Here is a 56466-nt window from a genome sequence, read left to right as displayed (position 1 = left end):
CGGCCGCCCGGTGCGGGCCTTTCGGGTGATGCTGCGCGATGCGCCAAAACACCGCTCGCCCAATGCCGGCTGGGCCGAGGGGGCGATGGCCGCCGCGCTGGATATTCGTCTGTCCGGCCCGCGCGTCTATGGGGACCATGTCGCACAGGAGCCATGGTTGAACAAAGGGGCAGCCGATCCGTCCCCTCTAGATCTGGCAGACGCATTGTCTCTTTACTGGCGCGCCATGACAGTTTGCGGGGTTGCCCTGGCCGTCTTGGCGCTGCTCTAAGGCACGCATGGCAAAATCCCGAGATCACGGCGGAAATCTGGACGCGGCGATGGCCCGATGGGGCGGTGCACCCGAGGACTGGCTGGACCTGTCCACCGGGATCAACCCCAGCCCCTACCCGCTGCCGCCGATACCAGCGGCATCCTGGGCTGTATTGCCCCGCAAGGCTGACATGGTGCGCCTGAACCGGATCGCAGCCGAGGCCTATGCCACCCCGGCCCGCGTCATCGCGATGAACGGGGCCCAGGGGGCCATCCAGCTGGTGCCGGGCTTGCGCAGACCGGGCCGAGCCAAGGTGCTGGCGCCGACCTACAACGAACATGCCGCCGCGTTGCGGGCCTGTGGCTGGCAGGTGGATGAGGTGAACAAGGTCGCGGATTTGGCTGGCGCAGATCTGGCTGTCGTGGTCAATCCCAACAACCCTGACGGGCGTCGCACGGCGCCACACACCCTTCACCAGCTTGCGGCACATGTGGGGCTTCTGATCATCGACGAAAGCTTCGCTGACCCCGAATCAGAGCTGTCCACTGCCCCGCAGATTGATGATGAGACGATCATCGTTATTCGCTCTTTCGGGAAATTCTACGGCTTGGCTGGGCTGCGGCTCGGGTTTGCGCTAGCGAATGGCGCCGTGGCGGAGCGTCTGGCCGAGAGGGCAGGCCCCTGGCCCGTTTCCGGGCCAGCCATCGACGTGGCCTGTCACGCCCTCGCTGATCGCGACTGGCGGGCAACGACAACAGCCCGGCTGACCGCGGGGGCTGCGCGGCTCGACGGGCTGGCGCGACAGGCGGGCTGGGACATGATCGGCGGGACCTCTCTGTTTCGCACCTATGCGACCCTTGATGCCACGACCACGCAGGAGGCGCTGGCACGGCACCGGGTCTGGAGCCGGATTTTCCCGTATTCCGACACCTGGATTCGGCTTGGCCTGCCCGACGCGGCACGCTGGCCACAGTTCGAGACAGCGATAGCGGCCGCCGCATGCAGATGACCGAGACGCATCGCGACAGCCTGCAGACACTGCTGGCATGGCGGCGTGACGTCCGCCATTTTCGCCCCGACCCGCTGTCCGATGCGGCGATGGAAAGCCTGCGCGCTGCGATGGACAGCGCCCCGTCGGTCGGCAACGCCCGGCCCTGGCGCGTTCTGCGTGTTGTCGACCAGACGCTGCGCGCCAAGGTGCGCGCCGAGTTCGCGCGTCAGAACGCGGCGGCAGCCGACGGGTATGAGGGGGCCGACCGGGCGGCCTATCTGGCCTTAAAGCTTGCCGGGCTGGACCGGGCACCGGAGCATCTGGCGGTTTTCACCGAAACCGCCCCGGGCGAAGGCCGGGGGCTGGGGCGGCAAACCATGCCGACGACCCTGGAGCAATCTACCGCAATGGCGATCCACGCGATGTGGCTGATGGCGCGGGCCTGCAATATCGGCGTCGGCATGGTGTCCATCGTCGACCCCGACCGTATCGAGACACTGTTCGACGTGCCCCCGACATGGCGTTTCACGGCCTATCTTTGCGTAGGCTATGCCGAGTTCGACGCGGACATGCCACTGTTGCACCGGGCCGGATGGCAGCAAAATACTCGGACGGAATGGCAAACGCGCTGAGGCTCAGGCCCGCAGGGCCAGCAAGCCGTCGACATCAAGATGTGTTTCCAGGTGATCGGCCAGCGCGTCCAGCGTGGCCTCCAGCGTGCGGTCATAGGCGACGCCGGAGGCGGCCACGCCTATCCGGCGCAGCCACGCGGCCCGGAAGACGTCGTCGGAAAACATCCCGTGCAGGTAGCTTCCCGAGATACGCCCATCCGCCGAGACCGCCCCTTCCGGCGCACCCGCCACGGTAGCAAAACCGCGGGCCCGATCCGGGCCGTCAGAGCGCCCGATATGGATTTCGTACCCGTGAAACGGCAGGTCAGTTTCGATGTGGTGCGCATGGACAGCGCGCAGGCTCTTGTCGCCGCCCATCTCGGTGCGGATGTCGAGAAGCCCCAGCCCGGGGATACTGCCGGCCGGACCCTCGATGCCGTCGGGATCAGCGACCTCGCGGCCGAGCATCTGGTAGCCGCCGCATATGCCCAACACGTGCCCGCCACGGCGGTGATGGGCCATCAGGTCGATATCCCAGCCCTGGTCGCAAAGAAATGCCAGATCGCCGCGCGTGGATTTGGACCCCGGCAGGACAACCAGATCGGCATCCGCAGGGATGGGCTGGCCAGCAGACAGCATGGTAAGGCGCACCCCCGGCTCTTGCATCAGCGGGTCGAGATCGTCGAAATTCGCAATTCGGCTGAAGCGCAGACATACGATGTGGACACCTTCTGCCCGCTCCGGCTTGCCGAAATCCAATGCGTCCTCGGCGGGCAGTTTCCAGGCCGCGTCGAACCATGGTGCCACGCCAAAGCCGCGCCAGCCCGTCCGCGCCTCGATCATCGCATAGCCATCGTCGAAAAGCGTCAGGTCACCGCGGAACTTGTTGATGACAAAGCCCCTAACCCGGGCCGCATCGTCCTGCGCCATCACCGCCTGGGTGCCGACGATCTGGGCAATCACCCCGCCCCGGTCGACATCGCCGCACAGCACCACCGGCACATCGGCTGCCGCGGCAAAGCCCATGTTCGCGATGTCGCCCTGTCGAAGGTTGACCTCGGCCGGGCTGCCCGCGCCTTCGACGATCACCAGGTCATGCGCGGCCCGCACCCTGTTGAAGCTGTCCAGCACCGCCTCAAGAAGCTTTGGTTTGAGCTGCGCGTAATCGCGTGCCCGGGCCGAAGTCAGCCGTTTTCCCTGAACGATGACCTGGGCGCCGGTGTCCGTCTCAGGCTTGAGCAGCACAGGGTTCATGTCCGTATGCGGAGCCAGCCCGCTGGCCCGCGCCTGAAGCGCCTGTGCCCGCCCGATTTCGTGCCCTTCCTGCGCCACGGCCGCGTTGTTTGACATGTTCTGGGGCTTGAACGGGGCAACAGACAGGCCCCGCCTGCGCGCAGCCCGGCACAGCCCCGCCACAAGCATGGACTTGCCAACGTTCGAGCCGGTGCCCTGGATCATTAGTGCGCCCGGCACGGATCAGAACTCCACCCCCTGCTGCGCCTTCACCCCGTCACGAAAGGGGTGCTTGATCAACGTCATCTCGGTGACAAGGTCCGCGGCCTCGATCAGCTCGGACTTGGCGTTGCGCCCGGTCAGGCAAACATGTGTCATGTCGGGTTTCTCGTGCAGCAGAAAATCGACCACCTCGTCTATATCGAGGTAATCATAGCGCAGCGCGATGTTGATCTCGTCGAGCAGGACAAACTGCACCTCGGGGTCGAAGATCTGCTCGCGCGCCATTTTCCATCCCTGCTGCGCCGCCGCGATATCGCGTTCACGGTCCTGGGTTTCCCAGGTAAAGCCCTCGCCCGAGACGAAAAAGCGGCATTCATCGGGAAACCGCTCGCGCAAAAAGGATCGCTCACCCGTCGCCCAATTGCCCTTGATAAACTGGACGACCGCGCAGGGCATCCCGTGGGCGATACAGCGCATGATCATGCCGAAACCGGACGACGATTTGCCCTTGCCCGACCCGGTATGCACCATGATCAGGCCTTTTTCTTCGGTCTTGCTTTCCATCATCCTGTCACGCACGGCCTTGATCTTGCTCATTTTTTCCGCGTGGCGGTCATTTTCTTCGCTGCTCATTTCGGCATCCCCGTTCTTGACAAGCACTGTGGATTCGGACCAAGTGGCGTGGTGTTGGTGCCTGTCTACACAGGTGAAAAGGGAATGTGCAGCCACGAATTCCGTGGTCAAGCACAGCCGCCCCCGCGACCGTGACCGGAGAAGGTTGCTCGAGACCACTGGCAAATGCTGGGAAGGACGAGCCGCCGCAGGGCCTTGGCCCGTAATCCGCAAGCCGGGAGACCTGCCAACACCATGAAGCACGAAACCGGACGGGGTGTTCCGGTGACGGAATGCGGCCCTGTAACCGGGCTTTTTCCGCCATCTGACCCGCGTTCCATGCAGGTGGGACCGAGGACATGTCAATCAACGCCAGAAACCAGCCGCAAACGGAACTGCTCGTTTGCGTCAAATGCCGGCGGGGGCAGGAAATCCCGTCAGACGCGCGTCGGCCGGGGCAGGCGCTTTATGACGGGCTGACAGCCCTGAAATGTCCCGACGGCCTGCGCATCACGCCGGTCGAATGCCTTCAGAACTGTGATTACGGCTGTACCGTCGCGCTGCGCGGCGGTGACACGAAATGGACCTATGTTTTCGGTCACGTCGAAGAAACGTCGCATCCGGAAATGATCCTTTCGGGGGCCGCGCAGTATCAGGATAGCGCCGACGGGATCATCCCGTGGCGCCAGCGCCCCGACCACTTCAAGCGCAACTGCGTCGCGCGCATCCCTCCTGTCACCCAAGCTTAGGACGCCTGACATGACCAATCTCGCAAAACTGCCCGTTACAGTGATCACCGGCTTTCTCGGCTCGGGCAAGACGACGTTGATCTCGCACCTGATGCAGAACCCCGGCGGCAAACGGCTGGCCGTGGTGGTCAATGAATTCGGTGATGTGGGTGTGGACGGGGAAATCCTCAAAGGCTGCGCCATCCCGGATTGTCCGGCCGAAAACATCATGGAACTGGCCAATGGCTGCATCTGCTGCACCGTGGCCGATGATTTCATCCCGACGATCGAAGCGCTGATGAAGCTGGAGCCGCGCCCGGATCACATCCTGATCGAAACCTCCGGCCTGGCTCTGCCCAAGCCACTGCTCAAGGCGTTTGACTGGCCGGGTATCCGCTCTCGGATCACCGTCGACGGGGTGATCGCGCTCGCGGATGCCGAAGCCGTCTCCTCGGGCCGTTTTGCACCTGATGTTGCGGCAGTGGATGCACAGCGCGAAGCCGATGACAGTCTCGACCACGAAACACCGCTTTCCGAAGTGTTCGAGGATCAGATTTCCTGCGCGGATATCGTTCTGCTGACCAAGCCCGATCTGGCCGGTCCCGACGGCGTGGCCAAAGCCAGGGAAATCATCGCCGCCGAGGCACCGCGCCCGCTATCCGTGGTCGAAGTGGCCGAGGGCGCGGTGGATCCGCGCGTGATCCTCGGGCTCGAAGCCGCAGCCGAAGACGACATGGGAGCGCGCCCGTCGCATCACGATGATCACGACGATCATGAACATGACGATTTCGAATCCATCGTCGTGGACATCCCGGAGCTGACGGATCCGGCGAATCTGGTCCGTGCCATCGAGACACTGGCCAACGAGAACAACATCCTGCGCGTGAAGGGCTATGCCAGCGTGGCGGGCAAGCCGATGCGCCTGTTGGTGCAGGCCGTGGGCGCGCGAGTGCGCCACCAGTATGACCGCCCCTGGAAACCGGACGAGGCGCGCGCAGGCCGGCTTGTGGTCATCGCCGAACATGATGATATAAACCCCGAAGCGATCCGGGCGGTGCTCAGCCCCGCCACGCAGGCCGCCGAATAAACCGGGCCGCCTGCAATGCATGTCGTTTTCCGCGAAAGCCACGGTCTCGAAGAGACAGACACCCCGACCGACCTGGGCCAGGACCCGGCAGATCTGGTGGTGCTGTCCTTTTCCGACAGCGACCTGGGCGCTTTCGCGGAAGGGTGGCGGCAGGGCGGCGGGCCCGAGGGCAAGCTGCCCAGCTTGCGTTTGGCCAACCTGACAGCCCTGCGGCATCCGTTGTCTGTCGATACCTATGTGGAAAACACGCTGGAAAGCGCCAAGGGCATTCTTATCCGGCTGATCGGCGGCCTTCCCTACTGGGACTACGGCGTGCAGCAGGTTCTGGCCTTGGCGCAGCGCAAGGGGATCGCCGTGGCAGTCCTTCCCGCAGATGGCCGCGAGGATACACGGCTGGACACGGCGTCCACCCTGCCCGTCTCGACCCTGCGCCGGCTGGCGCATCTTTGTGATGCCGGCGGCGCGGTGGCAGCGCAGGCCGCGTTGGCGCAGATGGCGCTCGCGGCCGGTCTTTATGCGGCACCGGTGCGCGGAACCAAATCCATTCCGCCCGTCGGCACCTGGACGCCGGAACAGGGCGTGGTATGCCCTTTGGCGGACATGCCGCCGGACGAAAGCCCCCGCGTGATGATCGTGTTCTACCGGTCCTATCTCGTGGCGGCCGATCTGGCACCGATCACCGGCCTCGTCGCCGCCTTTCGCGCACAGGGCTTTCATGCGCGCGCGCTCTTTGCCCCGTCGCTCAAGGCCCCGGATGCAGCTGGCTGGATGGCCCGCCAGGTGCGTGCCTACGGCCCGGACGCGATCGTCAACGCGACCGCGTTCAGCGGAAAGGGTGCCGAGGGTCGGTCTCCTCTGGATGCGGGCGGGGTCCCGGTTTTTCAAGTGGCACTGGCCACCTCCACCCGCGCAGCCTGGGCCGAAGCCGAGCGCGGCCTGTCACCCGCCGATCTGGCAATGCACGTGGTGCTGCCCGAGGTGGACGGACGACTGACGGGCGGCGTGGTGTCCTTCAAGGAACCGGGCAAGCGTGATCCCGATCTTCAATTCGCGCGCTACGGCCATGCGGCTGATGCAGAACGGACAGACGCCGTGGTGGCACGCGTGCGCGGCTGGACCGATCTGGCGTCCAAACCGGTATCGAAGCGGCGCGTGGCATTGGTGCTCTCGACCTATCCCGGCAAGGACTGGAACATGGGCCATGCCGTGGGGCTGGACGCCCCGGCCTCGGCGCGCGCGATCCTGTCCGATCTTGCGCGCGCGGGCTACGACGTCGAGGATGCCGCACCCGATCTCGAAGACAGGCTTCTGGCGCAGGATTTTCGCCTACCACTGGCCGCATACGAGTCCCTTCTCGAACGCCTGCCCTGGCAGCTTCGGAACGATCTGCATGCGGCCTGGGGCGCTCCGGAGGCAGATGACAGTGTCAGGGACGGGGCCTTCCATTTTGCCGCGTGGCGCACCGGGCGCGGGCTGGTCGCCCTGCAACCCGAGCGCGGCACACCAAAGCTGCGCGACGACGAATACCACGACCTGTCGCGCATCCCGCGCCACGCCTACGTGGCGTTTTATCTGTGGTTACAAGACCAAGCGGACGCGCTGGTGCATGTCGGAGCGCATGGCACGTTGGAATGGCTGCCCGGCAAATCCGTGGCGCTGTCAGGCGAGTGCTGGCCCGAGGTGCTTACCGGCGCGCTGCCGGTGATCTACCCCTTCATCGTGAACGACCCCGGCGAGGCCGCGCAAGCCAAGCGCCGGATCGGCGCCGTGACCTTGGGCCATGTGCCCCCGCCGCTGCGTCAAAGCGAGACGCCTGACAGGCTGTCCCGTCTGGAAGCGCTGCTCGACGAGTTCTCGAACGCCGACGGGTTGGACCCGAAACGCCGGGACCGGCTGCAAACGGATATCCGCACAGAGGCGCAGGTGTTGGGGGTCGAAGATGATCTAGGGCTGGACGGCGCCGCCTGTAGCGCCGAGGCGATCACCCGGATCGACCGTTTCGTCTGCGACATCAAGGAAAGCCAGTTCGGCGAGGGTCTGCACATCTGGGGCCGCGTCCCGGACAAGGCGGGCGCATTCGATGTCACGGCCTCGGCGACGGCGGAACGCCAGTCGCTGCTTGATGCGCTCGACGGACGCCGCATCGCCGAAGGGCCCTCCGGTTCGCCCTATCGCGGACGGCAGGATGTTCTGCCCACCGGCAGAAACCTGTTCACCACGGATCCGCGGTCCGTCCCCACCCGCGCCGCCTATGCGCAGGGTGTGAAACTGGCCGAGGAACTGGTCCGGCGGCATTTGCAGGAAGAAGGCGACTGGCCGCACGGGCTGATCGTGGACCTCTGGGGTTCGGCCACCATGCGCACCGCCGGCGAGGAATTCGCCATGGCGCTGCACCTGTTGGGTGTGCGCCCGGTCTGGGACACGGGCTCCGAACGCGTGTCCGGGCTGGAGGTGCTTCCGATTGCCGAGCTGGACCGGCCGCGCATCGATGTGACCCTGCGCGTGTCCGGCCTGTTTCGCGATGTTTTCCCGACGCTCTCGGCGCTCTTTGCCCAAGCCACCCGCGCGCTGGCCGCGCGTGACGAGGCGCCGGACTGGAACCCCTATGCCGGACACACCCCGGCCGCGCGGGTTTATGGCCCGGCACCCGGCAGCTTTGGCCTTGGCATGGGCACGGCACTGGACAGCTTCACGCCGGAGGCCCGTGTTCAGGCCGGGCAAGCATGGCTCGATGCCTCCGCCTGGGCCCTCGACGGTGAGACGGCCACGCGAGACATGGACGGCCTCAAGGCCCGCGTGGCACAAGCTGACAGCTTCGTGCATCTGCAGGACCTGCCAGAGACCGATCTGCTGCTGGCCTCGGATTACGCCGCGCACGAGGCGGGCTTTGCCGCGGCGCAGGGCATCACCGGCGGCCAGGCCGCGCTTTATCATCTGGACGTGACCAACCCCGAGGCCCCCCGGGCGCGCTTGCTGCCCGAAGAGATCGCCCGCGTGGTGCAGGCGCGCGCTGCGAATCCGCACTGGATTTCCGGCATGCGCGCGCATGGGTTCCGCGGGGCGGCAGAGCTTGCCGCGACGCTCGATCACATGGCCAGCTTCGCGCAATTGGCGGGTGCGGTCGGCCCGCATCTGTTCGACGCGTATCACGAGGCGACGCTGGGCGATCCCGAAACAGCGGCCTTCTTGCAAGAGACCAATCCTCGCGCGCATGACGCGATGCAGGATACCTTCCGCGCCCTGCACGAGGCCGGGCTGTGGCAGACGCGGCGCAACTCGATCCTGGCCGAGCTTGGCGAGGGGCTGGCGACATGAGCGATACAGTCTCCGACACACCCATCGTGCAGGGCTGGTGCCCGGGCGCGCATCGCCCGATGATGTCCGGCGATGGACTGGTGGTGCGGGTTCGTCCGTTTCGTGCCACGCTTTCGGTCGCACAGGGGCGCACGCTCTGCGACCTGGCGCGGCGCTATGGCAATGGCGCATTGGACCTGACCAGCCGGGCCAATCTGCAGATCCGCGGCGTCGCTGCGGCCGATCACCCGGCCCTGCTGGCCGAACTGGCCGCAGCGGGGCTGCTGGATGAAGACCCGGCCGTCGAGGGTCACCGCAACATCCTGATGCCACACGACTGGCAGGCGGGCGACCAGACCGACCGTCTTCAGGACGCCCTTCTGAAAACGCTCCCCGGACTGCCGGCCTTGCCGCAAAAGATGGGTTATGCGCTGGACACCGGCGCAGGGGCATGGCTTGCGGGCGGGTCTGCAGATTTCCGGTTCGAACATGATGCAATGGGCCGGCTGCTGCTGCGGGCCGACGGGTCGACACTGGGCCGGGCCGTGACCGAATCCACCGCCATGGCGGCGTTGACAGAGATGATCACTTGGTTTGTCGAGACGGGTGGCCCGGACGCCGGGCGCATGCGGCGGCACTTGCTGAAGACGCCCCTGCCGGACGCGTGGCAAGACCGCGCGCCGCGGGCCCCGGCGGCACCGCTGACACCGGGCCGGGGCAGCGATTGCCTGATCCTCGGTGCGCCGTTCGGCAGCCTTCCGGTGGACGCGCTAGAGGCGGCGCTCGGGCTGCCCGGTATGCGAGACATACGGCTGATGCTCGACCGATTGTTCTGCCTGCGCGGCGCCCTTGCGGACAGCGCGCCCGGCTTTGTCTGCGAACCCGGATCGGCCCTATTTGACGCGCACGCCTGTCCTGGCGCGCCGCTTTGCCCACAGGCGACGGTAGAGACGCGCGCGCTCGCGCGGCGTTTGGCCGACAAGGTGCCGGGGAGGCTGCACGTATCCGGCTGCGCCAAGGGCTGTGCCCTGGCGCGCCCGGCCGCGTTCACCCTGACCGGGCGCAACGGGCGCTTTGACCTTGTGCGCGATGGTGCCCCATGGGACGCGCCCGAAGCCGTCGGTCTCGACCCTGATCACCTCGATGACCTGACCGGACTCGCCTGAATGCCCTATGAATACGAAAAAGACGGCGCTGCCATCTATGCCGAGAGCTTTGCCACGATCCGCGCCGAGGCCGATCTCGCGCGGTTCGACGCGGACGAAGAACAGATCGCCGTGCGCATGATCCATGCCGCAGGGATGGTGGGGCTGGAAAAGCACATGCGCTTTTCACCGGGATTTGCGAAGGCCGCACGCGGCGCGCTGGACGCAGGAGCGCCAGTGTTCTGTGATGCGCGGATGGTGTCCGAGGGGGTAACCCGTGCCCGGTTGCCGGCTGACAACGAGGTGATCTGCACCCTGCACGCCGACGGCGTCCACGACCTGGCGCGCGACATGGGCAACACCCGCTCTGCCACCGCGCTTGAACTGTGGCGGCCAAGGCTCCAAGGCGCGCTGGTGGCCATTGGCAATGCGCCGACGGCCCTGTTTCACCTGCTCAACATGCTCGAAGACCCGGCCTGCCCGCGCCCGGCCGCCATCATCGGCTGCCCGGTGGGCTTTGTCGGCGCGCGCGAGAGCAAGGACGCGCTCTGGGCGGATCAACCCGTGCCCTGCTGCATCGTCGAAGGTCGCCTGGGCGGCAGCGCCATCACCGTGGCGGCCATCAATGCCATCGCGAGCCGCAAGGAATGACCCCCCTGTGAAACCAAAAGGCACGATATGGGGCGTCGGGCTCGGTCCCGGTGACCCGGAGCTGATGTCGGTCAAGGCGGACCGCCTGCTGAGGCAAGCCTCGCATGTGGCGTTTTTCCGCAAGGCTGGCCGCATCGGGCAGGCCAAGCGCATCCTTGACGGCATGCTGCGCCCGGATGTGACCGAGATCGCCATGAAATATCCGGTCACGACGGAAATCCCCCTGAGCGATCCGCGCTACAATGAAATCCTCTCCACCTTTTACGAGGAAAGTGCCGCGCGCCTGCGGGGCTTGTCGGAGGCCGGGCAGGAAGTGGTCGTGGTAAGCGAAGGCGACCCGTTCTTCTACGGCTCTTTCATGCATCTCTATACCCGGCTCAAGGACGATTGCCCGGTCGACGTCGTGCCCGCCATCACCGGCATGAGCGCGGCATGGACAGCGACCGGTTTGCCCGTCACCTGGGGCGACGATGTGCTCAGCGTGTTGATGGGCACCTTGCCCGAGGATGCGCTTGTGGATCACATGGCCCGCGCCGATGCGCTTGTGGTCATGAAGATCGGCCGCAATTTTACAAAGGTCTGCGAAGCACTGCACCGTGCGGGACGGTTCGATGATGCGTGGTTAATCGAATACGCCGCCATGGCAGACCAAACGGTGCAAAGACTGTCCGAGGCCGGCGACAGGGTGACGCCGTATTTCTCGATCATCGTTGTGCATGGCAACGGGAGGCGACCATGAGAGGCTCGCTTGTCATCGCGGGGCTTGGCCCCGGCGCCGACGCGCTTGTGACCCCCGAGGTCAGCGCGGTGTTGGCGCAGGCCACCGATGTGGTGGGCTACATTCCTTACGTCGCCCGCGTGGCGGACCGACCGGGTCTGACCCTGCACCCGTCGGACAATCGGGTCGAGATCGACCGGTCCCGACACGCCCTGGAAATGGCCAGCGAGGGTCGGCAGGTCGTGGTTGTCTCCTCCGGCGATCCGGGGGTCTTTGCCATGGCCTCTGCTATCTTTGAAACGGTAGAGGCGGGACCGGCGGATTGGCGCGATCTGGACATCCGCGTGTTGCCGGGCATCACCGCCATGCTGGCCGCCGCCGCGCGCGCCGGTGCCCCGCTGGGCCATGATTTCTGCGCCATCAACCTCAGCGACAACCTCAAACCATGGGCGCTTATCGAAAAGCGGCTTTGGCTTGCCGCCGAGGCTGATTTCGCCATGGCCTTTTACAACCCGAGCTCCAGCTCCCGGCCCGAAGGCTTCGCCAAGAGCTTGCAGATCTTGCAAGAAGCCTGTGGCGACGCCCGCCCGGTCGTCTTTGCGCGCGCGGTCTCGACGCCCCAGGAAGAGATCCGCGTTGTGCCGCTGACCGACTGCACGCCCGACATGGCCGACATGCGCACGGTGGTTCTGGTCGGCTCATCGACCACCCGCATCATCGAACGTGCGGGCGCGCCCATCGTCTATACCCCCAGATCGGTGCGGGCATGACCCATCCAGCGCATCACCTCGGCGATGGAATGCGCCTCCTTGCGCGGCGGGATGGCGGGCCGATCGATCATCAGGACCGGCAAGCCCAGCGCGCGCGCCGCGATGATCTTGGCTTGCGCACCGGTGCCACCCGCATTTTTGGACACCACCAGATCGATGCGATGCTTGGCCAGAAGCGCGCGGTCTCCGTCCAACGTGAAGGGGCCACGATCCACGATCACAGTCGCGTCGGGAAAGCACAAAGGCTCTGCGGGAGGGTCGACCAGCCTGAAAAGGTAGCCATGCTGCGGATTTGCGGCGAAATCGGGCAAATGCATGCGCCCGACGGCCAGCATCACGCGTTTCGGCGGGCCGTCCAGCGCGGCCACCGCGCCCGCGATGTCAGGGACATGGCTCCAGCGGTCTCCCGGTTGTGCCTGCCACGGTGCGCGGGTCAGCGCGACAAGCGGGGTTCCGGTCTGCGCACAGGCCTCGATGGCATTGCAGCTCATTTGCGCGGCAAAGGGATGGGTCGCGTCGATCACATGGGTGATCGCATGGTCGCGCAAATACTGCGCCAGCTCCGCGACGCCACCAAATCCGCCGACGCGCATCGGCACGCCCTGCGGCGCGGGGCGGGTGACGCGCCCTGCCATGGAGACCGTACCGGAGAGGCCCGCGTCGGCCACCGCATGGCACAGGCTGCGCCCCTCGGTCGTGCCGCCCAGAATAAGGAGGTTCGGGCGCATGTCTGAGACTCCGTGGTTAACCGTGATCGGTTTGGGCGAGGATGGACCGGACGGTCTGTGCCGCGCAAGCAAAGAAGCCTTGGCACAAGCCGATTGCATCTTCGGTGCGAAACGCCACTTGTCGCTCTTGCCGGAAAGCGGGGCGCGGCGGATGGAATGGCCGGTGCCATTTTCCGACGGGCTTGACCTCGTGATGGCGCGACGCGGCCAGCCCACTGTGGTGCTGGCATCGGGCGATCCGTTCTGGTTCGGAGCCGGGACGTCGCTTGCCACGCGGCTTGAGCGGGCGGAATGGCGGGCGTTCCCCGGCCGATCAAGTTTTTCGCTGGCGGCCGCCCGGTTGGGATGGGCCCTGAACAAGGCGCTATGCCTTGGTTTGCATGCCGCTCCGCTGACCCGTCTGCGTCCGCATTTGGCACCCGGGCAGCGGATCATCGTCACGCTGCGCGATGGACAGGCTGTTGCGGAGCTTGGGCACTACCTGGACGACTGCGGCTTTGGCCGATCGCATTGCACGGTGCTGGAGGCGCTTGGCGGTCCGCGCGAACGGGTCACGGATTCCACGGCGCAAGACGTGCAGGGAGGCGAATTTGCCCACCCTGTTTGCGTGGCGTTCGAGGTCGCCGGCGACGGCGACGTGCTGCCGCTGGCGTCAGGGCGCGGGGATGACTGGTTCGCCAGTGACGGCCAGATCACGAAACAGCCCGTGCGGGCGTTGACACTGGCGGCCCTCGAACCGCGCCCTTTCGAGCATCTTTGGGATATCGGCGGCGGCTCCGGCTCTATCGGGATCGAATGGCTTCTGTCGGGCCCCACCCTGCGTGCCACGGCCATCGAGCCGCGCCCCGACCGGGCCGATCGGATACGCGCCAACGCCGCCAAGCTGGGCGTGGATCGCCTGTGCGTTGTTGAGGGCAAAGCCCCGAACGTCTTGACAAATCTCGCCTTGCCCGACGCGGTATTCGTCGGCGGGGGCCTGTCTCCGGCGCTCTTGGCGCAGCTGGAAACCCTTCCCAAAGGCACGCGGATTGTCGCCAATGCCGTGACATTGGAGAGCGAGGCGCTGCTGACGCAGTCGCAGGCCCGCCTTGGTGGCAAATTGATGCGGATCGAAATTGCCGATACCGCCCCGATCGGCTGCAAACGCGGCTGGCGCGCGGCCTATCCCATCACGCAATGGAGCCACGCCCTATGATCGTCGCGGGTTTCGGTTTTTCCACACGGGCGCGGGATGACAGCTTGCGCGACGCGTTGCGACTGGCCTGCGCCCGGGCCGGAATTTCCGGGCCGGATGCTCTGGCCACAGCACAAGACAAAGCCACGGCGCTCAATGCGCTTTCGCAGGCGCTGGGGGTTCCCGTTCATCCGGTCTCGCAAGAAACACTGGCCACTCAAACCACGCAGACACAGTCTGCTCGGGTCACGGCGGAGCGGGCCACCGGGTCCCTGGCCGAAGCCGCGGCCCTCGCCGCCGCCGGGACGGGTGCGCGGCTGTTGAGCCCGCGCATACACGCGCAGGACCGCCTCGCCAGCTGTGCCATAGCAAAAGGAGTCTCCTCATGACCGTCCATTTCATCGGTGCCGGACCGGGTGCGCCGGACCTGCTGACCCTGCGCGGCCGCGATATCATCGCGCGCTGCCCGGTTTGTCTTTATGCGGGGTCTCTGGTGCCAAGGGCCATTCTGGATCACTGCCCTGACGGCGCGCATATCGTGAACACGGCGCCCATGGATCTGGATCAGATCGTCGCCGAGATCCGGCAGGCCCAACAGGCCGGCCAGGATGTGGTGCGGCTCCATTCGGGCGACCTGTCCGTCTGGTCGGCCATGGGCGAACAGATGCGCCGCCTGCGGGCCGAGGGTATTCCGGTGTCGGTCACGCCGGGCGTTCCCGCCTTTGCCGCCGCCGCAGCGTCGCTCGGGGCTGAACTGACCCTGCCGGGGCTGGCGCAATCGGTCGTCCTGACGCGCACCCCGGGTCGAGCATCCACCATGCCCGAGGGCGAGACACTGACAAATTTCGCCGCCACCGGCGCCACGCTGGCCATCCACCTGTCAATCCAGAACCTGGTGCGCGTGGTGGACGACCTGACGCCGGCCTATGGGCCGGACTGTCCGGTTGCCGTGGTCTACCGGGCCAGCTGGCCGGACGAGGCGATCCTTCGCGGAACACTGGCGGATATTCAAGGCAAGCTGACGGAAAACATTCAACGCACGGCCCTGATCCTCGTTGGCCCCGCGCTGGCGGGCGAAGGGTTCGAGGAAAGCTGCCTATATGCGGAGACTTATGACCGCCGCTACCGGCCACAGAGCGCGGAGAGTCCGTGGATAAACTGGACGGAGGAAACAGAAAATGGGTGACTTGGCATGAAGGGGCTGCTGATTTCCGCGCCGTCGTCGGGCACCGGCAAAACGACTGTCATGCTGGGGCTGCTGCGTGCTCTGGCCGAAGATGGATTGGCCGTGCAGCCCTTCAAATCCGGGCCGGACTATATCGATCCGGCCTTTCACCAAGCGGCCAGTGGGCGATCCAGCTTCAACCTTGATGGCTGGGCCATGGGGCCCGAGCTCTGGCAAGCGATCTCGGCGCAGGGCGCGCATACGGATATCTGCGTGGCCGAAGGCTCCATGGGTCTCTTTGATGGCGTCGCCACGCGCGGCCAGCAAGGCTTCGGCAGCAGCGCCGAGACGGCGCAGGCGATGGGCTGGCCCGTGATACTGGTGCTCGATGTGGGCGGGCAGGCGCAATCCGCCGCCGCCACCGCGCTTGGTTTCAAAAGCTACAATCCCGACCTGCCCTTCGCGGGGGTGATCCTCAACCGTGTGGCATCGCCCCGCCACGAGCGGCTGACGCGTCTGGGGATGGATCGCGCGGGCCTGCCGGTTCTCGGCGTTTTGCCGCGGCGTGGCGACCTGGCCCTGCCGGAGCGGCACCTGGGCCTGATACAGGCCGTGGAACACCCCGATCTTGACGCCGCGATTGCCGGATATTCCAGCTTTCTGCGCGCGCATGTGGATCTTGCCGCCATTCGCGCGGCGGCCCGGGGCCGCGCTTTGCCCCCAACCCCGGCCAGCCTGCCCGGACCGCCGGCGCAGCGCATCGCGATCGCGCGGGATGCGGCGTTTTCCTTCACCTATCCGCATCTTCTGGAAGGCTGGCAGGAGGCAGGTGCGCAGATCATGCCGTTTTCTCCGCTTGCCGATGAGGCCCCGCACCCGGATGCCGATCTGGCCTGGCTGCCCGGCGGGTACCCAGAGCTGCACGCAGGCGAACTTGCCGCCGCCGAAAGGTTTCGCGCAGGCCTGCGCGCGCACGCGCAAACCCGCCCCGTGCATGGCGAATGCGGCGGCTACATGGCCCTGGGCGAAGCGCTGATCGACAAATCCGGCACCCGGCACCGGATGGCAGGGCTGCTCGGGCTTGTCACCAGCTATGAGAAACGCAAATTCCACCTTGGCTATCGGCGGGCGGTCCTTGAGGCCCCATTGCCGGGATTCTCTCCGGGCACGGCGCTGCGCGGGCACGAATTCCACTATTCGACCATTCTCGAACAGCCCGATGCGCCATTGGCGAAGGTGTGCGACGCCGATGGCTCTCCGGTGCCCGAGACAGGCTCGCGCCGCGGCCTGGCCTCGGGGACGTTCTTTCACCTTATCACCCAAGAGGAAGGCGCATGACCGGCTTTGTCAGTTTCGTGAGTTCGGGGCCCGGCGATCCCGAACTTCTGACACTCAAGGCCGTGGATCGGCTGAAGCGCGCGGATGCCGTGCTCTTCGATGACCTGTCTTCCGGCCCGATCCTGGGACATGTGCGCAGCGGGGCCGATCTTGTCGGGGTCGGCAAGCGTGCGGGGCGGGCCTCGCCCAGGCAGACCCATGTCAGTCAGCTTCTTGTCGACTACGCGCAGATGAACCAGCGCACAGTGCGGCTGAAATCTGGCGACAGCGGCATTTTCGGACGCCTCGAAGAAGAAATCACTGCGCTCAAGGCTGCAGGCATCCCCTTTGAAATCATCCCCGGTGTGCCTTCGGCCTGTGCAGCTGCCGCCGCTGCGGGTATTCCGCTCAGCCGCCGACTGACTTCGCGGCGTGTCCAGTTCATCACCGGGCATGACGTGACCGGACAGTTGCCAGACGACATGAATATCGCAGCGCTTGCCGATCCGACCGCATCCACGGTCGTTTTCATGGGCAAGCGCACCTTTCCCAAACTTGTGGACACGCTGCGCGGAGCCGGGCTGCCCGGAACCACGCCGGCGCTGCTGGCCGAGGGAGTCAGCACCGAGGCGCAACGTATCGAACGCCACACGGTGCAGTCGCTGGCAGACCAGCTGACCCAAGAGGTCAGCGACAATCCGGCGCTCATCCTTTTCGGCTCGCTTTGCGAGGATTAGGCCCAACTTCATCACTTGTTCGCCATCCGATGACCTGCAATACTCTCAATCACGGTGACGTGTTCAGCGTCTTAATAGGGAACCGGGTGCAAGACCCGGACTGCCCCCGCAACTGTAAGCGGCGAGCGTAATGGAAAACCACTGGCCCCTCCGGGCTGGGAAGGCCGGACACGCAGCGACCCGCAAGTCAGGAGACCTGCCGTATAAGAGCGAACCCGCCGCGCATGCGGCGCATCTTGCTGCCGGAGGGGCAGCCATAGAAACGAGGGATACCCCATGCATATCGAACCCGGTGTCGTTGACGGCGCCAAAATGGCATTTGCATATACGACCGCAGCCGGCGCGACCGGCTATACAGCAAAACTCGCACTGGAAGACCTGCGGGCGCATGACGCAGGTTCGTTTGCCGTAAGGACGCTCTTTGCAGCCGTCGGCACATTCGTCTTTTTCGAAGTCCTTCCGCATTTCCCGGTAGGGATCTCCGAGGTGCACTTCATTCTCGGCACGACATTGTTCCTGCTCATGGGAGCCGCACCGGCCGCAATTGGCCTCGCGTTCGGCCTGTTGCTTCAAGGGATGCTTTTTTCCCCGACGGACATGCCGATGTATTTCGTGAATGTCACCACCCTGCTGGTGCCGCTTTTCGCCATCACCGCGCTGGCACGACGGACCATTCCGCAAACCACGGCATATGTTGACCTGGACTATTCCAGCGTTCTGAAACTCTCCGCCATGTATCAGGGCGGCATTGTCGCCTGGGTCGCCTTCTGGGCGTTCTATGGCCAGGGCGCCGGCGCCGAGATATTCCAATCCGTCTGGACATTCGGCGCGGCTTACATGCTCGTGCTCCTTGTCGAGCCGATTGCCGATCTGGGCATCCTAGCCGGGGCCAAGGCCCTGCGCGGGATGGAGCGTTCGCGCCTGTTCACCCATCGGCTGTACAACGCCGCGTAGGCTTGCCATCGCAATCGAAGCTCGGGTCCCGCATACGGGCCCGGGCTTCCTCGTGCGTGGAAACCGACATGACACAACTTGATATCCGGCTCGTGGGCATCGGTACCGGCAGCCTATCGCATATCACGCTGGAGGGGGTACAGGCACTGCGCGACGCCGCCCTGATCCTCGTGCCGCACAAGGGGCAGGGCAAGGACGACCTCGCCGAGATTCGATACCAGATCATAGCGGCCACGGGGTCCCGGGCCGCTGTCGCTCAGTTCGAATATCCAGAGCGCGCTCCCGCCTTGCCCTATCAAGAGCGCGTCGCCCGCTGGCATGACGAGATCGCCCGTCGCTGGCAAGCGACCATCGCGCAGGCCGGGGTCGATGGCCCTGTCGCGCTTCTGGTCTGGGGGGATCCATCGCTCTACGACAGCACGCTGCGCATTGCCGCGCGCCTGCATCCCACCCCCTCCGTCCGGGTCGTGCCGGGCATCACGGCGATACAGGCGCTGACGGCGGCCCATGCAATCCCGCTCAACACGGTGGACGGCGCAGTGCAGATCACGACAGGGCGCCGTCTGCGGGCGTCCGGAATGCCACAGGATCAAGACACGGTGGTCGTGATGCTGGACGGACAATGCGCGTTCCAGCACCTCGATACGGCAGGGCTGCACATCTGGTGGGGCGCCTATCTCGGTTCAGACCATCAAATCCTGCTCGAAGGCCCTCTCCATGAAACAGTCGACCAAATCGTGAAGGCCCGTGCGACAGCACGGGAACGGCACGGCTGGATCATGGACAGCTACGTGCTGCGTCGGGTCTGATCGATCCTGAGCAAAGCAGTGGTGTCTCGAACGCCTGGTCCGAGGGCAAATCCGCAGGCCCCGCTGTAACATCAGTGATCCGGACAAGTCGCACCCGAAGGGCCGATTACGGCGTTATCCCCCCTTATGGGTGCGGATGGCCCCCATTCCACAGCCAAGACAATGGCCTGCGCCCTGCGGCTCGTGGTCCGAAAGGCTTGTTGAATGTCTGCTCATCCGCAGACCAGCCCCCCGTCCACGATCAGCGTCTGGCCGGTCACCGCGCGGGCCCAGGGCGAGGCGAAGAACAGGACCGCGTCAGCCAGTTCCTCGGGTGTCGTTACGTGGCCCAGCGGCGTCTGACCCGCGATCAGGTCAAACACCGCGTCGGGCGTGGCGGCACTGGCGTCTGTGGTGCGCAACAGGCCTCCCGCCACCATGTTGACCGTCACGTCCAGCGGCCCGAGATCGCGCGCGGCCGTGCGTGTGAAGGCCATGAGCGCGCCCTTGGCGGCGGTATAATCGTGATAGGGCACCACCGGGTTATGGAAAAGATTGGTGCCGATGGTGACGACGCGCCCGCCGCCCGTGGCCTCGAAATGCGGCCGCAGCGCGTTGATCGCGTGCAGCGCGCCGCCCACTGCGACCTGCGTCTGCGCGGCGATGTCGTCCCAACTCATCCGTTCCAGCGGCGTGCGCGCATCCCCGTCAAAGGAAAAATCTGCCAGCGCATTGTGCATCAGCACCGTGGGCGGGCCAAGCCGATCGGCGATCTCGTCCACCATGTGGTTCACCGCCGTCGGGTCCGTCACGTCGGCCGCGAAGGCCGCGGCGCCATCGCCCAGCTCGCTTGCCAGCGCCTGCGCAGCCTCCGCGCTGCGGCGGTAGTTGATGGCGACGCGCGCACCCTCGCGGGCGAAGGCGCGGGCAATGGCAGCGCCCAGGCCCCGGCCCGCGCCGGTGACAAGGACGGTCTGGTCGTGGATGGCTGTGGTCATGGCGTGATCTCCTTGGGGTCAGGCATGGCGTGGAAATGGTGGACGGGACCGTGGCCGCTCCCGACAGTCAGGGTCTCTGCCGCGGCAATGGTGGCGGCGATATAGGTCTTGGCCCGGCGCGCAGCCTCGGGGATTGCGTGACCGTGACCCAATTGCGCGGCCAAGGCCGAAGACAGCGTGCATCCGGTCCCGTGTGTGTTGCGCGTGGCGTGGCGCGGGGCATCCAGCCGCTGGGCGCCGTCCCCCCTCATCAACAGGTCCGGACTGTCCGGCCCAGCCAGATGCCCCCCCTTCAGCAGAACCGCCTCCGGCCCCATGGCGCGCAGCGCAGCCGCCTGCGCCGCCATTGCCGGCCAGTCGGTCGCCTCGACAGCGTCCAGCAGGTCGGCGGCCTCGGGCAGGTTCGGGGTCAGCACCGTGGCCATCGGCAGCAGCCGGTCGCGCAGCGCGGCAACGGCGTCAGGCTCCAGCAGTCGGTCACCGCCCTTGGCCACCATCACCGGGTCCAGCACGATGGGCGTGGCCTGCCCCTCGAGCGCACCTGCCACGGCCTCCACGATTGCAGCGCTGCCCAGCATGCCGATCTTGACCGCGTCGATGCGGATATCGGCGCGGATCGCGGCGATCTGATCCACCACCATGTCCTGGTCTGTCAACGCCACGCCAGTCACGCCTTGCGTGTTCTGCGCGGTCAGCGCGGTGATCGCCGCCATGGCATAGCCGCCATTCGCCGAGATCGCCTTGATGTCCGCCTGGATACCGGCGCCGCCCGAAGGATCGGAACCGGCGATGGACAGGATGTTGGGGATCATGGCCGCCTCCATGCGTCATGCAGCGCGCGGGTCGCGGCCTCGGGATCGGGCGCACGGGTCACGGCCGAAACGACGGCCAACCTCGCGGCGCCCGCCGCGCGCAGGTCGGGGATGTCGGCTGCGGTCAGCCCGCCAATGGCGACAACAGGCACCGTGCAGGCCGACACGATCCGCTTGAGCCCCGGCAGGCCGATGGGTGCCGCAGCGTCGGGTTTCGTCGTGGTGGCCCGGACCGGCCCGGCCCGGCCCCGATATAGTCGACGCCGTCCGGGAGGGCGGCGCATTGCGCCGCCGTCTCGATCGATAGCCCCAAAATCGCGTCCGGCCCGATCCGGTCACGCGCGGCGCGCGGGTCGCCATCGCCCTGCCCGATATGCAGGTCAGCCCCGGTCTGGCGCGCGACCTCCAGCCGGTCGTTGACGAAAACGCGCACGCCCAATGGCCCGAGGTCCTCTAGCAGCGCGGCCGCCATGCGGGCCATCTTGGACTCCGGGGCGGTCTTGTCGCGCAGCTGCACCGCCCAGGCGCCACCGCGCGCCGCGGCGCGGGCCTGCTCGCTCACCGGGATCGGCGCGTCCGGGTCGCTGACGACATAGACCGGGCCGATCATGCCACCGCCTCGATCCGCGCGCCCGCGTCCAGCGCCTCGGGCGAAAGCGCGTGCAGCGCATCGAGGAAAGCCGGCACGAAGGTGCCCGGCCATCCAGGCTGCATCAGGCATATCGCGCGCCTCCTCCAGCGCGGCGAGCGCCGCGTCCTGATCACCCTCGTTGACCGCGCGAATGCCATCGACGAAGCGTTTCTCTTCCGCCGGAGTGAACAGCCGCTGGAAGAACCCCAGGGTCAGCCGGTCCTGCTCCGCTACCTCCGGCGCGGGGGCCGCTCCTCCGCGGCCCGCCCGCTTCCGATCATGAACGGTATAGAACAACCCCGTTCCAGTGATACCGGCCGTCGCCCGATTACCGCGCGGGCTGATGGTGTATTTCGCGCCCTGTGGCCCGATAGACAGCGAGGCCATCGACTTCGACAGGTTCAGGGTCACACCTGGGGCGAGGCGGATGCGGCGCCAGAAGCGAAATGCCATGCCGAATTACCCTGCCGCTCGAACCGTCAACCTGGCCTTTTCGGGATCGTAGGCAAAATTGGCGATTGTTCCGTCCTTGATCCGCTCAACCGCCTCATCGATTACGAAGAGAGGTGCCAGAAACCACTCTTTTGGAACAACGGGCCGACCGAACCGATCCATGATCTCGATATCGAGCCGTGCCGGCTCGAAGATACGGTGTAGCAGGTTCTCCAGCTTCGTTCGATTGATATTGTAAAGCTCATAGGTCGCCACGACTTCGACATTCGCCATCAGGAAAGTGGTTTGCAGCTGAGCACCCGCGATGCGCTTCTCCACGCTCAATGTGGTTACGCCGATCTTGTGAACGAGGTCGCGGTTTTCGGCAACGAGCGGATGATCGGACTTGCTGCGCAGCACATAGATCGTGCCGCTTGCCTCATCGCCGTCGATCGCATCACCGGAAAACAGGGCCCGGCGGTTGGTTCGGTGACCCGGCGGCCCGCCTCATCCTTGTTCAAGGCCCTTTGCAGGGAGCGCATCAGCATGCTGCTTTCGGTGCCGTTGTCGAAAACAACGCGCAGCCGGGCATCCGTGCGGCCTTGATCGGTGATCGTCGTCTCCCCTTTTTCGGCGATGTAGGCTTTCTGCCCACCGACAATGAAGAACCGCCCCTTCTCGATCTCGGCCTTCATCTCGAACGGCCGGGTTTCGCGCAGGCCGGTGTCGAGATCGCTCTGCACCTTCTCGAAGAACGGTTTGAAGCTCTCGAAGTCCTCGCATTTCTCGCGATTGGCGATCTCTTCGGCAGCTTTCTTTTCAGCGCTGGAACGCACGTGCTGCAACTGCGCGATCGGCGGGGCCTCGGCCTCTACACCCAGCTCCGCCAGAATCGCCTCGTCATCGAGTTCCTCATTGTCAGAGACCGCGGCCCCATGCGCCCCTGCAAGCAGGCCCATGTCATCCAGCGGCGCGGCCAGGTCACGGCATTCCGGCTGGTCACGGATGCGATCCAGACGCATCGCGTAAAGCCGCTCGAAGATGTCGCGGTCCTCTCCATGGGAGGGCGGTCGGCCATGCTCTGCCGCAAAGCGTTGGATTTCCTCGAATCCTGCGATGATGCGTTCTTCCCGTGGGGTGCGCGCCGCCTGATTCTTCGTTTCAACCTCGACGCCCAATTCCGAAAGCAGGGCATCGTCCTCGTCTGTGAACGCCTTAGCCAGTGGCGGCCTCCTGCTTCATCCGCGCAAGATAGGCCACGCCCTCGGCCATCTTGCGTTCCCAGGCATCGGGCGACGTGATCGAGCTGCGAGCCGAGGATGCTGTCCTCGCTGGCCGATACATGGTGAAATTCGTCGACGGCGACCAGACGTCCGTCGAAGGCCTCGATCCCGAGTTTCTCCACCGCAAAGCGAAAGGTGGCAGGTCAGGTAAACCGCGTTTGGCTCAACATCGGTTAACCCGGATAATTCACGAGAAGGCGGCGGAAGTAGCGTAACCGTCTGAAAGTTGGTATATTTTGTTTGCCGACACCAAAAACTCAATTTTAAGGATCACGACCTCCGCCATGGCCCGATCTACGCGCTTCACACCCCGCCTGTCATCCCTCAATGGCAAGCCGATCCTGCTTGGATTTGACGGTGCCGACATGAGTCCCGACGCCGGGCTGACCCTGCTGCGCGAGATCGAGCGCAAGGCGGGTCTGGCGCAGCGGCTCGCCGATTGCCTGTGCGATCCTCGCGATCCGGCGAAAGTCCAGCACAGCCTGTGCGACATCATCGGTTTCCGGATCATGATGATCGCAGCGGGATATGAAGACGGCAATGACGCGACCATCCTGCGGCACGACCCCGGCTTCAGGATCGCGCTCGAGCGTGGCCCTGAAACAGGGCCGGCCCTGTGCTCGCAGCCGACGATCTCGCGCATGGAAAACCTGGCCGATACCCGCGCGCTGATCCGCATGGGCCGCGAGATGGTCCGGTTCTACTGCCAGTCCTTTGCGCGCGCCCCGGGCCGGATCGTGCTCGATATCGACGATACCTTCGACGCGGTTCATGGCCATCAGCAGCTGCGCCTGTTCAACTCCTACTACGATGAATATGGCTTTCAGCCGATCATCGTCTTCGACGGCGAAGGCCGGCTCGTCGGAACGCTGCTGCGCCCGGCCCGCCGCCCCAAGGGGGCCGAGAGCGCCGCCCATATCCGCCGGTTGATCCGCCAGATCCGCGCGCATTGGCCCAAGACCGAAATCCTGCTGCGTGCCGACAGCCATTACTGCACACCGGAGGTTCTGGACCAGTGTGACAGGCTCGGGCTGCGCTATGTCCTTGGCCTGTCGAAGAACGGCCGTCTGGCGGAGAACGTCTCTGCCCTGGAGGCGTCGACGGCGGCGCGCTACGCCCGCACCCCTGGTCAGAAACTGCGCCGGTTCAAGTCCTTCTCCTACGCGGCCCGATCCTGGTCGAAACCCCGACGCGTCATCGCCCGCGTCGAGGTCAGCCCCAGAGGGCGCGATACCCGCTACATCGTCACCAATCTCGAGGGCGGCCGTGGCAAGCATCTCTACGAGAAGCTCTATTCCGCGCGCGGCCAGGCCGAGAACCACATCAAGGCCTGGAAAGCCCACCTCGCATCAGACCGGACCTCATGCTCGAAGGCGAACGCCAACCAGATGCGACTGATGCTGCACGGCTGCGCCTACTGGATTTGGTGGAAACTCCGGGCCGCTTGTCCAAAGCGGTCCCCTTGGCGACATGCACAGTTCGACACGCTGCGGCTGCATCTCGTCAAGCTGGCCGCCACCATCGTCGAGAAGAAGACCCGGATCATCGTCACACTGCCGGCATCTTGTCCGCGAAAGGGACTCCTCCACCTTCTCTTCGACGCCCTCGCCCCACCGAAAACAGCCTGACGCAAGCGCCCCGACAACCCCCGAAACATCAATCCAAACGACTCACGACCCAAGTCACCGGCCGGCCTGCCAACCGGACGCCGACATCGGATGCGCGCGAAAAACCCACGGCACGGAGAACCAACTGCCCAAGCAGAAAATTTCAGCATCATGAATTATTGCGGTTAATACCAAGCCGTGTGAAGGCTGACTCACGGGGGATTCCCAAGGTGGCGAAAACCTGACTCTATGGCGATAGAGTTGGGGAGGGCGTGGCCATGGTTGCAGCAATAGAATTACGGACGGACTTTGACGGCGCGACATTGAGGTGTCTGGCCTGGAAAACGAAGAACGCGAACCAGAGCCGCAGGCTGCTGGCGCTGGCCGAGATCTACGATGGCGGTCGTCGGGGCGATGCGGCGCGGATCGGCGGCGTGGGTCTGCAGATCGAGCGCGACTGGGTCCTGCGGTTCAATGCCCGCGGCCCGGACGGGCTGATCGATGGCAAGGCGCCGGGTGCGCAACCCAAGCTCGACGACACGCAACGTCAGGCGCTTGCGGCGATCGTGGAGAGTGGTCCGACGCCGGAGGTCCACGGGGTCGTGCGCTGGCGGCTGAGCGACCTGGCCCAGTGGCTCCATGCGGAATTTGCGGTGTCGCTTCACGAAACCACGGTGAGCCGGGAACTCGGGAAGCTCGGCTATGTCAAGCTCACGGCGCGGCCCCGCCACCATGCGCAAGACACCGATGCGCTGGAGGCGTTTAAAAAAGGGCTTCGCAACCGAGCTGGAAAAGGTGCGCGCAGGCCTCCCGCAAGGCACTGCAATAGAGGTCTGGTTCCAGGACGAGGCGCGCGTGGGTCAGAAAAACAAGATCACACGCCGGTGGGCGAAACGCGGAACACGCCCCTCGGCACCGCATGATCAGCGCACCATCTCAAGCTATATCTTCGGAGCGATCTGCCCAACCCTGGGCAAGGGCGCAGGGCTTGTCCTGCCGGTCTGCAATACCGACGCGATGACCCTGCATCTTGCCGAAATCGCCCGAACCGTGGCGCCGGGTGCCCATGCCGTCGTGCACATGGATCAGGCCGGATGGCATATGACCGGCGCGCTCGTCATACCCGACAATATCAGCGTCCTGCCGCTGCCAGCCAAATGTCCCGAACTCAACCCGGTCGAAAACATCTGGCAATTCATGCGCGATAATTGGCTCTCCAACCGCATCTTCGAGTCCTATGACGAGATCATCGATCATTGCTGTGACGCTTGGAACAAACTGATCGCCCAGCCCGACCGCATCGCCTTCATCGGAGGCCGCGAATGGGCAAAAGAGTTCTGATCATTGCAGGTTGGTATAAGCCATAGAAAATGCTTCGTAAGTAGTCGTCGCTCCAACCAGACTTCTTGAGCTTGATGAAGAGGGAGCCCTTCGAGGGATCGCGTTGGACAACTTCGAGGGCGCGGCGGCGCAGGACGGCGATATTTCCCGGGTCGTTACTCTCTCCTCTGTCATGAGAACCTACTGTCTGATGATTGAGAAGGCCCACAATCGTCAGACAGCTCGGTCAGGTCGCAAAATGCGCGCCGTTACGGACGGCTCAATCCATCAGCCGAATGCGCCAATGCCGCGGAGCGGCCTCGTCCTCGGGCTACCTGCGGCCGATCACCGCGATTGCATACATAAAATCTGTCTACCAATCATGTGCCAAGTATGGATCTCCGAAAGCGATGAAATGCATCTCGCCAGGGCCTTGCCTTACGGCTCCGGCCGGCCAACGAACACGGTGCTGACCCTGTCGAGAACGCTTGTGGACTCGCCCTCGGACACCGACCGGCAGAATTCAAGAAGGTTTTGGGCGCGCGCGTGGATTTCGTCGAGAGCCGACTGGGGCTGCGCGTAGAACACCTCTTCGATCGAGACGATCCCCAGGTAATCCGGGATCGTCTTTCCCTTGGCGCTCTTGTCGCTGATCGTCTGCTTGGCTTCGATCCACGACGGATCTAACTCGTGGGCCCACGCTTCGGCGAGTTTTTCGAGGGCCGGAAGCGTCAGGTCCCCGAATATCGCTCGCCCACCATCGTTGACTGGCGCACCGGATATGAAACGGGCCAGCGAAGCCAGGATCGAGACGGTTCGTGCCGGGCGAATATCCCAGTGCGTGAGGTTGGGCAGGGTTTCCGTTAGACGCGACAGAAGGTCAGACGCTTGATCCAGCCGCGGCGCCGTCTGGTGTAGGCCGCGGCGTTTTGTTTCGAGGAAAGCTTGGACGAGATGTCGCGCCGCGTCAGCCTGGTCGCCGCTGATCTCGGCCTGCTCGGCATCTTCCTTCAGAAGAAGAAGGCGGGGCGGCTGGACGTGTGGATGGCGCAAGTCACCGGTACGGCCCCCCAGCATCAGGATGGTCGTCGGCCGGGGAGATGCCAGCATGCAGAGTTCCGCTCCCCATAACCCCTGCGGTTTTGTCGCCTGGACACGGCACATCACGTCATCGGAGACAACACGCCGGAGCGCCTCCAACTGGTCAAAGTAGTTGTTCTTTCGAAGGGTCCTCGGCTTCCGGATCTGTGCGAGCACAAGATCGGTCAGATCCCCTGCGGCGAACTCCACGAGTTCGGAAGACAGTTCATCCGCGCCGACGCCGGAGAGAAGCGCAATGTTCTCCACGCGGCCTCTCGCCTTCTGGTCGGACGACAGGACTAGCCCGGGAAGATCGAAGGTGAAGTAGTGGATCGTTGAATGGGGACTGTCGATCCTGTCGATCCGGCCAAGGCCCTGGATCAGGCTCTTTATGTCTGAGGTGACCCCGAGAATGCCCAAGGCGGACGCCGTCTGCAGATTAATACCCTCGGCCATCTGGAATGTCAGGAACATCGCCCGCTGTGCCGTTGGGTTCGAGCGCTTGCCGTTCAGACCGAAGTACTCCTGAGCCTCGGCGCCCGACCGCAAGTGATGCAGCTTCTTGCCCACCTTGATCTTTGCCCCCGGTGCGACGACGAAAACCTCAGGACCGCGCCCGCGATGTCCGCCCAAAAGGTTGGCGTAGACCTCCAGAACCCCGACCCGTTCAGCGAGGAAGATCGCGTGGCCATGCTTGTTCAGGATTTCACGCATCTGCTGAGCCCGCTTTGTATCGATCGTGTCGAGGCTGGCATGGTTTAGCAGACGACCGATCCGGTCACAGATCGGCGTTTCGCTGGATTTGTCCGTTTCAGAGGGTTCGCCTGGGATGGCTCCGTCCGGGATCCCTTGACGGCGGCGGCTGGACCGTTCCGCCAGACGAAGGTTTTCGCCCAGTGACCGACGCCCACGCTGATCCGCTTCTGTGTCGCGTTCCCGCTCCCACTCAATCCTTGCAAATCTGATCGAGGCTCGCAGAAGCGCCAGAAAGTTCCGGATGTGGATCCGCGACTTGTCGTGGAACTTGATCTCTGTCTGGGCCGCGCGCTGCGGATCGGCCGAGACAAGGGTGATACCGGTCGTTATCGCCTCGGCCAGATCCTTGATCCGGGTGATAACCTCTTGCTGTTCGCTGGTAAGCTCCGCATCCCTTCGTTCGCTCTTGATGGTCGGATATTTGAAAGAACCGGTATCACGACGCGCGCTCTCCCCGATGCAGTCACGCTGTCGACGAACGACATAGGGCGCCAGGGCCTCCGCTAATTCCGCCTGCAACGTCCTAAGCTGGAGACCGCTTTCTTCGACCGTGCGCTCCAGCACCTCAATCTTTCCCTGAAGGTCACTTTCGGTCTCGAACATATCGGCCTGCCTTTGCCTCTCTTCGATCCTGCGTTTCTGAACCGCGAGTTCGGTGACAAGGGCGGCGCGCTCCCGCACCCGGTTGAAATGAACGTTGATCTGGTTGGTAATCACCGGAGGCACATAGATCGATGCGCGTTTCTCGTGGAAGGCCAGCAAGCCATCAAGGCCCTGATTGCCCATCAATGTCGCCGACAGGCAAGCGGTCCAGATAGCGGGAGTACGCTCGAAAACCTGGGAGCGGTTCGATGGAGCCAGAAAACGGGAACTGAGCCGATGGCTCTCGTCCACGATCATGCTCGCGGCCGACCGGACAGCTCGATTGATGAGCTCAAGTTCCTCGTTTTCGGAAGCTTTAGTCTTCGAAAGATGGCTGTGCTTTACCGGCGTGAAGTTTATGGGCGCGTTGGTGGTCCAGTTGCTGTAAACGCTCGCCGGAATAAGTGCGAGAGAACCAAGCCGCCGCTGATCAGCCCGCTCACCCCAAGAGAAGACAGTCTGGTCGTGGGCCACCGGCAGCAACGCTGCCAGGTGTTTGCCGATGTCCGTCTTCCCAGAACCTGTTGGCGCTTCGACGAAGGCGAAGCCATGCTCATGTATGGTTCCCGCAGCCTCGTAGATCAGATCCGACTGAAACGGTTGTGGTGGCCGCCCGGCGCTCGTTTCTCCTCCGGCGATCCATGGCGTAAAACCGGTCGCTTCTATGATGGTCCTTGCTACCGCTTCTTCGGGCGAGACGAGGCGCACAAGCGATTGCAGGATCTGGAGGGCATCTTTCGTCCAGTCGCGGCCTATCGCCCAATATCGCTCTGCGGCCTCACGTCGGGCTACGGCCAGATCGGGCGCGGTGACCGCGTCATCCATGAACTCGAGGTTCCGCCGCAGGCCGCCGTTCGAGAAGTTTGACGAGCCAGATAGCGCGTGGACTCCGCCAATTACCAGCTTGGCGTGGAGCATTGGCGGTCGCCGGCCTATGACCGATTGAGCGATGTCGGGATCAAAAACCCGAAGCGAAATGATCCCGCGCTCTATCGCGTCAATGGCGAGAATTGCGCGAAGATCGGCCAGATCCTCTACCGAGAACCCTCGTGACCCTAGAAAATGAGCTCGTGCCTCCTCGGCAACAGGTCGACCACTTGGACCCACCCTGCGGCTCGAGTCGGTATTCGTGCCAAACACCATGCGGATGCTTTCCGCAGGTCGATCATTTAATCCATCCACGTTTTCAATGAGATAAGCTAAGGATGACAGGAAGTCCTGGTATCCTGTCACGATAAGGCAGGCTTCGTTTTGCAGCACGTTTTTGACAAGGGAATGAACGGGGTGTCGGTGGTTATCCGCCCAACCATTGGAACCGAGCTCCTCATATGGGCCCGTGGCATCAGCAGGCGCCGACCGCGGAAAGAACCGCGACAACAAACCCCTCCGCTCTTTCTCCTCCATTTTCTGCCACCTTTGTTGCCGCTCACTCAGATTACGAGCAGACAACCATAAGAGGCAATGACGTCAAGCATTTACGATCCTTGCAATTTTTGGTCCGTGTGGCGCCGAAAGCTCGCTGGTTTAGGCAACGCCTATGGAATTCATCATTGCAGGCGCAATCGTCTTCGGCATCATCGGATTTTTCATCGATGGCGGCAAAGGTGCGCTCTGGGGGGCTATCCTCGGCCCGTTCGGGTTGATCATCGCCGCCATCCTGAAGGGGAAATAGCTATCGACCCCGCTCGAGCATACAACGGAGACGCGCGCGGACGCCGCGAGGCAAGGCAATCGCGGTCAAAGGTCCAGTGCGCCGCGCTCGTTTACAAAGGTGGCGATTGCACTCAGCTCATGTGGTTGGCCTGCACCGTTGGCGCGCAGCTCGTCGAGTGCCGCATGCGCCTTGGTGAGGGTCATCCATTCCGTCTCCGCGACATCCGGCGCTGACCAGCGCCCTCGCAGCCAGGCTTGATACTGCGCGCGTTCGTCAGCCGAGAGCAGTTCGGGCGCATGAAACGCCACGAGGCGTCGGCCGAGTTGACGTAGTCGCGGGTCTGAAATGCTGGCAACGATCTCCTGGCGCCGGGGCCAGTCCGCGCGCTGGAACTCTTTGAGCAGCGCCTTGTCAGCGTGGCTGTAAAAGCCGCCATAGATCTGTTTCTCGACGGGAGGGGTGGGTGCCGCCGGATCCTCGGGGAAGCGCGCGGCCAGAGCCTGCGCAACCCGCGCCCGGAACGCGGGCGCATTGGCTATCACATCCGCCCGCTCCGCCTGGAGTGCGCTGGGCGCCGGCATGGAGAGCAGGGCGGGCGACTTGTTGATCGAGAATGACCGGATGAGTTTGGGGGTGGCGTCGACGGCGTCGAATAGCTCGGGGTCGCCAGAATTGAGCCAGTCGGCCGGATCCGCTGCATCCAGATCGAAAAACGCCGCCTGGTTCGGATTGCTGGCCGAGGTGCCGCAGAAGCAGCCGACCGTTGCGCGCGGCAGGCCTCCACCGAAACGCTCGACAAGCGCCATGGGCTGGAAGATCTCGAGGCTGGCTCGGACATGGGTCTTGTCGCGGTTGGCCAGCAACTCTGTCCAGAGTGCCGGGGCGCGCCGGGCGATCTGGCGGGCGATGTGGATGGTAGCCTCGACATCGCCAAGCGCGTCATGCGCATTGTGCGCGGCAAAGCCATTCAGCGGCGCGATGCGGTCCAGCTTGAAACGCACCCGGCCATCAGCGTCGACCGGCCAGTCGAACAGATCGGGCTGGCGATACCAGACGGCATAGAGCGCCGTCAGCATATCGAAGCGTGTGTTGCCGTTGAACTGCGTAGCAAAGACGTCGGGTTGCAGGTTCTGGTAGAAAGCCTGGCGCAGCATTTCCTCATCGAAGCGGATGCTGTTGAACCCGGTCCAGATTGCCGGCGACCAGCGCTCAATCAGCGCGCCGATCTCTTGTGTAAACTCGAAGAGTGTTGGCAGGGCCGGATCCAGCAGCTGCGCCGGGCGCACGCCAGTCACCACAAGCGCCCACGGCGACGGAATAATGTGCGGCGCGATGCGGCAGCGCAGATTGACCCGCTCAATCTCCCTGAAATCATCATCCGTCAGAATGGCGGCGAATTGCAGAGGCTGATCGAACGCGGGCGATATTCCGGTCGTTTCGAGATCGTAGAAGGCGAAGGTCATCAGGTGACTTTACTCGTCATCGACGCAAGCGTCATCCACCAACGACAGCTGACACCCGCTTTCGGCACCGCCGGCCTCTTCTTTCGGAGCCATATCTGTCGAAGGCCTTACCTGATTTTCGCGATCCTGGCCTGCAGACGCGCCAACATCTGAGGATCCGCAGACACATTGGTCGCCAGCCTCTCCAGTTCCCGTTGCGCCTGCTCCTCTTGCCCGGTCCGCGCACTGGCCGCCATAACATGACCGACGGCCTCATCGATGTCGAAAGGGCTTGGCTCATACCCGCGTGCGGCCAGCAGATGCGCGATGGCATGCAGGCCAACCTGCGCGGCAAAGGCTGGCTCTTTGATGGCAAAATCGCGTGCGGCGCGGATCAGCGTTGCGGGTGCCGCGTCACGGTGCGCGGCGCAATCAAGTGCGATGTCGAAGTATTTCGCGGTCTTGGCCGCTGCGAACCACTTGCCCATGGACCCGTGGCTCTCAATGAGGTCGTTGAGGATTCGTCGTGCGTCCAGTTCCGGATAGCGCTTCACGAGATCGCGCCACATCGCAAGATAGGTGTTGCCAGCGGCCGAGGGCAGACCGAAGCGGCGATAGGCCTCTTCCTCGCGTCCCTGACGGTCAAGTATGCGCTCGCAGAACCGAGCGATCTCGTGGTGCCACCATTGCCGCCGGTCGTCTTTCAGCAAGGACTCGGCGAACGCGAGGGCCTCCTCTTCGCGCCCTTGCCTGAGCAGCGATTCCGCCCCGAACCTAGCGTCGAACCAGAGCAGCGTTTTCTTCAGCGCCAGAAGCGCCTGCAATTCATCATGGCGCCCAGCCTCGAGCAGGCAGGAAAGAGTCAGGGTGGCTGATGTGACATGAGCATAACGCGTGTGATCAGACCAGGCCGACCGGATAAGCTCGAGGTCGCGGTCGGCGTGCAGGTTCATCAGCGCGGGGAAAGCAGCGATTTCACCGAAGCGATCGGCAAGTGGTGCCAGATAATCAACACCGTCATCAGCAATCGCATCGCGCAGTTGCTCGAGCCATTTCGCGCGGGTCTTCTCATCGGCAGGGGCGTCAATCAGGATCGGCAGCAATTCCCCGAGCGTTCGGTTCACGGCATTGCCGAGTGCGCCGGACGAGGTATCGATATGCTCGAAGGCAGGCCATATGCGCTGGGCAAGCGCGATCACACCCTCAGCCGCCGTTGTCGGATCGGTCCGCGCGACAGCGCGGATCTCTGCACTGGCCGATTTCAGGCGCGCAATTGCCTTGGCCGAGGATTTCCAACTATAGGCGCCCGCACGCATCCCCGGCTTGAACGCCCATTTGTGTGTCGCCCTGACCGCCATCTACAACCTCCCCGCCATGCGCAGTGCGTTCTCCTCGACAGCTTGCGCGGTCTGCGCAACATATCCGGCGCTGGCGTTGGGCAGAGCCGTCACCTCGGCCGTGATCTTTACCCTGTGCGCCACCAACGCATCGACGAGCTGCTGCACTCGGTTCTTCACATCGGTGGGCCGATAGCCGATCTCGCGCGCAATGGCCTCCCAGTGCCGTCCTGCGATCATGTCAGGCGTGCGCTTCTTTCCAGCGATATTTTGGGCATAGGACTGAACCACACGCGGCCACGAGAGCACGGTCGAGACGTCATAAAGCGGTGCCAGGCTCGGGCCGGCTCCCACAGGCAGGAGCAGGGAATAGTTCTTCGCATGCGCGTCGGTATTCGCAACGAGGATATTGAAGATCACCTGATCGAGGAGTGCCAGGGCGTCGGTTGCGCTAACGTGGCGACCGGTTTCGAGGAGAGTTTTCAGGTCAAGACCGCGCAGCGTGCCCCGCTCGTATTTCCGCCCCGGCGGCAGGCCATTGGCCTGGGCAAAATCTTCCTGATGCACGCGCAGCAACTGACCACTTCGCCCCAGCCTTCGATCATAGCGCAGAACGCCGATCGCCGTGCGCTTCGTGGATTGCAGGATTGTCACCTGAGCGGCATCAACACCGATGGCTTGCGCCATCAGCAGACACCAGACCTCATTCTCGGTGATGCCGGGCAGATTGGGGTTGTCTGGCTTCACGATCAGCGTGGATGGCGCCCCGTTCAGGGGGATGGCCAGCATATCATCCCCCTGCGGCAGGCGCAGTACCGGCGCACCGTCCGGACCCAGAACGGCCAGCGCCGACTTCTTCTGGCCCCCTGCGAGGGATTGCCGAACCCCCTCTTCGCCAACCAGAAACGGCCTTCGCCCGAGATCCTCAAAATGGCGCTCCAACGCCTCCTGCGCATCGTCGGTACCGTAGAACGTCGTCAGCGGCGTGTAGGACCAGCGGCTGCGATCGCCGGATTCCCCGAAAGACAAGGCACCCGCAGTGTCCCCGCCAATTTCCCGGAGCACCGCCAATGCATCAGCCTGACCCAGACCGAGCGAGCGGGCCAGGACTGTCAACTGCTCCTCTTCCGGCAGAAGGTTCGCCAGCCATGGCGAGATGGCTTCAGAGGGATAGGGCGCTGGACGGAGCGGCATGGTCACCGAGAGCGGAAATGCGCCCGCTGTCTGAAGCCAGCGGTCAGCGTAGTACAGAGAGAGCGCCCCGTCAGGTGCCACCTCGATCTGCCCAACCTGGAGCGCATCGAACCAGACCGGCACCGTCGCGTTCATTGGTAATCCCCGAGATCATAGCCCTGTCCTGTCGAGGGATTGCCCTCGATTGCAGTTGCACCACGATCGTCCAGTAAAACAGCCAGCGGGACCCGAAGCGCCCGGGCGATCCTTGCAATCGTTGTGACCCGTGCATCGCGCTTGGCTGTCTCGATAAGGGACAGCGCGGGTGCGCTGATGCCGGTCAGGCGCGCCAACTGGTCTTGGCTCAAACCCTGTGCGCCACGCGCCTCACGGATGCGGCGCCCGAGGTCGCTGAGCAACTTGTCTTGTTCAGGGTTGTACTCGGGCACGCGCGACACCTTACCGCTTTCGATAAAGATAGAGCGTTCACGCACAAAACTCAAGCATTCTTATCGTTATGGGTAAGATGCCAGCTAAAGCTGCTGCGAATGTCGGTTCTTACCGATTTCCGTAAGACAGAACCAACGGCGCGTTAAGAGCCGATGCGATCATGACCGCGAATGCCGCCGAATGCACGCCGATGCGCGTGAACGCCTGCCAGTGCCGTTTTTCTGGTCCGGTGTTGATGTGGCGTTGATGTAAACGCGCAAAACGGCTGTGGTATCAATATACCATCAGCCATGCATCTGATTTATTTGGAAAATTTGGTTGCGGGAGTAGGATTTGAACCTACGACCTTCAGGTTATGAGCCAAAACATTAATGATTCCAATACTTTAATAAAACCAATGACTTATCCGATAAGCCTTTGATTTCGCGGATTTTCGAACCTGACATTGACCGACATTCACCTGTTTCCACCGCCAACAACCCTCGCAAAATGAAATACGCTCGTTGACATGGCGTTGACATGCATGAACGCTTGGCAGCTCGATCGAGGATAATCGTTTTGCCATCGCCCAGCGGACTGTCGTTCTCCCGAACGGCGCGCCCCGCTCATGCACTGATCGGGCCTCTCGGCGTAGGGAGAACTCGGAAGACCCATCAACACCACGGCCTAGGCCAACAGAGACAAAACCGCGGATTTTAGGTTGTATCCGTGCGGGAAAAGGAGTGATCAATTCGCTCCGCAGCACTTCTTGTACTTGCGACCAGATCCGCAGGGGCACGGGTCGTTGCGTCCGATTTTCCGAGACGCAGTCGGTGGAGGGGCCACGCTGGCGGTGGCCATCGACGGTAATGGCTCCGCCTGCCGCTGTGCGCTTGTCCAGGATTGAATATTGAACACGATGTTCGCAACGAGACTTGGCACGTCGGCCGTGATCGCCGCTGTCTGCTCGTCGGTCAGTTCACTAGTCCCGTCGGTCAAGGCAGCGAGTTCGAGTATCATGCCGACCGACATTCTCACGTCCTGCGACGGGTTACCGTCCGCCGCCTCGGCAATGTCTGCCCAGGCATCAGGGCGCAGGCGCATGGCGCGCTCAAAGCCGCTTACCCAAGTTTCCCAGTACGGATCATCGTTCCGTTCGTCGTGGTCATAGACCGGGGAGAACTGCTCATCCGGAGGTGACAAGAGGCTGACCACGTCGTTGTAGTGCTCCATCATCAGATCGAGCGCGTGTTGCAGCTCCTTGGCACTCTGAAACTCAGGCGTGCTGCCATCACCGCCCCAGACAATCGGCAACCACTCGCTCGGCAAAATCATGTCCGGGCCGATGACCAGCGCTGTGCAGAAACCGTCAAACTCCGCCAGCAACATGCCGTCGTCTTCGTCGGTCATCTCCGCAAGTAGCCGGTCGAGTTCGGAGAGGCGTTGGTCTGGGGTCATGCGCTACTAATACTGCCGCTTGCGCTTGGCGGCCACCAAGTCGGCCAAGACGTCCACGACACCACCTTCGACGGGGTGATGTTCAACGCAGCACTTGCTCGGGTTGCCCAAATGACGGCTCTCAAGGATGAGGCTTGTGCCACCAAAGAGATCACGGTGCAGTACTATGCGGTAAAAGCGGCGCATGTTCTGTGCGGCGTCTTCTCTGAGAAGGCGGACATGGTCGAGGAATACGTCAAGCTTCATGTCGTAACCTTTATCTTATTGCAGCGTGAGGTCAAAGCGCAAAGCCAAGGCTTCGCCACTCAGAATATCTTGCGCGAAGACTTCCTGACAGATACTATCAGATTAAGGCAGTCAGCCCATTGCGGACGGTCGATTGGGCCGCATTCGGCGAGGTCGCTTTGCCTGAACCGACTTTCGATAACGGCGCGAAGGCAGTAGCGCCGCCAAGGGGCAGCAGTGCGGGACTGACCGGACGAAAAGAGGCAAGCTGCGGGGCCGGTAGCAACTTTCGTCAACGGCCCCAGCGCCTGACTATATCGGGAAGCTCCGCTGCATTGTCGCTGTCTTCATATCCAGCCGCAATCATCATGATCCAGAACCGTGTGATTTCCTCCACGCCGTGGCCGACCTTGACCTGCTCACTAGGATGGTACAGTACAATTTAGGTAATATTATTAGTCGTCTGGAGTATTTCGCGCAAACGAAGGATTGGTTAGGATGTCCTGATGCAGTTTTCAGGTGTTGGTTATGCGGTTGTGCTACTTGCTGCCTGCTTGGCGCGCCCGGCGATCGCGCAGGGCGCGGGCTGTGAGGGTTTCCTGACCGAGGCATTCTTTCGGTCGACCCCGCCCGCGCGCGTGCTGACCTGTCTGATGGAGGGTGCGCGCGTGGAGGCGCGCGACGATGACGGCAACACGGCCCTGCATCTGGCCGCCGCCTACGCCCAGGACGCCGCGGTGACGCGGGTGCTGTTGCAGGTGGGGGCCGATGTAACCCTCAGGAACGCGGCCAACCGGACGCCGATGCACATGGCCGCAGCGCATTCGATGGACCCGGCACAGATCGTGACGCTCGCTGTCTGGGGCGCTGAGGTGGACAAGGGCACGGTCGATGATGACTGCTGGCTCGTCGAATGCACGACCTCACCGCTGCACCTCGCCGCGCGGCGGCCCGAGGCGGTGGAGGTGGTCACGGCCCTGCTGGCCGCCGGCGCCGATCCGAATATTCATGCAGGCAAGGACCTCGCGGATATTTCCGGGGAATTGACGGAGGACAGATATCTGCCACCGCTGCATCTCGCTACACGGCACGCGGGCGTCGAGACGGTCGCCACGCTCCTTCAGGGCGGCGCTAAGGTGGACGCGCCGGATAATGGGCGCAGGAAGCGAACCGCGCTTCATTACGCAGCGGCGCGCAAGGATGGCGGGCGCAAGATCGTGCAGGCGCTTTTGGATGCCGGGGCGTCGGCCGATGCGGCCGATTTCGAGGAGAACACGCCACTGATGCTGGCCGCAAGCCGCAGCTCTGATCCCAATGTGTTCGCGAGGTTGCTGGACGCTGCCGACGAGCCCTGTTCGAAAAACGCTACAGGGATTACCGCGCTTATGTATCACAATGAAAACATGGCACTCGAGCAGGGCGACGTCTACTGGGGCTTGCATGACAGATGCAGAAAATAACGATCCGCGCACCCCTCCGTTCTGACGCGGAGAATACCGGATGAAATGGCTCTGGCGGCTTCTCGGCATCCTGCGGCGCAGCTTCGTTTTGCTGGTCGTGCTCGTGATGTTGGCGTTCAACGTCGCGAGTTTCGCCGTGCCGATGCTGGCCGGGGTAGTGAGCGATGTGGCACAGGCCGTGTTCGGGCGATCCGTGGTCGCGGAACTCGGGCAGCAGGTCACGAGGCTGCAATCGGAAAAGAGGATTCTTGCCGAAAGCAAGACGCAACTTCAGGAGCGCAACCGAAAACTTCAGGCGCGCAACAGAAATCTGGACGCCGATCTCAAACAGACTCGGGGCAAGCTTAGGACGACCCGCGCCGGGTTGCAAAAGGCCCGCGTGGCGCTGGGCAAAGTGGACAACGCGACCAGCCGGATCGCGCGGAGGGTGATCCGAGGCGCGGGGCGCAATGTCGCGGCGATCCCGATGGAGGCGATCCCCCTCGTCGGCGTCGCGACGGTGGCGGCGGTTACGGCGCTCGACGTCAAAGAAGCCTGCGCCACCGTCCATGATATGCAGAAATTGCGCGTTGCGAGCGGCATCGACGAGGCGCCGCAGGACTGGGCCGCGCAGGTCTGCGGGATGTTCTCAGGACAGTCGGTGCCCGCCGTGTGCGACATGACGATCGGTGAATGCCGCGGTCATGCACGCGAAGTGCGTGCGGAACTCGGGGACGAGATGGGCGACGAGATCGACCGCCAATGCGATGCGTTGATGAGGCCCGACCCGGAGATATGCAGGCCGCCCGGACTCGAGGCGTTGGAGATCGAGCCGCCGGAGCGGTGAGCGGCTGGTTTTTACGTCGCCCTATGGCCGGCTTTCGCTCCGCCTTTGACGCTGTTTGTGAACTTCATCGGCGCGGGGCCGCCCCCCGTCTTTGCAAAGCTCGCTTCCTGCAGCACTGCCGCCGCTCAAGCCCTTCGGTGATCTCACGGTTCTGACGAAAAGCGTCAGTTGACGGCAGTCAGCCCAAAGGGGACCATCGTAATCCATCTTTACCTATGTATCGGATGTCGGCGCTGGAGCGTATTGGCGGTATCTGAAACCTAGACGCCTGAAGGCAGCCCCAATGGCTTCCGCCTCAATTCCGAGCGTTCGCAAAACATGGAAACGCGCCATCGCACAAAGATTATAATTAAGCCATACAATCTCCTGATAATCATCAACAGACAAGTCTACGCCTCTACCATGTGAGACATCATTCCTGATTTTTTTAATTCTATCGATATCAATGCTTCCTTGAAAACCGCTGTCTGACCAGTTCTGCTGCAGGCGGCCAAGGCGTTCAGCCAAGGTCAAGCGATTTGGTTGGCTTCTTGTAAGTTCGTCCAAGGTATTAATGTCACTATCATCACCATGGTCTTTTACAACTTTTCTTAACTTCTTTCTGGCTGCCCTTACGTCACGCGACGACCCGCTTCCATTGACCTTGATGTCAAAGTCTTCGATGCACCCTACTAGCTCACTAAAATCGCTTGCAGACAGTTTTTCTGGTTTTTCCATCCGAAGGACCATATTCATCAAATAGAACAAGTCATCAGACTGTTCGGATGTAGCATTCAACAATTCTTCTGCGGTGAGTGCACAGTTATGTCTCACAAAAAGTGCATCATACCACTTTACGTGATGTACTTTGCTCTTGAAGATCGGGTGGAAGAATAGCTCGGCCGTGACCTGCTCGTCCTCTCCATTCCATTTTCTCGTGTGTGTGGTGTTAATCTGATATGGATTTTGAGCCATTCGGCATCCAAGTAAGAACGAAAACAATGTGTTCACCCTCCAAATCCATGCCTGAACAGTGGCGTAGTCGACTGGACTCGGGAACTCAAATTTCAGAAATGTTCGCTGAACTACCTTCGTCACACCTTCCTCGTCACGTGTTTCGACAAGGCTTCGAACCGTTGCGTTTTTCTCATCATTAAGCGTGAACTTTTCGTGCGTAGGATGGTCAATCTCGACCGATGCTGTAGGGAATGTATTTTCTTTCAGATGCTCATAGTCAGACTTAACAAGTTGAGGCGCATACCAGGCACTGAATGCTGGCATGTCCATGTTTAAGGCTGTGAAGCATTTCTCGTTTGGATCTTCGAGATTAATGTTCTTTAGTACGGCGCTCGCCAATATACGTGACTTGGCTCTCATTACAGGCGTGTCCACGCCGATACTGCCACCACCCTGCGATTGAACCCACGGGTCAATGATCGTCGTTGGGCGCTGATAATCAAGGTAACCAGTGATGGTTCCTTTTTCACAACAGGGAGCGTCAGAAAAGTTCCCACTATCCAGATGGCAAATGGCTTCAAGCGTGATGCCAGTGTCTTCGCTAAACTTTAATTTGCCAGGCCATATATCATCGTCGCAATGTCGGTTCCGAATAGCAAACCATTCTTCAAACCCTTCTAACATAGACACCTGCTCCCAGCTTCATCCATAGACCGCGGCACAATGGCTAGTGTCTTACGGATAACTTTGCAAACGCCGCTTCCTGCGCATTGCGGACGCTCGAACCTATCGACCCGGCGGGGTTCCTGACAGAATTTGTCAGATGACGGCTGTCAGCCCAAACGCGACATTCACAAAATTTGTAAAGATAAAGCCACCTTGTTAACATTCATCTGACTCGAAGCGGAATGTCGGATACGATCACTTTCTTTTCTGAGTCTTCTACTTCGAGCTCTTTCAGAGCATCGACAAAGGCCATGTAGCTTACATAGGGAAACTCATTTGGTCCAACAATCACCCTATCTAAAAGTGAGGGAATGTCTGCACCGTATAGTCCACTCTCAGGTTTATTTGCCAATTTCAACTTGTATACGCCCTGGGGCACACCGTTGAGCACAACAGTTTTCTTTGTCATTTCCGGACTTCTTTGCTCTGAAGGTCGATAAAATATTCTCCACTCCTTCTCTTCGGAAAATCCCGGATGCTTAGTAGCAATTGCAAATCGAAAAAGCATTTGGTGAATGTATACGACAAGCTTGTCTTGTCCCATATCCTTCAAATAACTTCGATTGATAAGGATAGAGTCTGTAATTCCTGACAAGTATTGAGTCAGCCCATTTTCAGAAAGGTAGAGCACAGGGACAGAATAAACGCCAAGCAAATCGGTGACTGCAGTCATCGGAGTATTATTTAGAACCAGCGCAGTGTCACCATACGCGCGCCACATTGAAAGCCGACCCCGTTCATCTTCCGATGGATCATGAAGAGATACGCAAGCTATGTACGTCTCTAGACGCCAGTCTCTCTCCCAGCTAGACAGTAAATCATCTGCTTTTTGTATTGTCCCAGAGAATATGTCTTCGACGGACTCCCTAAACCTTGCTCCTTCGGGGCCAGAGAACACACCACGTATCAGATTAAGGCCATATCTTATTTCGGAGAAATCATTCATCACTGTGGCGTTTCTAAACCAGAGCTCCTGATTGCAAAGAACCTTCATGGCAGTATCAGCCGAAGTATAATAAACAAATCTCTTGCCATCGGCGAGCACAGCCGAGCGCTCTTCGACCAGGCCAGGATTGAAAATTTTGTTGAACTTTAAGGCATCTTCATCGAGTTCCACAGTATTTCTCACAGTTCGAGTTTACACCATCAGAGCCTTCCACCGTTACCTCGATGTATCGAAGTATGAATGACTTTGCAAAGACGGGTTCCTGCGCAAAGCCGCCGCTCGATTAAGCGATGGCGCCTCCCCTGCTGTTGGAGATCCTGCATCCTCATCCCCACCGCACCGCCTGAGGGCCGCCCCTCCGGCACGAAGCTCTGACCGCCAACATTGCTGTATCCCCGCGCGAATCATCGCCGCCGACCGCCTCATGGAGGCACGCTGATGCGGTCATTCTGCCATCCGGCCACGAGCTCGCGCAGTGCTGCAGGCTCGATCACCTCGACGGCCTTGCCCCACTTGTAGAGATGCCAGGCCATTTCCACGAGGCCGCTTGCCTCGAAGGAGACGATCAGCCCGCCATCCTCCTGTTCGACCATCTCCTGGTTCGGGTGGAAGGCGAACTCGCGCGCAGTGGCCGCGGCCGCCGGGTTGAACCGCCACACGACGCGAGAGACCTCTGCATCTGAGTGGAACGACCCGAAGGATTGCGCCGCATAAGCTTCGAGGTCGAAATCCTTGTCCTTCTCGAACCACTCCAACGTGATCTCGGCCTTGGAGATACGATCCAGACGGAACCGGCGCAGTACGTTATCTTTGGCGGGATCGCGCCCGATCATGTAATGTCGCGTGCCGAGCAGCAGCCCGTAAGGTTCGATGACACGCCGGCGCGGCGCGGCATCCCGCGCGCCCTGATATGACATGATCATCCGATACGGTCCTTTCAGCGCCGCGGCGATGATGCTCATGACGACCGGCGAGGTTTTCACCTTGGGGCCGGGTCGGCAGGCATAGCCCTTTGCCTCGAGGATCGCCTCGGCATCGGCTTCCGCCCGGCGCGCATGGGGCGCGGGCAGCGTCGCCACCAGACGGTCGCGCAAGGCTTGCAACGCCTCCACCTCCGAATGCGCACCTTCCCGCTCTGCCCGCCTGATGCTCATCTCGAGCGCGACAAGCTCGTGATCGTACACGCCCTGCATGCCCAGCATGCTCGTGTCGCGAAGCTTCCACCATCTTCGTCGATCGCTGTCGACATCATGATCTAGGCTCGGGAAAATCTCTTTCAGGGCATAGACCATGCGCTGGGCCGTGCGCTCGTTCACAGCGAACTCGTTTGCAATGTCATTCACCGTGATGCCCTGATGGCGCGACGCAGACATGCGCGCCAGCTTCAACAGATCCTGTGCCTTGTGAAACGACATGGCGGCCTCCTTCTATCCCCGACAGATTATGACGTAGCCATTCCCATATACTTAGCCAGAGGGCGATTCGCCTAAAGGTTGTTGTCTGATCCGGGTGTTTGCCGGCGGCGCACACGGCGCCGTCGCCATGGCATGCCTCGGTCGGCCCCAAGCCTGGAAGCTTTTCCCTCGCAGCATCCCGGGTCGGCGTCTCACCTGGCTTAGGTGGCGCGCCGCATCCGCACAGGACGAGAAGACGAGAAGACGAGAAGACGAGAAAAGGAGGTAAAATGGCACTACCACCCAGAGCATTTTTCACGCTGCACGAAACCGCGTCCCGCTGGGGCTGCACGATCGCCGATATTGCGGGCTGGGCCGCCGAGGGCAAGTTTGACATCGTCACCGGCATACCCCTCGCGGTTTGTGACGACGAGAAGGTGTCTGGCAAGATCACACTCTCACCCATGGATATGCTGCCCCTCTTCCGCCGCAGCGGGACAGGGCCGACCGCCATCAAGCTTCTGAGGATGAAGCCCGAGCCTGGACGTGACTGGGCGTATGTCACCGAACCGGCTGATGGTGTCGAAGTCTCGATCGCGGATCTCCTGATCAGCGGCGAGGACGTGCTGCGCTTTGAAGACGAATACGACCTAATGCGCCGCATTGGCGGCGGCACGGGCGCCCTCTCACCCTATGATTGGGAAGGGATGTATGTGGCCATGATCAAGCGTATTCATGAACATGGCCTGCCCGCGACACAGGCTGAGCTGATCGGTGAGCTGCAGGAATGGTTTGCCGACGTGGCCGAGAACGGCGAGGTCCCCGAAGAGAGCACCATCCGTCGGCGACTGCGCCCGTTCTGGCGCGCCCTGCGCGGCGCGGCCTGAACAAGCGCGCAAGCTCAGGCGCGCTTCGCATTCGCATCCACATCAGTATCGGAATTGTGCACGATCTTCGGTCGTGGCCGGAGCATACCGGCCACGGCATCCACCCCGGCGCGCAGGGGCGAGTCCATCAGATGCGCATAGCGCAGGGTCGTCTGCATCTGGCTGTGACCGAGAAGCTTGCCGATCATCTCGAGCGACGCCCCACCGCTGACCAGCAGCGACGCGAATGTGTGGCGCAGGTCATGGATTCGGACATCGGGCAGGTCCGCCTCGCGCTGGACAATTTTCCAGAACCGGCGGATTTCCTTGACGGGCTGGCCCGGCACATCGCCGGGAAAAAGCCACGGGGTCCCTTTCTGCACGACAAGCCCGCGCTGGCGCACGATGGCCGCAACATCGGCCGAGATCGGCACCCGGTGGATCTTGCGCTGCTTGGTGGTGTCTGCGGGTTTCGACCAGAGGCCGAGCTCGAGGTTGAACTGCTCGAACCGCGCCTGGCGCACCTCGCCCACACGGGCGCCGGTCAGCATGCAGACCCGGATGATGCCCGCGGCGCGCTGATCCTCGGCCGCGTCCAGCACCTCGGCCAGCCTGCCGATCTCCTCGTGGGACAGGAAGCGTTCTCGCGCGGTCTCGACCCGTTTCTTGAAGCCTGCGGCCGGATTTTCCGTGCGCCAGCCCCACTGGATGGCGAGGTTGAACATCTTGCGCAGCACTTCGCCCACGCGGTTGGCGCGCACAGGTGTTGGCTTTGCGCCCTGCAGCTTGCGCGCGCGGTTGTTGGGCTTTGCCTTAGAGGGGCGCGCCCGCCCCTCCGCGATGATGTTGAGAAGCTTGGCCACATCATGCGGCGTGATCTCTGTCACCAGCTTGTTGGCCCAATGCGGCGCGACCAGTTTGGTCAGCATCGCACGCTGATCGGCGGCGTTGACCGGGGACAGGTGCGGGACATGCTCGGCCAGATAACGGTCGATCATATCCTTGATCCTAGGAGCCTCCCGCAACGCGCCGCGTTCGCCCAGCGGATCACAGCCACTGTCGATCTGGCGGCGCAGTTCGCGCGCCCGCTCGCGCGCCGCCATCACGCTCCATTCCGGCCAGCGCCCGATCGCCATGCGCCGCTGGCGCCCCGCATAACGGTAATCGAGCACGAAGGATCGCGCACCCGAGCGCAGGATGCGGATGGACAGCCCCCGGATCTCGGTATCGAAGACCTGGTAATCCCGATCCTCTTCCGGGATCTGCTCGCGCACCGTCTTGTCGTTCAATCGCAGTCTCTTGACCATCTTCACGCCTCCTGCTGCGCATGACACAGGCGTAGATGCGCAGGCGTATCAAGCGAAGCATGCGAGCCTGACCGGCACATAGGCAGTGACCGGCGGTGATGCGCCAAAAGGCTGCCGGTCATTGATTTCATGGTAGAAATCGAGGGCGTGCGTAGATCGCAACGCGTCAGGCTGGCGGAGAATCGGCCCGCTTTATCTCAGTGAGGCCAGTGCCGGGATCATGCGGGGAGGCAGAATAGTTCCCGATCCCAAGCCGGATCTGTAAATTTCGTTTGAAATCAATAACCGGCAAGGGTCCGGACCCCTTGCCGGTTGGCTCAATGCGTGCGGATGCCTGCCAATATCCGAAAAACACGGCGAAATCCTGTAAATCAGCCATACGCCGCGGCGTTCGGGGACGTGCGACGCGGTCCTCACACGCGATCGGGCACCACGCGCACCTTGCGTTGCAGCATCAATTTTCCGGAAAATCCAACGATATCAATGACCGGCAGGCTCCGGGCGCATCACCGCCGGTCTCTGCCTTCCCGCCACCCCTGCGGCTCTGCGTTTCTGAAGTCCTGACCCTTGCCCATGCCGGGCGATGAACAGGAGAAACCAAATGACAGAAACAGCAACGCCCCCCCGATCCAGCAAACCTTCCCTGCTGAGTGGCTGGATCAGCCGCCTTGATCTTGCTTTGGAGCTCGGGGTCACAGTCGAAACTCTGCATCGCTGGGAAAAGCTGCGGTTCGGGCCGCCCTGCGTGCGGGCCGGTCGCAAGATCTATTACCGCCGCGAGGCGGTGCAGGACTGGCTCATGCAGCAGGAAGCGCCCGCTCCCGGGCGCCGGGGGGCACGCCGATGAGCACCCCCCTGCCCTTCCGCAAACAGCGCGGCGCCCGGGCGCGCCGCGACGAAGCCCGCCAGGACTGGATCGACGCGCGGCTGCGCGAGGCCCGCATCGTGGTCGCCGACATGGTTCATCACTCCGATCACATGGTGCGGCTCGCCTGCAACGTGCTCGTCCGGCATGGCCAGACCCCGGAAGAGCGCGAGGACGCCCGGCTCCTGCTGGTGGTCCTCGATGCGAAATCGCCAGGGCGCGCCGAACGCGCCCGGCCAGACCGGGAGGGCGGGCGATGACGCGGCGCAGAACCCCCGAGGCAGACTTGCAACGCGCTGTCGTCAGCGCCCTGCGCTTCGCCCTGCCGAAGACGGCCATCATCCACCACTGCGCCAACGAGGTGACCGAACCCGGGCCACGCGGCGCGAAACGCCAGGCCATCCTGGTCGGCATGGGCGTCCATCCCGGCTTTGCCGATCTGATGATCCTCAGCGACGGACGCGTACTGTTTCTGGAGCTGAAGGCCCCCAAGGGCCGGCTCAGCCCCGCACAGGCGACGTTTCGCGATGCGGTGCAGGCACAGGGCTTTGGCTGGGCGCTGGTGCGCAGCCTCGACGACGCGCTGGGCGCGCTCGCCGATCATGGGTTCACGACGCGTGTCGTGCCACAGGCTGACGCCCGGCTCGCGGCAGCCCGTTCAGCGCGGAGGACAGCCCCATGAGCCATGCTGCTACCAACTGGGCCATCCAGCAGCGCGGGCTCAAGCCAACCGCCAAGATCGTGCTCTGGCATCTCTGCGATCGCTTCAACCCCGATTACGGATGCTTTCCCTCGCAGAGCCGCCTTGCCCATGATTGCGAAATCAGCCGGTCGACCTTGAATCTGCACCTGGTCCAGCTCGAGCGCGCGGCGTTGCTGCGCCGCGTGCCCCGCATCGATCCGGTCACCAAACGCCAGATGGCCACCCGCTACATTCTGGGGTTCGAGCCGGGCTTTACACAACAGGAGCCGGACCCGTGTCCGGAAACCGGACATGGCCCCGGCGACGCGGGCGGCGCCTGCGATGAGGGCGCCGATACCTCTACCGATGCACAGGATCCGGCCGAGCCGTGTCCAGATTCCGGACACGGGAACCCCGAAAGACCCGTGTCCGATTTTGGCGCCGACCCGTGTCCGAAAAATGCCCCGACCCGTGTCCGGAATTCGGACACTAACCCTGTAAGGGAACCTTTAAGGGAACCCGTAAAGGAGGAGGACGCGCGAGCGCGCGAATTCGATTTTGATCAGTTCTTTGCAGAGCTGCTCAGCGCGCTGGGCTTTGCCCCCAAGGCCACACTGCCATCGTGGTGGCAGGGCTGGCCACCCCGCGAGCATGTGCGCCGCTGGTGCGTCGATCTCGGGCTCGACGCGGGTACGATCCTCGCGGTCGCCGAGGAGAGCCGCCACAAACATCCCGAACCGCCGGACGGGCCCAAGGCGCTCGATCGCGCCATGCAGCGCGCCGCCCAGCGTCAGGCGCAGAAAGGATCCGGTTCCCAGAAGGCCGAAGAGCGCGGCAGTGGGCGCAGGCTGCGCGGAAAAGCCCCCTCCGGCCCGCTGCCAAGCGAGGACGAGCTCGCGGCCTTCTATGCCGGGATGGTGAACTCCGATGAGTTCCTGCCCGCCAACATGATCAGCACCACCATGCGCGACGCCATGCTGGCCCGCGGGCTGGTCACGGCGGACCGCCTGCGAGCGCGAGGTGTGCTATGAGCAGGGTCGATCGCAGGCTGTCCAGGACGCCGGCCCAGCGCGGCGCTCGTGACAAGCTCAAGGGTGCCATGTCCATCCAGCAGGCGCTGGAATGGGCCTTCGGCGTCGAGAAGGCGCAGCTGGAGCTGCCCGAGCCCTCCGATCCCGAGCGCGCGCATCGCTCCGGCTTCGGCCTGGAATACCTGCTGATGCAGCAGGCCGCGCTGGGCTGCAAGGTCGATGGCGGGCGCTACAAGATCGGCGACGACACCCACCCGGATGCCGAGGTCATCGCCGCCACAGTGGCGGGCCTCCCCGAAAGCCTCGGCGGCAAGCGCATGGCGATCCGCGTGGCCGAGCTGGCCCGGGCCGGGATGACGCCGGACTGGATGCCGGGCGCCGTGCCGCGCTGTGTGCCGGTGGAGACAAGGCGCAACAAGCATGGCGAGCGGGCGAAAACCGTCGTCGTCGGGACCGCGCGCATTCGTGTCAGAGGCCCAACACCTCGCGGCAAATGGAAAACCGTCGAGATCCTTGCCTGTCCGGTGACCTTCTCACCGCATCCCGAACAGATCGAGGCCGCCCGAACGGCCTACGACGACTGGTGGCAAGCGCTGGGCTGGGTGCGAGACGGGCTAATCGCGGGCGGCATGTTGCGGGAGATCGAGGTGAGTGGCGCGATGCCGAAGGTCAGGCCGTGGAAGCCGAGGTGAGCGTCCGGGACGACACAATTAATCCGGGAATACTTGGATCCTTCGATGGTTCCCGAGGTTGGGACGCAACCCAAAGTGATTCTTGACATACACCTATTTCCTGCTCACAGGCTGTGCGAACTGTTGTTTGATCTGCGAGGCACATGGTTCTCGCAAAGATGGCGTCTGCCACCCACGGGAACCTCAAAAAATCGCTTGCCATGAATTCAATTAAAGAGCCGATCACTGCCATCGACGATGTTTGCCGAAGGCTCTCCGAAGCCGTAGATGCGCATTTGGAGGGAAGAGGGGATGGCGCCGACGCAAGCTTCCGCGCAGCTGATTGCCAAAAAGTCTGGGCTTGGGTGAATCCATCTTGGAGCCGACCTGATCTCAACGTTCGAGTCAAGGCACCAAAAGGTGATACTGCACCAGTTGCCAAATCGTTGCGCGACCCGGATCGCAACATAAAAGCGGTGATCCGCGGTGAAGTACTCGCTCGTGACGGGTACAGGTGCAGGTACTGTGGCATACCAGTCGTCAGTGCCGAAATAAGGAAGCTAGCGCATCGCCTCTATCCTGAGGCTGTTCGATGGGGCGGGATCGATCCATCGACCCAACATGCGGGCTTTCAGTGCCTTTGGCTGCAATATGATCACGTTGTGCCGCACAGCCATGGTGGCCGCTCGACAGCGGATAATGTGGTCATAAGCTGCGCTCTCTGTAATTTCGGCAAGGACCGCTATACGCTTCAACAGTTGGGCATCGAGGATCCGCGGCTGCGCCAACCGGAACCCATAGATTGGGATGGTTTGGAAAGGCTTAAATCGTCGACCGAAAAGCAACCGCACGTTTTGAGCCGTGGGCTCGCTAAGGAATGGCAAGTGGATGAGGGGCGGACAATCATTCCCAAAACCACGACGCCTCCAGCCTTTCTTCAGAGCACCGCCTATTTTCTGCCCGGTGCGTGGATCAGCAAGGGCTATGTCTATACCCCGGAGATTGCCGGAAAAGAACGTTGGTTCCAGATATCTGACCAGGTCTCTGCGAAGCACGTAGAAAGGGATGGGAAATCCGGCGTTCAGCTGATCTGCACGCCTGGGGTGCTTTTGCGGAGGGGTATCGAGCCTTCAGGTCTACAGGATGCAGACAGTTAGCCGTCGCGAACTGCTTTAACAAGGCTGGTGCAGCCCGCTATCATGGCGAGGGGCGCCTAGCTGTTGATCTGACCGAGCGGGTCTTGCGAGGTCGCTTGGTTGGCATCATAGATTATATAGCGTTACGCGACAGAAGATCGTACGCCCGCGGATGATAGCAAGCAGCCCTCGCGTTGGGTGAATGAAGTGACCGCATTCTCGATCGAACTGACACGCTGTGATGCCGTTGGTCGGGGCAATTCCCCATCAAAATTGGATACACTTGGATTGTAGATTTCGATCACGCATGATGGCACGCAAAGCTACATTCAATACGTGGTTCACCTCACGACCGGCAGATCTGACATCCGCGTCGTGTAGCGCGGACTTCGATGATCCGCGCGCAACTGCCATGACCGGGACATGCCCTCGCTCGCGAGCACCATGGCCTTCTTCCCGAACCGCTCGTTCACCGCGTCGAGCGCGCGCATCAAGGCGGGTGAGCCGCGCGGCGCGTCAAACAGCGTCCTCGGCCGGTCCTCGAGCGGCAGGAGATCATCGAGTATGACACCCGCCTTCGTGAACGCATAGGCATGGGTCCCGCTTTTCGGCCATGCCGCCAGGGCGCAGCGCTTCGCGGCCGCGACCAGCTCGAACGTGTCGGATGACATCGGCACGATGCGCGTGGTGCGGGACCCGGCATATTGCGGCCGGTCCGGGCGGTGCCTGTTCGTATGAAAGAACACCGTTATCGTGCCGGCCACGAGCCCGTGCCGTCGCAGCTTCTCCGCGGCGCGCGTCGCATGCGCGGTGATCGCCTCGAAGAGCGTGTCGAAGCCCGTCATGGGGGTCCCGGCCGAGCGTGTGACGGCCATGCCTTTCCTGCGCGGCTCCACGTCATCAAACGCAATGCAGGGCTCCCCCTGCAGCTCCAGCACGGTGCGTTCCAGCACGACCGTGCCCAGCGCACGCGCCTGGCGCGGCGGCATGTCCCTCAGCTCCGCGGCCGTGCCGATCCCCAGCCCATGCAGCTTGGCTTCGGTCCTGCGGCCGATGCCCCAGATGTCGCCGACGGGGACGAGCGGCAGAAGCCAGTCGGCAAGGCCTGGGTCCATCATGTCCAGCACGCCGGCGAAGATCGGGTTCTTCTTGGCGATGTCGTTGGCGCATTTGGCGAGCGTTTTCTTCGGCGCGATTCCGACCCTTACCGGCACGCCGACCCGCCGCAGCACGGCGCGCCGCATCGCCCGGGCATGCGCCACCCGGTCCCGGAACCCGCCGAAGTCGAGAAAGCACTCATCGATCGAGTAGATCTCGACGTTGGGCGTGTAGTCCTCATAGACCGCCACCACCCGGCGGCTGATATCGCCGTAGAGCGTATAGTTCGAGGAGAATACCCGGATCCCGTGCGCCTCGACCTTGTCGCGGATCAGGTGCAGCGGCTCGCCCATCCCAATCCCGAGAGCTTTCGCCTCGTCGCTGCGCGCCACGGCGCAGCCGTCATTGTTCGACAGCACGATCACCGGCACGCCCTTCAGGCTGGGGTCAAAGAGTCGCTCCGCGCTGACATAGAAGTTCGCGCTGTCGCTGATTGCGATCGGGCGCGTCACGCCAGATCATAGCGCCGCACGACACCGGCGATGACGCCCCAGATCTCGCTGTCCTCGGTCAGCTCGATATCGGGAAAGGTCTCGCGGCTGTTGGCCGTTGCGAGGTAAAACTTGCCGTCCCGCTTGCGCAGGATCTTCGCGGTGACCGCACCGTCGACAACCGCGAGGACGGCGCGCCCGAGGCGCCGCTTCCCGGCCCGGTCCACCGCGATGATGTCGCCGTCCCGAATGCCGACATCCCAGAGGCAGTCGCCTTCCACACGCCACCAGAAGGTCGAGGACGGGTGCCGCACGACCCACGCGATCGGGTCGATCTCATCCTCGAGATCATCCCCGGCCGGCGACGGGAACCCCGCACTGGCGCGCGGCAGACGCAGCGGGATGGGCTGGCCTCCCTCGAGGACAGGAGTTTCAATCGGATAGACAGGCATCCGCGAATCCTTCTGTGTTCATGCTATGTTCCAACATACATCCTGCACCCGGTCCCCGGCTGTCAAGCGGTGACCCGAAGGCCTGCGGTTATCCGGAAGCGCCCAGACCGCCCCGATCGGACTTGAGCCCCTCGCCGCTCTGGTGAATCACCATGCGCTCGGCCGGAAAGGGCCGGATCAGCGCGAAGGCTTCATCGGGGGTGCCGGTCAGCCACTGCTCGTAATCGTCGGGATCGAGGATTGTCGGTGAGCGATCCGGGTGGGTCTGTCGGGTCAGCGCGTTCGGCGTCGTCGTGACCATCGAGGAGGTGATCATTTCACATTCTTCGCCGCCGCCGTAGTTGCCCTTGTAGTGGCGCCAGATACCCGCGAGGGCGAACGGCGGTCGATCCTCGTCCCCGACCACGCCGAACCACACATAGGTGGCCGGGTTGCGCCCCTTGGGCTCGCAGTAGCTCGTGGCGGGGATCAGGCATCGCCGCTCCTCGAAGCTGCTGGCCCAGAACCGGGAATTGCGCAGCTTGTCGTCCCGCGCGTTGTTGACCGCCTTGGGCTGGATCGGATGGCCGGTCTTCTTCGAGACCTGGGGCATCACGAACCCCCAATGCGCGTGCTCCAGCCAGCGTGCGCCGTCGGGACCAACCCCCACGATCGGCGACATGGTCTTCGGGAAAATGGCCGGCAAGGGCTCGGCGTTGCCCAGCCGGTTGTTCGCGGGATCCACCACAAAGAGCCGGCGCATGGCCTCGGGCGGCATGGTGTTGGAGTAGAGATTGCACATGGCTGCGATGATAGCTCACCGATCAGCATGAAGCATTCTGAAAAATCACCTGAATTCAATGCGAGACCAGACGACGCGCTGGGCAAGCTCATCCCAGGGTGCTCAGCGAAACCGACGCATGGCCCTTGTCATCGACGCCGAGTACCGATGCCGATGCGGTCAGCGGCCCGCTCAAATGGCCCTTGTCATCGACGCCGAGCACCGATGCCGATGCGGTCAGCGGCCCGCTCAAGTAGCAAACCGGTCATCCGCTCTGCTGATGTCGAACGGCGGCACAGCGCAGAGAGTGACCTTTGCAAAGTCGGGGCCGCCGGGCTCGATTTTGACCCAATCGACCCAGTACTGACGTTCGTTCAGCGCGCGTCTAACTATCGCTCCCAGCCTTTTCTTGACGTTCGCAGCGCTTGCGTTCAGCATCTTCGTGCAACCCAAGAGGTATGGAGAATGCTTTGATCGCTTTAAGCTGTTTGTTTCTGAGGCTAAAATTTTGAGAATATGCCATCTAGAAGTCCGTAACTTCCGCGGCATCAAAAAAGCGGAAATACTCTTGCCCAATCACGCTGTGCTGATTGGCGACAATAATACCGGAAAAACATCATTGCTTGAGGCGATCGACCTTGCCCTAGGTCCGGATCGTCTCAACCGCATGCCCCCCATCGACGAGCACGATTTCTATCAGGGCCGCTATCTGCCCCCCGAACCGGTAGGTGAGGACGCGGGCGATGGTGAAGAGGGTCCTGCGAATGGCAAAATGGAAGCTGCCCCTGAGGTTGAGGGGGCACCCGATGAAACTACAGAGGCTGAGGAAGCGCCGATTATCCGCATTGACGTAATCGTCGTGGACCTTAACGACGAGCAAAAAGCGCATTTCGGAGATGCGATAGAGTTTTGGGATAATGAACAGTTCAAACTCTATCAAGAACCGAATCCTGAAGGCGTAGACCCTGCGCACATCTCTGAGGCCATACGCGTCACATTTCGTGGTTGGTACGAGCCTGAGGAAGACGATTTCCAGGGGAAGACGTACTTTACGCGTAGCCTGACGGAGGGCGAAAGCGGGCAACCCTTCAGAAAGACTGACAAACAGCGGTGTGGTTTTCTGTATCTTCGCTCGCTCCGCACCGGCTCGCGCGCTCTTAGCCTCGAACGCGGCAGTTTGCTCGACATTATTTTGCGGCTTAAGGAACTGCGCCCGCAGATGTGGGAAGCCACGCTCTCGCACCTCTCTGAGTATGACGTTGCCAGCGATCCTGCTCTCGGCATTACGGGCGTCTTGGAGAGCATCAATGCCTCTCTCAAAAAGTATGTGCCGAAGGAGTGGGGCATTCACCCCCATCTCAAGGTTTCCAACCTCACCCGAGAGCATCTGCGCAAGGTCATCACCGCGTTTATCGCGACAGGCGATGGCGACCATGCCGCTCCTTTTTATCGGCAAGGAACGGGAACGCTGAATATGCTCGTGTTGGCGATGCTTTCTCAGATCGCCGAGGACAAGCAGAACGTCATTTTTGCCATGGAAGAGCCCGAAACGGCGATACCGCCCTATGCACAGAAGCGCATTGTCCACGAAGTCCGGAAGCTATCAGCCCAAACAATCTTCACGTCGCATTCCCCATACGTGCTTGAAGAATTTCAAACCGAAGAGACCATTGTGCTTCGCCGTGATACTCATGGCGCTCTCGGCCAAGCTCAGATTGAGTTGCCGAATAGCGTTAAGCTAAAGCGCTATCGTCAGGAATTTCGTACCCGTTTCTGTGAGGGATTACTCGCCCGCCGTATATTGATTGCCGAGGGTGCGACGGAAACACAGTCCTTCCCGGTAGTTTGTAGGCGGTTGGCCGAACTTGAACCGGAAAAATACGCTTCTCTAGAGGCTCTGGGCATATGCATCATCGATGCGGGGTCTGACACGCAGATAGCAGACCTTGCCAAGCTCTATGCGGGCCTCGGGAAGCGCGTTTTTGGCCTGTGCGATCATCAAGACCCAGCTGATGAAGCAGCTATTAAAGCTGAAGTAGAGGCCTTGTTCATGCATGGGGAACACGGCTTCGAAGACCTGGTGCTAAAGAACACCACGGAGGATGCCCTCAAACGCTATTCAGCAAGCGTTACGTGGCCGCCGCATCTTCAGCACAAGTACCCGAGTCCTGATGATGATATTCACAAGGCAACGGCCGAGTTATTCGAATGGGGGAAAGCAAACTGGGTTTCTGCGGACTTTCTAGCTCAGTGCAGTGAGGCAGAAATTCCGGAATGGCTTCGACAAAAAGCCGCAGAGTTGAAGGAGCTCTGTGATCCTCAAGCAGCAGCGGATGGTGACGCGGAGAACGGTGGCGATGCAGGGCCAGACCTAACTGTAGCGGCAGCGGCCGAGCATGGAGCTGACTGAGAAGCAACGCGAGATTCTCGCGGCGGACGGTCATCTCCTGGTCACTGGAGGACCGGGGTCCGGAAAAACGACAATCTCGATCCTCAAAGCCGCGCAGGCGGTCGACGAAGCCCTGGGCTCTGGGCAGCGCGTTCTTTTTCTTAGCTTCGCACGCGCGACCGTTTCCCGTGTTGCAGAAGCTATCCAGTACGAGCATCAACTACCGTCTGAACAACGTAAACGGATCGAAGTCGAAACGTATCACTCTTTCTTTTGGCAGATTATCAAAAGTCACGGCTACCTGCTAGGCCTGCCGCGCCATCTATCACTTCTCCCTCCGCCGGCTGAGGCCATTGCCCTTTCTGCCATCAGAAACGAAATGGGCGCTGATTCAAAGCTGGGTGATGCGGAATTGGCCGAGAAGCGGGGCCGCGAAGCCGCTGAACGCGAGCGGCTCGCCATGAAAGAGGGACGTTTGTGCTTTGACCTGTTTGCCCGCTACACCGGACAGGTCCTCCACGGTAGCCACCGCATTCGCCAACTCGTGGCCAATATGTTTCCCGTAATCGTCCTCGACGAATTTCAGGATACCAATGCTGACCAATGGTATGTGGTTCAAGCCCTCGGGGAGCATTGCCGGTTGGTTGCACTGGCTGATCCGGAACAACGCATCTATGATTTTCAGGGAGCCGACCCAGAGCGCCTAGATCACTTTCGTGATGCGTTCGCGCCGACTGAAATTGATCTCAGCGACGACAATCATCGAAGTGCCGGAACGGAGATTGCGCTGTTCGGAAATGAGATATTGCGCGGCAGGTTTACGCAGGAAAAGTATGTTGGCATTTGCCGTTTAGGCTATCCACCAAACGGCGACCAAGCCTTCACAGAGCTTGTTACCCGCGTTTACAAGGCACGCGAACGTTTGGTGAAGAACGGCAAGAAGGATTGGTCGCTGACTATCCTCGTGCCAACTAAAAAGATGACCCGTCTTGTCGCCGACAAGCTTCGGGAGCCACCTGCGGGCATGCCACCTGTACCGCACTCCGCTGTTGTAGAGCTCGAAGGTGCCATTCTGGGCGCAGAGCTTATTGCTTTCTTATTGCAGCCCCCGTCAGCAGATCAGGATGTCGTCCGATTCCTCGATCTTCTTTGCAACTATTTTCAGGGGAGGGGTGGTGACGATCCGGGACAGGGCGATCTGCAAACAGCGCAGAATCTCCGTGATGCATACGCCGATTATGTCAAGCGGCTGGCGGAAGGCAAAGCCATCCGCGGTAACAGTATTCTCATAAAGACATTTGCCACTTATGAGCAGGCGCGAGCCCTTGCCTTAACCGGTGATCCTGACGTGGATTGGCGGGCAATGCGTGCTCTGCTTGAGAATGGAGAGTGCTCCCGCCTTCGGGGGCTCGCTCACGAGGTGCGAAATTTGCGGTTGCTGGATCGAGGTACGCGGCTTCGCCATGGGTTGGCGGAGGACTGGCGGACGAATGGCGTTTACGCCAACGCGCTATCAATTGTGCAGCAGGCCTTCGTTCAAGAGCATTTTGCTACAAGTCAGAAGCCCGAAACCGGCGTCATCGTGATGAACATGCACAAGGCCAAGGGCAAGCAATTTGATGAAGTGATTATCTTTGAGGGGTGGCCTCGAATTGCAAAGGGGAAGATCGTCGCAAATTCGGATCGCATCGTGCGCTCTAATGATCTCGAATACGATGATGATCAGGCGCGACAGAATTTTCGTGTCAGCGTGACGCGTGGAAAACTTCGAACTACGATCCTCACACCGAAAAATAACCCCTGCATTCTGTTATTCGATCAAAAATAATGCTTGCATATCCCGCGAATCTTTTCGGAGTTTTAAAAGGCGGATGTTTTTTGCTGCAACGTGTTGCGCAGGGCAATCGCAGTTGGGGTCACGTCTCGACTAAACCATTGAGAACCCTGCGAAGGAAGTCGTCATCCCAGCCAGC

The 56466-nt window shown here is 62.3% G+C and carries 55 protein-coding genes, 3 pseudogenes and 2 riboswitches (1 of these 60 only partly in view); of the genes and pseudogenes, 31 read left to right on the top strand and 27 right to left on the bottom strand.

Annotated features, from left to right (window positions below):
* The 3 genes in view from cbiB to bluB are tightly spaced (at most 7 nt apart) and all read left to right on the top strand, a layout consistent with a single transcriptional unit that may run on beyond the window.
* Window positions 1–271, top strand: the end of a protein-coding gene (gene cbiB / locus ACROSR_RS12275) for an adenosylcobinamide-phosphate synthase CbiB (RefSeq protein WP_432685437.1). The gene continues 665 nt to the left of window position 1, outside the view; only the last 271 of its 936 coding nucleotides appear in the window; its start codon lies off the left edge, out of view; it ends in the stop codon at window positions 269–271.
* Between the two features lie 7 nt (window positions 272–278).
* Entirely contained in the window at window positions 279–1262 is a 984-nt protein-coding gene (gene cobD, locus ACROSR_RS12270) for a threonine-phosphate decarboxylase CobD (RefSeq protein ID WP_432685435.1), read from the top strand.
* Window positions 1253–1876, top strand: a complete 624-nt coding sequence (bluB, locus tag ACROSR_RS12265) for a 5,6-dimethylbenzimidazole synthase (protein WP_432685433.1) — start codon at window positions 1253–1255, stop codon at window positions 1874–1876. The genes cobD and bluB overlap by 10 nt, the downstream gene beginning before the upstream one ends.
* Window positions 1877–1879: 3 nt before the next feature.
* Here bluB and ACROSR_RS12260 read toward each other — a convergent pair whose 3' ends face one another.
* Both ACROSR_RS12260 and cobO read right to left on the bottom strand, forming a co-directional pair.
* Window positions 1880–3313: a cobyric acid synthase gene (locus ACROSR_RS12260; RefSeq protein WP_432685488.1), complete on the bottom strand. Its 1434-nt coding sequence runs from the start codon at window positions 3311–3313 to the stop codon at window positions 1880–1882.
* 18 nt (window positions 3314–3331) lie between these two features.
* Window positions 3332–3943, bottom strand: coding sequence for a cob(I)yrinic acid a,c-diamide adenosyltransferase (gene cobO / locus ACROSR_RS12255; protein WP_432685431.1), 612 nt, complete (start codon window positions 3941–3943; stop codon window positions 3332–3334).
* 38 nt (window positions 3944–3981) lie between these two features.
* A riboswitch (cobalamin riboswitch) is annotated at window positions 3982–4188 on the top strand.
* A 93-nt stretch (window positions 4189–4281) separates the two neighbouring features.
* Between cobO and ACROSR_RS12250 the strand changes: the two genes are divergently transcribed.
* From ACROSR_RS12250 to cobJ, 7 genes are read left to right on the top strand one after another with little or no spacing between them, the layout of a single operon-like run.
* Window positions 4282–4671 (top strand): DUF1636 family protein, encoded by a 390-nt coding sequence (locus ACROSR_RS12250; protein WP_432685429.1) that lies wholly within the window; start codon window positions 4282–4284, stop codon window positions 4669–4671.
* A gap of 10 nt (window positions 4672–4681) precedes the next feature.
* Window positions 4682–5737: a cobalamin biosynthesis protein CobW gene (gene cobW, locus ACROSR_RS12245; RefSeq protein ID WP_432685427.1), complete on the top strand. Its 1056-nt coding sequence runs from the start codon at window positions 4682–4684 to the stop codon at window positions 5735–5737.
* Between the two features lie 15 nt (window positions 5738–5752).
* On the top strand, window positions 5753–9052 hold the full coding sequence (gene cobN, locus ACROSR_RS12240) for a cobaltochelatase subunit CobN (protein WP_432685425.1): 3300 nt from the start codon (window positions 5753–5755) through the stop codon (window positions 9050–9052).
* Entirely contained in the window at window positions 9049–10197 is a 1149-nt protein-coding gene (locus tag ACROSR_RS12235) for a cobalamin biosynthesis protein CobG (protein ID WP_432685423.1), read from the top strand. The genes cobN and ACROSR_RS12235 overlap by 4 nt, the downstream gene beginning before the upstream one ends.
* Window positions 10198–10827, top strand: coding sequence for a precorrin-8X methylmutase (locus ACROSR_RS12230; RefSeq protein WP_432685421.1), 630 nt, complete (start codon window positions 10198–10200; stop codon window positions 10825–10827). It begins immediately after the preceding gene.
* Window positions 10828–10834: 7 nt separating this feature from the next.
* A complete protein-coding gene (cobI, locus tag ACROSR_RS12225; RefSeq protein ID WP_432685419.1) occupies window positions 10835–11566 on the top strand; it encodes a precorrin-2 C(20)-methyltransferase in 732 nt (243 codons plus the stop codon).
* A complete protein-coding gene (cobJ, locus tag ACROSR_RS12220) occupies window positions 11563–12315 on the top strand; it encodes a precorrin-3B C(17)-methyltransferase (protein WP_432685417.1) in 753 nt (250 codons plus the stop codon). Before cobI ends, cobJ begins: the two co-directional genes overlap by 4 nt.
* Here the strand turns inward: cobJ and ACROSR_RS12215 are convergent.
* A complete protein-coding gene (locus ACROSR_RS12215; RefSeq protein WP_432685416.1) occupies window positions 12288–13043 on the bottom strand; it encodes a cobalt-precorrin-6A reductase in 756 nt (251 codons plus the stop codon). The genes cobJ and ACROSR_RS12215 overlap by 28 nt on opposite strands.
* Between ACROSR_RS12215 and cbiE the strand changes: the two genes are divergently transcribed.
* The 7 genes from cbiE to cobF all read left to right on the top strand — a co-directional run bounded on the left by cbiE (window position 13042) and on the right by cobF (window position 19199).
* On the top strand, window positions 13042–14238 hold the full coding sequence (gene cbiE, locus ACROSR_RS12210; RefSeq protein WP_432685414.1) for a precorrin-6y C5,15-methyltransferase (decarboxylating) subunit CbiE: 1197 nt from the start codon (window positions 13042–13044) through the stop codon (window positions 14236–14238). The genes ACROSR_RS12215 and cbiE overlap by 2 nt on opposite strands.
* Window positions 14235–14606, top strand: a complete 372-nt coding sequence (locus tag ACROSR_RS12205) for a cobalamin biosynthesis protein (RefSeq protein ID WP_432685412.1) — start codon at window positions 14235–14237, stop codon at window positions 14604–14606. The genes cbiE and ACROSR_RS12205 overlap by 4 nt, the downstream gene beginning before the upstream one ends.
* The gene (gene cobM / locus ACROSR_RS12200; protein WP_432685410.1) at window positions 14603–15403 is read left to right on the top strand and encodes a precorrin-4 C(11)-methyltransferase; all 801 of its coding nucleotides are present in this window, start codon (window positions 14603–14605) and stop codon (window positions 15401–15403) included. The genes ACROSR_RS12205 and cobM overlap by 4 nt, the downstream gene beginning before the upstream one ends.
* Window positions 15404–15409: 6 nt before the next feature.
* Window positions 15410–16720, top strand: coding sequence for a cobyrinic acid a,c-diamide synthase CobB (locus ACROSR_RS12195; RefSeq protein WP_432685408.1), 1311 nt, complete (start codon window positions 15410–15412; stop codon window positions 16718–16720).
* The gene (cobA, locus tag ACROSR_RS12190) at window positions 16717–17436 is read left to right on the top strand and encodes a uroporphyrinogen-III C-methyltransferase (protein WP_432685406.1); all 720 of its coding nucleotides are present in this window, start codon (window positions 16717–16719) and stop codon (window positions 17434–17436) included. The genes ACROSR_RS12195 and cobA overlap by 4 nt, the downstream gene beginning before the upstream one ends.
* A 35-nt stretch (window positions 17437–17471) precedes the next feature.
* Window positions 17472–17654: riboswitch (cobalamin riboswitch) on the top strand.
* Between the two features lie 58 nt (window positions 17655–17712).
* Window positions 17713–18390, top strand: coding sequence for an energy-coupling factor ABC transporter permease (locus ACROSR_RS12185; RefSeq protein ID WP_432685404.1), 678 nt, complete (start codon window positions 17713–17715; stop codon window positions 18388–18390).
* A gap of 68 nt (window positions 18391–18458) precedes the next feature.
* Complete coding sequence (gene cobF / locus ACROSR_RS12180; RefSeq protein ID WP_432685402.1) at window positions 18459–19199, top strand: precorrin-6A synthase (deacetylating); 741 nt, start codon at window positions 18459–18461, stop codon at window positions 19197–19199.
* Between the two features lie 212 nt (window positions 19200–19411).
* On the opposite strand, the gene ACROSR_RS12175 is transcribed toward cobF, so the two are convergent.
* The 9 genes and pseudogenes from ACROSR_RS12175 to ACROSR_RS12135 all read right to left on the bottom strand — a co-directional run bounded on the left by ACROSR_RS12175 (window position 19412) and on the right by ACROSR_RS12135 (window position 23395).
* Window positions 19412–20176 carry a 3-oxoacyl-ACP reductase gene (locus tag ACROSR_RS12175; protein WP_432685400.1) on the bottom strand — a complete coding sequence of 255 codons (765 nt, stop codon included), beginning with the start codon at window positions 20174–20176 and terminating at the stop codon, window positions 19412–19414.
* Window positions 20173–20988 carry a bifunctional hydroxymethylpyrimidine kinase/phosphomethylpyrimidine kinase gene (thiD, locus tag ACROSR_RS12170; RefSeq protein WP_432685399.1) on the bottom strand — a complete coding sequence of 272 codons (816 nt, stop codon included), beginning with the start codon at window positions 20986–20988 and terminating at the stop codon, window positions 20173–20175. The genes ACROSR_RS12175 and thiD overlap by 4 nt, the downstream gene beginning before the upstream one ends.
* On the bottom strand, window positions 20985–21176 hold the full coding sequence (locus ACROSR_RS12165) for a thiamine phosphate synthase (protein WP_432685486.1): 192 nt from the start codon (window positions 21174–21176) through the stop codon (window positions 20985–20987). The genes thiD and ACROSR_RS12165 overlap by 4 nt, the downstream gene beginning before the upstream one ends.
* Window positions 21113–21526: pseudogene (locus ACROSR_RS12160) on the bottom strand (thiamine phosphate synthase); the annotation flags it as partial. The pseudogene ACROSR_RS12160 and the gene ACROSR_RS12165, both read right to left, overlap by 64 nt.
* 68 nt (window positions 21527–21594) lie before the next feature.
* Window positions 21595–21687: pseudogene (locus tag ACROSR_RS12155) on the bottom strand (hydroxyethylthiazole kinase); the annotation flags it as partial.
* Between the two features lie 229 nt (window positions 21688–21916).
* A pseudogene (locus tag ACROSR_RS12150) lies at window positions 21917–22072 on the bottom strand (DUF4236 domain-containing protein); the annotation flags it as partial.
* Window positions 22073–22078: 6 nt separating this feature from the next.
* A complete protein-coding gene (locus ACROSR_RS12145) occupies window positions 22079–22471 on the bottom strand; it encodes a GIY-YIG nuclease family protein (RefSeq protein ID WP_432685398.1) in 393 nt (130 codons plus the stop codon).
* A complete protein-coding gene (locus ACROSR_RS12140) occupies window positions 22402–23229 on the bottom strand; it encodes a hypothetical protein (RefSeq protein ID WP_432685396.1) in 828 nt (275 codons plus the stop codon). The genes ACROSR_RS12145 and ACROSR_RS12140 overlap by 70 nt, the downstream gene beginning before the upstream one ends.
* 37 nt (window positions 23230–23266) lie before the next feature.
* Window positions 23267–23395: a hypothetical protein gene (locus ACROSR_RS12135; RefSeq protein WP_432685394.1), complete on the bottom strand. Its 129-nt coding sequence runs from the start codon at window positions 23393–23395 to the stop codon at window positions 23267–23269.
* Window positions 23396–23618: 223 nt separating this feature from the next.
* On the opposite strand from ACROSR_RS12135, the gene ACROSR_RS12130 reads away from it, so the two are divergent.
* Together ACROSR_RS12130 and ACROSR_RS12125 are read left to right on the top strand one after the other, a co-directional pair.
* A complete protein-coding gene (locus ACROSR_RS12130; protein WP_432685392.1) occupies window positions 23619–24962 on the top strand; it encodes an IS1380 family transposase in 1344 nt (447 codons plus the stop codon).
* 257 nt (window positions 24963–25219) lie between these two features.
* Window positions 25220–26282, top strand: a protein-coding gene (locus tag ACROSR_RS12125) for an IS630 family transposase (protein ID WP_432685390.1) whose coding sequence is annotated in 2 segments (ribosomal slippage) — window positions 25220–25705 and window positions 25707–26282 — 1062 coding nt in all. Because the reading frame shifts where the segments join, the coding sequence is not laid out codon by codon here.
* 417 nt (window positions 26283–26699) lie between these two features.
* Here ACROSR_RS12125 and ACROSR_RS12120 read toward each other — a convergent pair.
* On the bottom strand, window positions 26700–30143 hold the full coding sequence (locus tag ACROSR_RS12120; RefSeq protein ID WP_432685389.1) for a phospholipase D family protein: 3444 nt from the start codon (window positions 30141–30143) through the stop codon (window positions 26700–26702).
* A gap of 133 nt (window positions 30144–30276) precedes the next feature.
* Between ACROSR_RS12120 and ACROSR_RS12115 the strand changes: the two genes are divergently transcribed.
* Window positions 30277–30411, top strand: a complete 135-nt coding sequence (locus ACROSR_RS12115; RefSeq protein WP_336420492.1) for a hypothetical protein — start codon at window positions 30277–30279, stop codon at window positions 30409–30411.
* Between the two features lie 65 nt (window positions 30412–30476).
* Here ACROSR_RS12115 and ACROSR_RS12110 read toward each other — a convergent pair whose 3' ends face one another.
* The 6 genes from ACROSR_RS12110 to ACROSR_RS12085 all read right to left on the bottom strand — a co-directional run bounded on the left by ACROSR_RS12110 (window position 30477) and on the right by ACROSR_RS12085 (window position 36478).
* A complete protein-coding gene (locus ACROSR_RS12110; RefSeq protein ID WP_432685387.1) occupies window positions 30477–31856 on the bottom strand; it encodes an exonuclease domain-containing protein in 1380 nt (459 codons plus the stop codon).
* Between the two features lie 107 nt (window positions 31857–31963).
* Entirely contained in the window at window positions 31964–33034 is a 1071-nt protein-coding gene (locus tag ACROSR_RS12105) for a hypothetical protein (protein ID WP_432685386.1), read from the bottom strand.
* 159 nt (window positions 33035–33193) lie between these two features.
* Complete coding sequence (locus ACROSR_RS12100) at window positions 33194–34501, bottom strand: HipA domain-containing protein (protein WP_432685385.1); 1308 nt, start codon at window positions 34499–34501, stop codon at window positions 33194–33196.
* On the bottom strand, window positions 34498–34794 hold the full coding sequence (locus ACROSR_RS12095; protein ID WP_432685383.1) for a helix-turn-helix domain-containing protein: 297 nt from the start codon (window positions 34792–34794) through the stop codon (window positions 34498–34500). The genes ACROSR_RS12100 and ACROSR_RS12095 overlap by 4 nt, the downstream gene beginning before the upstream one ends.
* Before the next feature lie 727 nt (window positions 34795–35521).
* Window positions 35522–36232, bottom strand: coding sequence for a UPF0149 family protein (locus ACROSR_RS12090; RefSeq protein ID WP_432685381.1), 711 nt, complete (start codon window positions 36230–36232; stop codon window positions 35522–35524).
* Window positions 36233–36238: 6 nt separating this feature from the next.
* Window positions 36239–36478, bottom strand: coding sequence for a WGR domain-containing protein (locus ACROSR_RS12085; protein WP_432685379.1), 240 nt, complete (start codon window positions 36476–36478; stop codon window positions 36239–36241).
* Between the two features lie 533 nt (window positions 36479–37011).
* Between ACROSR_RS12085 and ACROSR_RS12080 the strand changes: the two genes are divergently transcribed.
* Entirely contained in the window at window positions 37012–37917 is a 906-nt protein-coding gene (locus tag ACROSR_RS12080; protein ID WP_432685377.1) for an ankyrin repeat domain-containing protein, read from the top strand.
* A 40-nt stretch (window positions 37918–37957) separates the two neighbouring features.
* On the top strand, window positions 37958–38743 hold the full coding sequence (locus ACROSR_RS12075) for a hypothetical protein (protein WP_432685375.1): 786 nt from the start codon (window positions 37958–37960) through the stop codon (window positions 38741–38743).
* 213 nt (window positions 38744–38956) lie between these two features.
* On the opposite strand, the gene ACROSR_RS12070 is transcribed toward ACROSR_RS12075, so the two are convergent.
* The 3 genes from ACROSR_RS12070 to ACROSR_RS12060 form a co-directional block, all read right to left on the bottom strand.
* A complete protein-coding gene (locus ACROSR_RS12070; protein ID WP_432685373.1) occupies window positions 38957–40363 on the bottom strand; it encodes an ApeA N-terminal domain 1-containing protein in 1407 nt (468 codons plus the stop codon).
* A 205-nt stretch (window positions 40364–40568) separates the two neighbouring features.
* Window positions 40569–41522 carry a DUF2971 domain-containing protein gene (locus tag ACROSR_RS12065; RefSeq protein ID WP_432685371.1) on the bottom strand — a complete coding sequence of 318 codons (954 nt, stop codon included), beginning with the start codon at window positions 41520–41522 and terminating at the stop codon, window positions 40569–40571.
* Window positions 41523–41773: 251 nt separating this feature from the next.
* Entirely contained in the window at window positions 41774–42766 is a 993-nt protein-coding gene (locus ACROSR_RS12060) for a helix-turn-helix transcriptional regulator (protein WP_432685369.1), read from the bottom strand.
* 269 nt (window positions 42767–43035) lie between these two features.
* Here ACROSR_RS12060 and ACROSR_RS12055 point away from each other — a divergent pair, with 269 nt between their 5' ends.
* Window positions 43036–43632 carry a hypothetical protein gene (locus tag ACROSR_RS12055; RefSeq protein WP_432685367.1) on the top strand — a complete coding sequence of 199 codons (597 nt, stop codon included), beginning with the start codon at window positions 43036–43038 and terminating at the stop codon, window positions 43630–43632.
* A gap of 14 nt (window positions 43633–43646) precedes the next feature.
* Here the strand turns inward: ACROSR_RS12055 and ACROSR_RS12050 are convergent, their stop codons facing one another.
* Complete coding sequence (locus tag ACROSR_RS12050) at window positions 43647–44918, bottom strand: tyrosine-type recombinase/integrase (RefSeq protein ID WP_432685365.1); 1272 nt, start codon at window positions 44916–44918, stop codon at window positions 43647–43649.
* A 601-nt stretch (window positions 44919–45519) separates the two neighbouring features.
* On the opposite strand from ACROSR_RS12050, the gene ACROSR_RS12045 reads away from it, so the two are divergent.
* The 6 genes from ACROSR_RS12045 to ACROSR_RS12020 all read left to right on the top strand — a co-directional run bounded on the left by ACROSR_RS12045 (window position 45520) and on the right by ACROSR_RS12020 (window position 49324).
* A complete protein-coding gene (locus tag ACROSR_RS12045; RefSeq protein ID WP_432685363.1) occupies window positions 45520–45765 on the top strand; it encodes a helix-turn-helix transcriptional regulator in 246 nt (81 codons plus the stop codon).
* Window positions 45762–46043 carry a hypothetical protein gene (locus tag ACROSR_RS12040; RefSeq protein ID WP_432685362.1) on the top strand — a complete coding sequence of 94 codons (282 nt, stop codon included), beginning with the start codon at window positions 45762–45764 and terminating at the stop codon, window positions 46041–46043. Before ACROSR_RS12045 ends, ACROSR_RS12040 begins: the two co-directional genes overlap by 4 nt.
* The gene (locus ACROSR_RS12035) at window positions 46040–46465 is read left to right on the top strand and encodes a VRR-NUC domain-containing protein (protein ID WP_432685360.1); all 426 of its coding nucleotides are present in this window, start codon (window positions 46040–46042) and stop codon (window positions 46463–46465) included. Before ACROSR_RS12040 ends, ACROSR_RS12035 begins: the two co-directional genes overlap by 4 nt.
* Entirely contained in the window at window positions 46462–47496 is a 1035-nt protein-coding gene (locus ACROSR_RS12030) for a helix-turn-helix domain-containing protein (RefSeq protein ID WP_432685358.1), read from the top strand. The genes ACROSR_RS12035 and ACROSR_RS12030 overlap by 4 nt, the downstream gene beginning before the upstream one ends.
* The gene (locus tag ACROSR_RS12025; RefSeq protein ID WP_432685356.1) at window positions 47493–48188 is read left to right on the top strand and encodes a hypothetical protein; all 696 of its coding nucleotides are present in this window, start codon (window positions 47493–47495) and stop codon (window positions 48186–48188) included. The genes ACROSR_RS12030 and ACROSR_RS12025 overlap by 4 nt, the downstream gene beginning before the upstream one ends.
* Before the next feature lie 158 nt (window positions 48189–48346).
* Complete coding sequence (locus ACROSR_RS12020; RefSeq protein ID WP_432685354.1) at window positions 48347–49324, top strand: HNH endonuclease; 978 nt, start codon at window positions 48347–48349, stop codon at window positions 49322–49324.
* Window positions 49325–49644: 320 nt separating this feature from the next.
* Here the strand turns inward: ACROSR_RS12020 and ACROSR_RS12015 are convergent, their stop codons facing one another.
* The 4 genes from ACROSR_RS12015 to ACROSR_RS12000 all read right to left on the bottom strand — a co-directional run bounded on the left by ACROSR_RS12015 (window position 49645) and on the right by ACROSR_RS12000 (window position 52357).
* Window positions 49645–50913 carry a Y-family DNA polymerase gene (locus ACROSR_RS12015; protein ID WP_432685352.1) on the bottom strand — a complete coding sequence of 423 codons (1269 nt, stop codon included), beginning with the start codon at window positions 50911–50913 and terminating at the stop codon, window positions 49645–49647.
* On the bottom strand, window positions 50910–51344 hold the full coding sequence (locus ACROSR_RS12010) for a LexA family protein (protein ID WP_432685350.1): 435 nt from the start codon (window positions 51342–51344) through the stop codon (window positions 50910–50912). Before ACROSR_RS12010 ends, ACROSR_RS12015 begins: the two co-directional genes overlap by 4 nt.
* Before the next feature lie 88 nt (window positions 51345–51432).
* Window positions 51433–52125, bottom strand: coding sequence for an SOS response-associated peptidase (locus ACROSR_RS12005; protein WP_432685348.1), 693 nt, complete (start codon window positions 52123–52125; stop codon window positions 51433–51435).
* An 88-nt stretch (window positions 52126–52213) separates the two neighbouring features.
* Window positions 52214–52357: a hypothetical protein gene (locus tag ACROSR_RS12000; RefSeq protein ID WP_432685346.1), complete on the bottom strand. Its 144-nt coding sequence runs from the start codon at window positions 52355–52357 to the stop codon at window positions 52214–52216.
* Between the two features lie 156 nt (window positions 52358–52513).
* Between ACROSR_RS12000 and ACROSR_RS11995 the strand changes: the two genes are divergently transcribed.
* Both ACROSR_RS11995 and ACROSR_RS11990 read left to right on the top strand, forming a co-directional pair.
* Entirely contained in the window at window positions 52514–54514 is a 2001-nt protein-coding gene (locus ACROSR_RS11995; protein ID WP_432685344.1) for an ATP-dependent nuclease, read from the top strand.
* Entirely contained in the window at window positions 54501–56321 is a 1821-nt protein-coding gene (locus tag ACROSR_RS11990) for a UvrD-helicase domain-containing protein (protein WP_432685342.1), read from the top strand. Before ACROSR_RS11995 ends, ACROSR_RS11990 begins: the two co-directional genes overlap by 14 nt.
* Window positions 56322–56466: the final 145 nt, after the last annotated feature.

The sequence above is a fragment of the Roseovarius tibetensis genome, from assembly GCF_050896375.1.
GTDB classification, from domain to species: domain Bacteria; phylum Pseudomonadota; class Alphaproteobacteria; order Rhodobacterales; family Rhodobacteraceae; genus Roseovarius; species Roseovarius tibetensis.
This window is presented reverse-complemented; position numbering and strand designations above follow the sequence as displayed.

Bases quoted from the DNA above. Each gene is read 5' to 3' on its own strand.
- ACROSR_RS12010 (WP_432685350.1), bottom strand. From the start codon at position 51,344: ATGCCTGTCTATCCGATTGAAACTCCTGTCCTCGAGGGAGGCCAGCCC.
- ACROSR_RS12205 (WP_432685412.1), top strand. From the start codon at position 14,235: ATGATCGTCGCGGGTTTCGGTTTTTCCACACGGGCGCGGGATGACAGC.
- ACROSR_RS12230 (WP_432685421.1), top strand. From the start codon at position 10,198: ATGCCCTATGAATACGAAAAAGACGGCGCTGCCATCTATGCCGAGAGC.
- ACROSR_RS12070 (WP_432685373.1), bottom strand. From the start codon at position 40,363: ATGTTAGAAGGGTTTGAAGAATGGTTTGCTATTCGGAACCGACATTGC.
- ACROSR_RS12005 (WP_432685348.1), bottom strand. From the start codon at position 52,125: ATGTGCAATCTCTACTCCAACACCATGCCGCCCGAGGCCATGCGCCGG.
- ACROSR_RS12135 (WP_432685394.1), bottom strand. From the start codon at position 23,395: ATGTATCGGCCAGCGAGGACAGCATCCTCGGCTCGCAGCTCGATCACG.
- ACROSR_RS12120 (WP_432685389.1), bottom strand. From the start codon at position 30,143: ATGGAGGAGAAAGAGCGGAGGGGTTTGTTGTCGCGGTTCTTTCCGCGG.
- ACROSR_RS12060 (WP_432685369.1), bottom strand. From the start codon at position 42,766: ATGTCGTTTCACAAGGCACAGGATCTGTTGAAGCTGGCGCGCATGTCT.
- ACROSR_RS12130 (WP_432685392.1), top strand. From the start codon at position 23,619: ATGGCCCGATCTACGCGCTTCACACCCCGCCTGTCATCCCTCAATGGC.
- ACROSR_RS12260 (WP_432685488.1), bottom strand. From the start codon at position 3,313: ATGATCCAGGGCACCGGCTCGAACGTTGGCAAGTCCATGCTTGTGGCG.
- thiD (WP_432685399.1), bottom strand. From the start codon at position 20,988: ATGATCCCCAACATCCTGTCCATCGCCGGTTCCGATCCTTCGGGCGGC.
- ACROSR_RS12035 (WP_432685360.1), top strand. From the start codon at position 46,040: ATGACGCGGCGCAGAACCCCCGAGGCAGACTTGCAACGCGCTGTCGTC.
- ACROSR_RS11990 (WP_432685342.1), top strand. From the start codon at position 54,501: ATGGAGCTGACTGAGAAGCAACGCGAGATTCTCGCGGCGGACGGTCAT.
- ACROSR_RS12025 (WP_432685356.1), top strand. From the start codon at position 47,493: ATGAGCAGGGTCGATCGCAGGCTGTCCAGGACGCCGGCCCAGCGCGGC.
- ACROSR_RS12195 (WP_432685408.1), top strand. From the start codon at position 15,410: ATGAAGGGGCTGCTGATTTCCGCGCCGTCGTCGGGCACCGGCAAAACG.
- ACROSR_RS12175 (WP_432685400.1), bottom strand. From the start codon at position 20,176: ATGACCACAGCCATCCACGACCAGACCGTCCTTGTCACCGGCGCGGGC.
- cbiE (WP_432685414.1), top strand. From the start codon at position 13,042: ATGTCTGAGACTCCGTGGTTAACCGTGATCGGTTTGGGCGAGGATGGA.
- ACROSR_RS12100 (WP_432685385.1), bottom strand. From the start codon at position 34,501: ATGAACGCGACGGTGCCGGTCTGGTTCGATGCGCTCCAGGTTGGGCAG.
- ACROSR_RS12215 (WP_432685416.1), bottom strand. From the start codon at position 13,043: ATGCGCCCGAACCTCCTTATTCTGGGCGGCACGACCGAGGGGCGCAGC.
- ACROSR_RS12045 (WP_432685363.1), top strand. From the start codon at position 45,520: ATGACAGAAACAGCAACGCCCCCCCGATCCAGCAAACCTTCCCTGCTG.
- ACROSR_RS12030 (WP_432685358.1), top strand. From the start codon at position 46,462: ATGAGCCATGCTGCTACCAACTGGGCCATCCAGCAGCGCGGGCTCAAG.
- ACROSR_RS12250 (WP_432685429.1), top strand. From the start codon at position 4,282: ATGTCAATCAACGCCAGAAACCAGCCGCAAACGGAACTGCTCGTTTGC.
- cobF (WP_432685402.1), top strand. From the start codon at position 18,459: ATGACACAACTTGATATCCGGCTCGTGGGCATCGGTACCGGCAGCCTA.
- cobO (WP_432685431.1), bottom strand. From the start codon at position 3,943: ATGAGCAGCGAAGAAAATGACCGCCACGCGGAAAAAATGAGCAAGATC.
- cobN (WP_432685425.1), top strand. From the start codon at position 5,753: ATGCATGTCGTTTTCCGCGAAAGCCACGGTCTCGAAGAGACAGACACC.
- ACROSR_RS12110 (WP_432685387.1), bottom strand. From the start codon at position 31,856: ATGACCTTCGCCTTCTACGATCTCGAAACGACCGGAATATCGCCCGCG.
- bluB (WP_432685433.1), top strand. From the start codon at position 1,253: ATGCAGATGACCGAGACGCATCGCGACAGCCTGCAGACACTGCTGGCA.
- cobA (WP_432685406.1), top strand. From the start codon at position 16,717: ATGACCGGCTTTGTCAGTTTCGTGAGTTCGGGGCCCGGCGATCCCGAA.
- cobM (WP_432685410.1), top strand. From the start codon at position 14,603: ATGACCGTCCATTTCATCGGTGCCGGACCGGGTGCGCCGGACCTGCTG.
- ACROSR_RS12115 (WP_336420492.1), top strand. From the start codon at position 30,277: ATGGAATTCATCATTGCAGGCGCAATCGTCTTCGGCATCATCGGATTT.
- ACROSR_RS12185 (WP_432685404.1), top strand. From the start codon at position 17,713: ATGCATATCGAACCCGGTGTCGTTGACGGCGCCAAAATGGCATTTGCA.
- ACROSR_RS12055 (WP_432685367.1), top strand. From the start codon at position 43,036: ATGGCACTACCACCCAGAGCATTTTTCACGCTGCACGAAACCGCGTCC.
- ACROSR_RS12075 (WP_432685375.1), top strand. From the start codon at position 37,958: ATGAAATGGCTCTGGCGGCTTCTCGGCATCCTGCGGCGCAGCTTCGTT.
- ACROSR_RS12090 (WP_432685381.1), bottom strand. From the start codon at position 36,232: ATGACCCCAGACCAACGCCTCTCCGAACTCGACCGGCTACTTGCGGAG.
- cobW (WP_432685427.1), top strand. From the start codon at position 4,682: ATGACCAATCTCGCAAAACTGCCCGTTACAGTGATCACCGGCTTTCTC.
- cobD (WP_432685435.1), top strand. From the start codon at position 279: ATGGCAAAATCCCGAGATCACGGCGGAAATCTGGACGCGGCGATGGCC.
- ACROSR_RS12050 (WP_432685365.1), bottom strand. From the start codon at position 44,918: ATGGTCAAGAGACTGCGATTGAACGACAAGACGGTGCGCGAGCAGATC.
- ACROSR_RS12085 (WP_432685379.1), bottom strand. From the start codon at position 36,478: ATGAAGCTTGACGTATTCCTCGACCATGTCCGCCTTCTCAGAGAAGAC.
- ACROSR_RS12020 (WP_432685354.1), top strand. From the start codon at position 48,347: ATGGCGTCTGCCACCCACGGGAACCTCAAAAAATCGCTTGCCATGAAT.
- cobJ (WP_432685417.1), top strand. From the start codon at position 11,563: ATGAGAGGCTCGCTTGTCATCGCGGGGCTTGGCCCCGGCGCCGACGCG.
- ACROSR_RS12040 (WP_432685362.1), top strand. From the start codon at position 45,762: ATGAGCACCCCCCTGCCCTTCCGCAAACAGCGCGGCGCCCGGGCGCGC.
- ACROSR_RS12235 (WP_432685423.1), top strand. From the start codon at position 9,049: ATGAGCGATACAGTCTCCGACACACCCATCGTGCAGGGCTGGTGCCCG.